A 56798-nucleotide genomic window follows, 5' to 3' on the forward strand; every position below is an offset into this window, starting at 1 on the left:
ACCGCGCCCGCACCGTCACCGTCGTCGGCGCCTGCCGCGCCGGCGGGTGGCCCGCGCCCCGCGGACCTGTCGTTCGACGCGTCCGACGCGACGCGCGCGATGATCGCGATCTGGACCAAGATGCGTCCGGACCAGCTCGAGAAGACCGACACCATCGAGACCCTCTGTGACGGCGTCTCGTCGCGGCGCAACCAACTGCTGCTCGACCTCGGCTCCGAGCTGGGGCTGGGCGCGATCGACGGTGCCGCCGAGGCGGACCTGCCGACGCTCGGCGTGACCGTCGCCAAGCTGGCCCGCACCTACAAGCCGCTCGGTCCGGTGCTCACCGAGACCGTCGGCACGCAGCTGCGCAAGGTCCTCGGCAGCACCGGCAAGCGGCCCGCCTACATCGACGAGTACGTCACCAAGACGTGGGAGCTCGGCCCCGGCTGGGCGCGGCACGTGACGCTCGCCCTCGCGGCGGGCACCCGCGACGGCGCGTCGGTGCGCGGTGGCGACCTGGGCTCGCTGCTGGAGGGCCCCGTGTCCAACGCGGCTGCGCTGGACGCCCTGATCGACCGGGCCGTACTCGAGGTCGGTGCGGCGCACAGCGTCCCCGTCGGTAAGCCCTCCGCGGGCGGCGCGGGCGGCGGCGCCTCCGTCGACGCCGCTGCGCTCGCCGAGTTCACCAGCGCCATCACCGGTCCCGACGGTGCCCTCGCGGCGTCCGCAAAGACCCTGCTGGCCAGGCTCGGGCTCGCGGAGAAGCAGACCGGGCTGCCGGAGGTCGACGACTCCGCCGCCGAGCTCGCCACGCTGATGACCACCGAGCTCGGCGAGAACTGGGCCGCCGCGGTCGCGCCGGCGTTCGACGCCGACAAGGCAGTGCTGCTGGACGACCGCTGGGCCAGCGCTCGCGAGGACCTGCTGCGGATCTGGAACATGGACGGCGCGAGCTTCGCGACCACCAGCAAGCACCTGCTGGCCGTGGCCCACGGTGCCAGCCCCGTGCTGGTCGACCAGGCGCGCTGGTGGGAGCGGAAGGCGCGCGACGCCGGACGTCCCGAGCACGCCGAGGCCTACGCCTACCTGGCGGGTCTCGCCGAGTCCACCCCGCAGCCCGGCGTGTACCGCGGCGAGGTCGCCGTGGTGACCGGTGCCTCCGAGGGGTCCATCGCCGCCGCCGTGGCGGGCGGGCTGCTGGCCGGTGGCGCCACCGTCGTCGCGACCACCAGCCGGCTGGACCAGAAGCGGCTGAACTTCTTCAAGACGCTGTATCGCACCAGCGCACGTACCGACGCCTCGCTGTGGGTCGTGCCCGCGAACATGTGCAGCTACGGCGATGTCGACGCGCTGGTCGGGTGGATCGGCACGCAGCAGTCCGACACCGTCGGCCCCAAGACGGTGGTCCACAAGGAGGCGCTGCAGCCCACGATGCTGTTCCCGTTCGCCGCGCCGCGAGTGTCCGGCGACCTCGCCGACGCCGGGCCGCGGGCCGAGCTGGAGATGAAGATCCTGCTGTGGACGGTCGAGCGGCTGATCGCCGGCCTGTCTCAGATCGGCAAGGACACGGACATCGCGTCGCGCCTGCACGTGGTGCTTCCGGGCTCGCCCAACCGGGGCATGTTCGGCGGCGACGGCGCCTACGGCGAGGCCAAGGCCGCGCTGGACGCGATCATCGCCAAGTGGAGTGCCGAGAAGTCCTGGTCGGAGCGGGTCACCCTGGCCCACGCCATCATCGGGTGGGTGCGCGGCACCGGCCTGATGGGCGGCAACGATCCGCTGGTCGAGGCCGTCGAGGCGGCCGGCGTGCGCACCTGGTCGACCTTCGAGATGGCCGAGCAGCTGCTCGGGATGGCCTCCCCGGAGGCACGTGGGCGGGCTGCGGACGCGCCCCTGTTCGCCGACCTCACCGGCGGGCTGGGCAACGCCAAGCTGGACATGGCCGCGCTCGCCGAGCAGGCCATGGAGGCCCGGCGGCAGGAGGCAGCCGCCGACGAGGACGCCGCGACGATCGACGCCCTGCCGCCCGCGCCGGTGGCCACGCTCACCGAGCCCGTCTGGGACGACATCGACGCCCGCCCCGAGGACATGGTCGTGATCGTCGGCGCCGGCGAGGTCGGCCCGTACGGCAGCGCCCGCACCCGCTTCGAGATGGAGGTCGACGAGCGGCTGTCCGCGGCCGGCGTCGCCGAGCTCGCGTGGGTCACCGGCCTGGTCACCTGGGAGAACGACCCGGAGCCCGGCTGGTACGACGCCGAGACCGGCGACCTCGTGCCCGAAGCCGAGCTGGCCGACAAGTACCACGACACCGTGGTCGAGCGGTGCGGCATCCGGCGGTTCAGCGACGACGGTGACCTGCTGGACGGCAGCGCGCCGCTGCTCGAGTCGGTGTTCCTGTCCGACGACATGACGTTCGTCGTCGGCAGCGAGGACGAGGCCCGCGCCTTCGCCTCGGCCGACCCGGAGAAGACGGCGATCGCTCCGATGGAGAGCGGCGAGTGGCAGGTGACCCGCATGGCGGGCACCGAGATCCGCGTTCCGCGTCGGATGAAGCTGCTGCGCACCGTCGGCGGCCAGATCCCGGACGGCTTCGACCCGGCTCGCTGGGGCATCACCCCGGAGATGACGGAGTCGGTGGACCGGCTGGCGCTGTGGAACCTGGTCGCCACCGTCGACGCCTTCATCGGCGCGGGCTTCGAGCCGGCCGAGCTGATGGCATGGGTGCATCCGGCGCACGTCGCCAACACCCAGGGCACCGGCATGGGCGGCATGGGCTCGATGCGGAAGCTGTTCGTCAACACCCTGATCGGCGAGCCGAACCAGAACGACATCCTGCAGGAGGCCCTCCCGAACGTCGTGGCCGCGCACGTGGTGCAGAGCTACGTCGGCAGCTACGGCGCCATGATCCACCCGGTGGCCGCATGTGCCACCGCGGCGGTGTCGGTCGAGGAGGGGGTCGACAAGATCCGCGTCGGCAAGGCCCTGTTCGCCGTGACCGGCGGCTTCGACGATCTGTCGATCGAGGGCATCACGGGCTTCGGCATGATGCAGGCCACCGCCGACACCGACAAGATGCTGGCGAAGGGCATCGACCCGCGGCGCTTCTCGCGGGCCAACGACCGTCGCCGCGGCGGCTTCGTCGAGTCCAACGGCGGCGGGACGATCCTGCTCGCGCGCGGCGACATCGCGGCGAAGATGGGCCTGCCGGTTCTGGGCGTCGTGGCGTGGGCGCAGAGCTTCGGCGACGGCATGCATACGTCGATCCCGGCGCCCGGCATGGGTGCGCTGTCGGTAGCGGCCGGCGGCGCCGAGTCGCCGATGGCCACGAGCCTGCGCAAGCTGGGCGTGGGCGCCGACGACGTGGCGATCGTGAGCAAGCACGACACGTCGACCAACGCCAACGACCCCAACGAGGCGCAGCTGCACGAGCGCATCGCCGACTCGATCGGCCGCAGCGCCGGCGCACCGCTGTTCGTGGTGTCGCAGAAGTCGCTGACGGGCCACGCCAAGGGCGGCGCCGCGGCGTTCCAGCTGATCGGCATGTGCCAGATGCTCAGCGCCGAGGTCGTGCCGCCCAACCGCAGCCTCGACTGCGTGGACGACGCGATGCAGAAGTACCCGCATCTGGTGTGGCTGCGCGATACCTTCCGGTTCTCGAACGGCTTCCGGCCCAAGGCAGGTCTGCTCACCAGCCTCGGGTTCGGCCACGTGTCCGGCCTGATCGCGGTGGTACACCGGGACGCGTTCCTCGCGTCGCTCGACGCCGACGCACGGGCCGCGTACCTCGCGGCCGCCCGGGAACGGGAGGTCGACGGGCGCCGCGCGCTGCTGTCGGCGATGACGGGCCAGGCCGGCCTGTACCGCAAGCAGGCCCCGGGCCGCCGGTTCGGCGACGCCGAGTCCACCGACGGAATCGAGGCGGCCGTGCTGCTCGACGACGACGCCCGCCTGGGCGCCGACGGTGTCTACATCGCGGGCGGCTGCCAGTAGCCCTTTCTTGCTGGACGGGGCGGTACCTCAACGGCGAGGTGCCGCCCCGTCGGGCATCAGGAGGGTCCCGCGCGCTCGCGCTCCCGAAAGGTGCTCGCGCGTCTGTCTTTTCGGCTGGGGGGAGGCCGCCGGATCACACCGCGGGGGCTGATATGACCGACATCGTTGACCAACCGATCCTGCATCGCGCCGACATGCTTGCGCGCGGTCGCACCCCGAAGCTGATCGCCGCAGAAGTCGACCGCGGCTCGCTCACACGCGTCTGGTCGGGGGCGGATGTCGCGGCGCCGCCGGGCAACGATGGGGACCGCTACCGGCTGAAGGTGCGCGCCGCGGCAGAACGGATGGGCAACAAGCGCGGCGGCCGCCGGGTGCACGTGTGTCGGCTCGGTGGCCGGAGATCCCGCGACCGCGGCATCTGGCCGACGCACTGGGGATGGAAGGCGCTCGACGAGCCGGACCGATTGCGCACGAGGCTGCGCGATGCGCTCGGCCCGCGCGGACTGCTCGTGCCACAGTGATTCGCAGCGGGTGGGCCCAGCGCCCGCGCGGTGGAACCGCGCTCCCGCGGCAGCCATGCGCTCCCGCGGCATAAAAGTGCTCCCGCGGCCGAACGAACCGCCGCGGGTGCGCTTTTCGGGAGCGTTTCCACCGCCGGGCAAGGGCGCGGCACCGTCTGCCCCGCCCGTCAGGCCGTTACGCTGCCCGCATGGCTGTCACCGGAGTGGGGATCGATCTGGTCAGCGTCAGCGAGTTCGAGGCGCAGCTCAAACAGCCCGGCACGACGATGTTGTCGTCGTTCAGCCCGGGGGAGCGCCGCGACGCCGGCGGCGACCCGCGGTCGCTTGCCGCGCGCTGGGCGGCGAAGGAGGCCGTGTTCAAGGCATTCTCGTCCGGGTTCTACGGGCGGCGGCCCGCGGAGAAGGAGGTCGCGGCGCGGGAGGTCGAGGTGGTCTCCGATGCCTGGGGCCGGCCCGGGGTGCGGGTGTACGGCCGCATCGCCGCGGACCTGGGCCCGGACGTCCGGATCCACCTCTCGCTCACCCACGACGGTGACGTCGCCGGCGCGGTGGCGGTGATCGAAGCGCCGTGACCCGGCGCGCGACTCGACGGTGCCGGCACCCTCGACTCCGGCACCCTCGACTCCGGTACCGCCGAGCCCGGAATCCGCGCCCCGCAGCGCCTCACAGATCCAGGCTGCGCCCGATGATCTCCTTCATGATCTCGTTGGTGCCGGCCCAGATCCGGGTGACGCGGGCGTCCATCCATGCTCGGGCGACGCGGTACTCGCGCATGTAGCCGTAGCCGCCGAACACCTGCACACAGCTGTCCAGCACGGCGTTCTGCACCTCGGCCGAGAAGTACTTGGCTTTGGCGGCGTCCACCGCCGTGAGCTTCCCATCGGCGTGTGCGGCGACGGCCTGGTCGATGTACGCCTGCGTCACCTCGATCCGGGTGACGAGGTCGGCGAGCACGAACTTGGTGTTCTGGAATGAGCCGATCGACTGGCCGAAGGCCTTCCGCTCCCGCGCGTACTCGATCGTCTCGCCGAGGATCTGCTTGGCATGGGCGACGTTGGTCACCGCCGAGCCCAGTCGTTCCTGGGGAAGCTTCTCCATCATGGCGATGAACCCGCGGTCCACCTCGCCGAGCAGGGAGTCCGCGGGCAGCCGGACGTCGTCGAAGAACAGCTCGGCGGTGTCGGCCTCCGGCTGGCCGACCTTGTCCAGCTTGCGCCCGCGCTCGAATCCGGGGAGCGAGGCGTCGACCACGAACAGGCTGATGCCCTTCGAACGCTGCTCCGGGTTGGTGCGTGCGGCGATCACGGCGACGTCGCAGGTGTAGCCGTTGGTGATGAACGTCTTCGACCCGTTGAGGATCCAGTCGTCGCCCGACCGGACCGCGCTCGACTTCAGGTTCGCCAGGTCCGAGCCGACGGACGGCTCGGTCATTCCGATCGCCGCGACCGCCTCGCCCGACGCGATCCGGGGCAGCCACTGCTGCTTCTGCGCCTCGCTTGCGAGGTCGACGATGTACGGCGTCACGATGTCGAAGTCGATACCCACGCTCGACGCGAACGCCATCGAGACGGCCGCGAGTTCCTCCTGCGCGAGTGCGTTGAACCGGTAGTCGCCGGCCTCCCCGCCGCCGTACTCCTCCGGGATCTCGAGACCGAGCACACCCTGCTCACCCAGCCCGCGCCAGACGTCGCGTGCGATCAGCTTGTCCTCGATGTATTGCTCGGCGTTCGGTAGCACGTCGCGGGCGAGGTAATCGCGCACGGACGACCGGAACTGGTCGTGTTCGGTCGAGTACAGGGTGCGGTCCACTGGTGGCTCCTAGATCTCGAGGTCGCGGCGCAGCTTGGCCACGTGGCCCGTCGCGCGAACGTTGTACTGTGCAACCTCGATCTTGCCATCGGGCCCCACCACGAACGTCGACCGGATCACGCCGTGCACCGTCTTGCCGTACATCGTCTTCTCGCCGAACGCACCGTACGCGGTGAGGACCTCCTTGTCGGGGTCAGACAGAAGGGGGAAGGTCAGCGCGTCCCGGTCGCGGAACTTCGCGAGCTTCTCCGGCTTGTCCGGCGAGATCCCGATGACGTCGAGGCCCGCTTCGGCGAAGTCGGTGAGATTGTCGCGGAAGTCGCATGCCTGCTTGGTGCAACCGGGTGTCATCGCGGCGGGGTAGAAGTACAGGACTACGCGGCGGCCGCGGTAGTCCGCGAGGGAGACGGCGTTGCCGTCGGCGTCCGGCAGGGTGAACGACGGTGCCGGATCGCCGGGGGCCAGGCGTGTGGGGGCGGTCATTCCACTACCGTAGCGGCATGTCCGACGATTTCGACGCCAGCGGGCGTGGCCGCGGGCGCGCCCGTTTCCAGAAGCTGGCCAGTGCCGCCCTCAACGCCGATGTGACGATCGACCAGGCGACCACGATCGTCAACGACCTCTCCGGCACGATCCGCGACATGGACTCGACGATGTCCACCTTCGATCAGACTCTGGTCCGGATCAACCGGGATCTCGGTGAGTTCGAGGATCTGCTGTCCGCGATCGCGAGGACCACGGTCCGTCTGAACACGGCTCTCGACAACATCGACAAGCTGCTTGCGGGCCCGGTAGCGATCGGGCAGGCCGCTGTATCGGTGTTCGAGCCGGCGACGAAGGCCACGACGGCGATGGCGGCCAACGCCGCCGGGGTCGTCGGCAGGTTCCTGGGCAATAAGCACGACTGACGCGAGCGGCCCCGCGGCGATGGAGGATCGCCCGGGGCCGCTCGGTGGTCGGTGTCGCCCGGACCTGTCAGCTCTGCTTGGCGTTCCCGGCCTTCCACACGGCCCACGGGATGTTCCAGTCCCCGAGGCCGTCGGCGCCGTCCATCTTCGGGCCGATGGTGTCCGACACGATCACGAGGTCGCCGCGCTTGGTGTTGTTGAGGAACCACAGCGCGTTGTCCGGGCTCACGTTGAGGCAGCCGTGGCTGACGTCGGTGTTGCCCTGCTCGTCGAGGGACCACGGGGCACTGTGCACGTAGATCCCGTTGTAGGCCATCTGGGTCGCGTCGTACACGAGCGTGCGGTAGCCCCCGGGGGAGTTGGCCGGGACCCCGAACGTCGACGAGTCCATGATGATCGACGGATCGTGGTCGCCCAGCATGTAGATCCCGGAGGGTGTCGGGTTTGCCGGCTCACCCATCGACGTCGGCATCGTCTTGATCAGTTTGCCGGACCGGTAGACGCGGATGATCTTGTCCTTGTCGCTGACCTTGGCGATCAGCTCGTCACCGATGGTGAAGTGGTCGGTGACGTTCTGCTGCCCCATGAGACCGCCGCCCAGGTCCACGCCGTACGTGTTCACGGAGACGTCGACCTTGGTGCCGGGCGTGAAGTAGTTCTCCGGCCGCCACCGCACCTCGGTCGGGCTGATCCAGTAGAACGCGCCGTCGACCTGCGGGTTGGTGGTGACGGTGATCGCCTTCTGGGCTGCCAGCCGATCGGGGATGGGCTCGTCGAACTGGATGCCGACGGTCTGTCCGACGCCCACCACGGTGTTGTTCGGGGTCGTGAAGTAGGCCTGGGTCAGGTCGGTAGGCGACTCGGTCGTGAAGCGCTGGTTCGCGATGTTGACGCCGCCGATGCCGTCGGCCTCCACGTGCAGCGTGTACTGCTTGGTGTAGCCGAGCGGCTCGGTGGACTGCCAGCTGCGGCCGTCGGCGGACGCGCGGCCGGCAACGGTCTCGCCGTCTGCGTTCTTCAGGGTCACGGTCGTGAGGGCGCCGCCGGTCACCGACACCTGGATCGGTACGCCGGGCTGGACGCTGGTCGAGCCGTTGTGCACGGACGAGGTGACCTGCGGGCGCAGCAGGTCGGTGAAGGGTGTCGAGTCGGTGATCGCCGCGCCCGCTGCCGGCAGCGGTAGTGCATCCTTGCTGCCGATCGTGCATGCGCCGAGCGATGCGCCGGTGGCGACGATCGCGACGAGCGCTGCGAGACGGCGAGACATGAGACGGCCCTGGATCATCTTCTTCAACCCCACCCTGTACCTAGGATTCCTACCTGCGTCTGCTTCCCAGGGGACATGCGGACATGGGGCATATCCGCCCGGGTCGGGCGCGCGTTACGGAAATTGTACGAGGTGCAGGCGCGACGCGCCGAGACGGCACACGCGGGTGTGACCCGGTAGACGCCGCGTATCGCCGGTCGCCGATGCACCGGCGCCGGGAACCCGTCCCCACGTCTCGGCAGGTCCGCTCGGCCTGTAGGGCCCAGGACCGGCGCGAGGATGCAACAGTGTGGACCGCCGATGCGGCATATCATCCTGACATGTCGGGGCGTCGAGATACCGGTCGCGGCGCGTACGCTCGCCTCTCCGTGAGGACGGCCGGGCGCCTCCTGTTCAGCAGACGGCGCTGGCGCGAGGCGGGCGTGCGGGAGTACCGGTTCGCGACCGAGGCCCTGGACTGGATCGGTTGGCCGCTCGGCCTCCTGCGTTGGGCGCTCTGCACGATGTGCCTGGCGACGGCCGCCTTGGGAGCCGTGATGGAGTTCCACCCGTACGGGCCGAGAGGACCCGTCTTGCGCACGATTCATGTGTCCTTCATCCTCAGCAGCGTCGTGGTGGCTGCGCTGTGGGCTACTCGACCGTGGCCGAGCAGGCGGTGGGCCATCGCGTTCGTGGTCTGGGCCGATATCGGGATCGCGATCGACGGTGCGGTGCTGTCGCAGCCCGAGGCGCGGATCTGCGCGACGATCCACTTGAGCATGATCGGGCTCTTCGCAGGATTTCTACTCGGCTGGCGGATCCTGTTGGCGCATTGCGCCTTCTGCGTCGCGCTGATCGCCGCGCTGGCCGTGTGGGCGGTGCTCGGCGACCACCGGTCGCTCCTCGTGCTGTACATCTACCTCGCGCCGGCGCTGACGACGGACGTCGCCATGCCCGCGGTGGTCCAGGCGGTGGTCGAGGGCGGTCGCGTCGCGGCGCGCCGGATCACGGTGACGTCGTATCGCGATCCGCTCACCGGCCTGCTCAATCGACGTGGACTGACGAGCTTCGCCGAGTCGCTGTCCGCCGGCGTCGGACAGACCGGCTGGGTGATGGTGGCGGTGATCGACCTCGACGGGTTCAAAGAGCTCAACGATGCCCGCGGCCACGAGTTCGGCGACAAGATCCTAGCGGCGGCGGCGCGGCGCCTCCTCGATGCCGTCGAGGACGACGGTGCCGTCGCGCGGACAGGCGGTGACGAGTTCGTGGTCATCGCCTCCGTGCAGGACGAAGCCGCCATGCGCGCGATGGCCGACCGGTGCGTCCTGCGGCTGCTGCGGGCCGACGATCCGCTGGTCACCTCGAGTGTCGGGGTCGCCGGGGCGCCGTGGGGGACGGCGTCGTTCGAGGAGTTGCAGCTCGACGCCGATGTCGCGATGTACAGCGCGAAACGCGCGGGGCGGTCGCAATCGGTCGTGTCGACCGTCGGCTACTTCTCGGCCGAAGACGGGACGGTCTGACCACGGCGCGCTTGTCGGTCGCTGGATTCGCTGCAATGCCGCGCGCGGGCGGTCCGGCGCAGGACTATAAGCTGCGCGGGATGCGGAAGACCTCGATGACACGCTCATGCCCCATCGCCGCACCCCCATGCACACCGTTGTCGCGTGGCACGGCCACGATCCGTCCATGACCTTGAGCGCGTACTCCGACGACAGGGCGGCCGGCGAACCGCGCGGCGCTGGCGTATCGCTGTTCGGATGAGCGGCCACACGATCAGCGGCGACTTGCCGCCTGAGATCGACCTCGCCCGGTTCTCGGGCTGGGTGACGTTCGCAGAGCTGCTCGACGCCGACGTGCCGCGTGGACCGGGGGTCTACGTCGTGGTGCGGACTACCGACGCACCGCCCCGGTTCCTCGACGCGTCTCCGGCGGGGCATTGGAAGGGGCGCGATCCCACGGAGCCTCCTGAGAGATCCTCCGGGAAACCCGGGGTGGTTCACCCATGCCTACTCCGGTGGCCGCGGTAAGCCCGTGTTGCGGGAGGTCGACCCCATCGACTCCGAGATCCGCGTCGGTGACGCTCACCCACCTCGGCGCCGCGGCGCTCACCCCAGCCCCAGCGCTCGCCTCAGCCGGCGGGGACGCCGGGCCGGTGGCCAGTCCCGTGCAGGCCGACAGGGCCGTGACCAGGACGGCGGCGAGGACGGGGAGGAGACGCATGCGGGCAGTGTGGCACGCAGGGGTGACATGGGAGGGGGTGAGACGCACGCTCGTTTGATTCTGTACCCGCTGTGGGTTCCCGGTAGCTGGCGCTATCGGTGCGACTCGTCCTGGGTGCCGGGGTCGTAGCCGGTGAGCTCGGCTACGGCGTCAATCAGATAGCTGCCGCTCACTCGATACAGGTTCACCTTGACTGTTAGGCGCTGCTCGTCGCCGGTGAAGACGACGTTCATCTGCGAGGGTTCGAGAACTATCGAACGCACCTGGTCCCAGGTAAGGCTCCGGCGCTTCCTGGGGCTGATCGCGGTGACGCCGTCGTGATCGATTACCACGGTCGGGACCCGCCCGTATCCGAGGTCGGACGCGATTGCGGCCACGAGGAAGATCACCGCCACAACGATCCAGATCACGGGATGGAAACGCGATGGTGCGAGGCCGCCGCGATCCCCGCGTAGTTGCGTGTAGCCGATGAGAGCGCATGTCGCCATCCCGACGTGCAGCATCAGGCTGAGGGTCCGACGTGACCACACGTTCTCAACGAGAACCAAGTGCCAATCGGCAGTGACGTTGTCGAGATCGGGGCCGGGCAGAGCTGTCATCGACAGCGCTACGAGGTATCCGGTTCCCACCACGCACAGGCAGCCCAGTAGCGACAGACCGACTTCGGACGAAGCGAGACCGGTTACCAGCCCGACGACGCTGACGACGCCGGCCAATGCGGCGACAGACATCATCCCGATCCGTCGGCGATGCACACGATGTTCGAACTCGGCAAGCTGCCCCTCCGATGGTAGTGAGGTCATTGCAGACTCCTTCATTTGTTGGCGCGCTCATCACCAGAAATGCTGGATCACGGATGTGGTAATCGAGCCGAGGGCACCCGCGAGTATCGGCCCGCCGATCAAGCCAAGTCCGCCAGTCGCTGATGCAAATGCGGCGGTCACTGCGAGTGTGACGGCGGTGCCGGCGACTTCCGACACGATGGCCTTGGTCGGGTTCATGTTGTCTTCGATGTCACCGCGGATCGCGGCACCCGTTCCTAGCACAGCGAGCGGGCCGGTGGCTCCCCATCCCAGCTTCCCCAGCGTCTCTTCTCCGACCTCCGGGCCCCACTTCCTCGCGACACCAGTGATCGCGTTCAGGCCGAGACCTCCGCCAGTGTTCTGCAGTGTCAACGGGTTGGTCAGGCCAGCGCCGATGTCATCGAGAAGAGATGAACCGGAACTGCCGGCCGGGTCGGCTCCCGGGCTGTCGGGTGGTAGTTCCGGCATCTCCTTCCCTAGTTGCGCCAGTACCGAGTCGAGCGGTGGGGTGGGGCGCGGCACGGTCGCGAGCTCTCCGTCGGGGAACTGCCCGGGTAGACGACTGGGGTCTACGCAGGCGGGGATGGTCGGAGTCTGGGTGGGCTCGGAGGGTAGAGGGTTCTGTGCTGGGCCGGGTTCGTGGCCGGCGAGTTGCAGTGTGGTGTCCAGCGGCGATGTCGGTCGCGGCGTGTCGGCCAGTACTCCACCGGGGTACTGGCCGGGTAGGACGCTGGCCGGGTCGACGGGGGCGGGGTATGCCGAGGAGCTGCCGGTGTCGGGGCCCGGCATCAGGTCGATCGGTGCCGCGGCGGTGTCGTAGTCCTCCTCCCCGTCCTGGTCCATCTGGTCGAGGGTCGCGTCCGTGGCCGCTCCGGTGCCGGTGCGTCGGCGTGCGCCGGCGAGGAGGGCGGTGGCTTCGCCGATGAGGTAGGCGCCCGGCGGTGGGTCGGTGTTGTGGCCGGGGTGGGATGCGGGTCCGGCGGTGGTGGTGGGAGCGGGTGCGGGCGGGACGGCGGCTGTGGTCTCGGTGACGGTGACCGTGGGCGGCGGCCCGGTCGGGGTGGTCTTCTCGGGTGGTGTGGTGGTGATCGGCTGCTGTGTCTGGGTGGCCTGCTGTGTCTGGGCAGGCTGCTGCTGGGCGGTGGGCTGCCGGGGGGCTTGCACGCCAGGGTGTTGCCGGGTGGGTGCCTGGGTGGCGTTGCAGTTGACGATGCAGCTGCCGGGTGTGGGGGTGGGCATGTCGGGGGTCTGCACGTCCATGCCTCCGCTGTTGCCGCCTGGGGGTTGGGCGGGCAGGCCGGTGTCGGGGGCGGGTCCGATGGTGGTGGTGGTGGGGGGGGCTTGGATGGCGGTGGTGGGTTGTTGGGGTGGGGTGATCTCGAGGGTGGGGCCGGTGCCGCCTCCGCCGGGGTTGGGTCCGCAGGTGGCGTCGCCGGGGCACACCGCGCTCGCGGCGGGGAGGGTGTGGTGGTGGGGGTCGATGGTGCCGATCATGCCGACGGCGGCGACGATGCCGATGACGGCGGCGGCGCCGCGGACCTGGGCGGGGGACGGCGCGGGGATTCGGGCGGCGCGCAGTCGTGTGAGTCCGGTGGTGAGGATTCTGCCGACGATGACCATCACCAGCCAGAACCCGAGGAACACGGCGGGGACGGGTCGGTAGTGGGGGGCGTGGATGGTGAAGATCACGCCGGCGACGATCCCGGCGACACCGAGGGTGGTGAGGAGCACGCCGAGGGTGAGGTCCCGGCCCCGGCCCCGGCGCGGCGCGCGGGCCGCGGGGGTGGGTGTGGTGCGGGGTGGCCGTTCGGTGTGTGTGGGTGGTGGGGTGGTCATCGTCGGTGCTCCAGGGGCGGTGGGAACGGTCGCTGAGCGGGTATGCGGTGATCGGACCCCGCCGGAGTGGTCGCGTCAACCGCCTTGTCGGCGGGACGGCGGTGTCGTCGCTGTTCAAGATGGGTATCGAGGAATCGTTCAACGGGCCTCGTTGAACGGATGTCCGTATTCAACGAGGCTCGTTGAACATCGGCATACCGATACATATCCGGCGTAATCGGATGCGGGGTGGGGTGGTCATCGCCATGCCCAGCCGGCGAGCGCGGCCATCCCGACCACCGCGACGGCGAGGGTGATCAGCAGGGCCATGACGATCTTGTGCACGGTCAGGGTGCCGGTCGCCGCGTGTTGGGAGGCGGCCCAGAACCCGGCCGCGGCTGACGGGATCTGGGCGGCGGTCGCGTCCCCGAACCGGAACCGCTGGTCGGTGTCCTGGTCCGCCGCGTCGGGGTGCAGGCGGGTGAGCGCCGCCGCGGTGGCGGTCAGGCGCAGGTGGTCGTAGAGCATCACGTGCGGCTGCCCGGCGGTGTGCCAGCGGAGGGCGTCGTCGACCAGCGCGGTGCGCATCGCCACCGCGGCGCGGGTGTCGGCGATCCACGCATGCAGTCGGGGCCACAGGTCGAGGATGCGGGGGTCGACCAGCGTCAGCGCCTCGTCCGGGGTGGGGGTGAGCAGGCCCAGGTCGGCCAGCACCTCGGCTGCGTCCCAGGTGGGCGGAGACAGGTCCGCCGGGGTGATCCGACCGGGCACGGCCCGTCCATCGGCAGTGACGTCCAGCGCGGCGAGCATCACCTCCCGCACCGCCTGCTCGTACGCGCCGTTGTGGTCGATCCACGTGTCGACCGCGTCGAGCAGCCTGTGCAGCATCAGCAGGGTCGGGTCCTGCCCGGCTGCGGTGGTGTGCAGGGCCTGCCACTGCCGGACCGTCCACAGCGGTGCCGCATCGTCCGGCCGGGTGCGGTTGCGGGCGCGGACGGTCAGCCACACCAGCAGTGGTTCGATCACCGCGAAGTCGTCGGGCAGGTGCCGGCCGGTGCGCCAGTGTGAGACGGTGCCGGTGCTCACCCCGACTGCCCGCGCCGCCTCGGCCACGGTCGGCGACCCGGCCGCGGTGAACAACCCGCGCAGCCCGGCGGCGAACACCGCCACCCCGTCGCCGTGGGCCGCTCCGACGGTCGCCGGCCCGTCCGGTACGGCGGTGTCGGTTGTGCGGTCGGGGGTGGTCATCGCCGGCCGGAGCGGATCGCGGCCCAGATCGTGTCGAATCCGCGGACGGTGAGTTGCCCGGCGATGAGCATGATCAGGGTGAAGGCGAGGAACACCCAGGCGGTGCCGTAGTGCTGCGACCACGCCGAAAGGTGCTCGACGCTGAACGCGCACCCGACCAGGAGGGCGAGGCCGATGATCAGGCCGATCCCTTTCCACGCCACCGCCGACTCCCCGCCGGTCTTCGGTGGCTGCTCGTCGTCGTCGGCGGCGGTCCGGTCGCCGGCCGGTGTGTCGGGGCCGGTGCTCGGCGTGGTCATCGTCGGGAGGTGCCCGGCGCTGCGGGTGGGGTTACGGGTTTCAGGTGGGGTGCGGGACCGGGGTGGTCGCGGTCGATGAACCACACCTGTGAGTAGGTGGTGATGCTGGAGTCGCCGGCGGGGGTGGAGATGGCTGCGGTGGCCCAGGCGCGGACCTGCGCGCCGCCGAGGCAGCCGTCGACCGCGAGGCGGGTCTCGCGGCTGATCACGTACCCGGACGTCCCGGTCAGCGACTTGCGTGCGATGGGGAACTCGCGGGTGGTACCGGGCCGGATCACCCCGGACAGGGTGCCGCCCTCGGTGAACGCATCGTCGCCGGTGCCGGAGATGGACGGGGTCACCGACTGGGACACCGACCCGCCGCCCTGCCCGCCGGTGGAGCCGCCGGATCCGGTGCCGGTGCCGGTCGTGGTCGCCGACAGTCCGGGGGTGACCGATCCCTCGGTGGTGTTGGACAGGTTGCCGCCGATGATCATCGAGTCCGGTGTGGCGGCGCAGCCCAACTCGACGCCGATGGTGATCGTGGCCGCGGATACCGGTTCGGTCGGTTTGTGCTTCGGGTCGGCGTAGGTGATGACCGCCTTCCCGGCGGCGTCGAGGAAACTCTCGTACGAGTTCAACGCCCGACCCAACGGGGACGTGTCGCGGCGGTGCAGGCCGAAAAGCCAGGCCCGGATGACGTACCCGTCGGGGGTGGTCAGCGCACGGGAGGTGTCCGCGAACGGGCCGGACCGCACCGCACCCGGCACCGGCGACGGATCCGGCGCCGGCGGCACCCCCGCCGCCACCCCGGATCCGATCACCACGGCCGGCAGCACCGCCGCCGTCACCGCGAGCACCCGGACACGTCCTCGAACCACCATTGTCAGCCTCCTGCTGGACCGAACATCGGATGCACTACACGTCCTATCAGACTCATGTGCAACATCAATCACATCCGTCACATCAAAGTCTGCTGCGGACTCACTTCGCAACTCGAAGCTGTTTCCGATATCGAATCGTTATCAACCGGGGGTGTGGGCAGGCAGAGGACCTGGCCGATCGGATATCCCGCCCGGCAGACGTGCAACCGCCCCCAGCAATCACCGACACTCGATCCCACCTGCGACGACACCGCACGAGGCGGTCTCGCTGCACAGGGACCGAGCCGTCGGATCGGGGCACCCGGGCCGCGAACATGCATTGACCGTACGGGCAACATATACAACTAAGGTTGAAGGCGCCCGCTACCCTTGGTCAGCAGAGTGCAGGTCCTGTCCTGGCGCCACCCCGGGCCGAACCCCGCGGCTGTGCCGGCATCGGCGGGGCGGGTGCTCGGCACGCGGCGCGCCATGTGATGGATCTCGCGACGTCCCGCGATGCTTGCCGCTTAGAGTGCCCGAGTGGATCAGGTGTACGAGGGGTACTGGTGGGTTCCGACCGCCGCCGACGAACGCATTCCGGGTGTCTTGACAATCGCTCCGACTGGCAGGGCCGAACTCAACCTCATCGGTGCATTCCTCGCTGGATACACGCCGCAGGAGGTCGGCATCATGAGGAACACTCCCGTTGCGTGAATTTCCTGTGATTCTCGGCGAGTCAGTGAACCACGAGCGGTTGACACTGATCCGTCCGTACGAGTCTCGGCCGAGTGGCGTCGGCTTCGATCTGGTGCCTCGCCGGATGACGCTCCGTGCGCAGCGTGTCCTGAAGGGGCTGCACATCGACGAACCCGACTCGGCGGTGTTCGCCGCCGCCCACGTTCGCATCGAGAATCTCGACGTGTGGTCGGGCTTCGTGTCGTTCGACCGAAGTGCGCTACCGGGTTGCACCTGCCCGAGCGCGCGGGTGATCAAGCACCGTGATGTCGTGTTCACGCACAATGAACTGCGCTTTCGCGTCAGGCACAGGTTGGGGCACTTCCAATTCGATCAGACTCGCAACCACGACGGGGTCGCGTGCCCTTCGTGGGCGGTGCTGGAGATCGAATCCGACACACCGCGTCCGCCGGACGGCTTCGATGATGCGATCGCGACCTGGGTCGACTTGGTGTCGTTCGCGACGCGACAGGCCTGCGCACTCACGGCGTTCACTCTCGTGCACGCCGAGCCCCGTCAAACCGGCGTCCCCCGCATGACCGAGCTGGGTGACGGCACTCACGCCCTGAGGCCTACGACGGTCGAGCGCGAGCAGAAGGCCCAGGTGTACGCGCTGTGGACCGTCACCCCCGATCCGGAGTCCGCGCGGCCCGTCTCCCTGAAGGACTTCACGTTCCTGGTCGAGGATCGACCGCTCGCGGACTGGTACAACGCCTGGGCAAGTCTCCCTGCGGGGTGCCGTCCCGGTATCAACGCCCTCTTGAGTCTCACCTACGGGCGTAACACCTTCGTCAACTCGGACTTCTTCGCGGTGGCGAGCGCCGCCGAGTCGATCTACCGCGTCTACGGCGACAAGGCCAAACCGATCGACAGCGCCGAGTTCAAGCGGACACTCAAGGCGGCCACCAAGGACCTCGATGAGACGTGGGCGCAACGGATCAAGTCCGCGGTGCGAAACGAGCCCGAGTACGTCGACAAACTGAAGTCCCTCACAGCCCTGCCTGATCAACAAGCCACCGCGACGGTCATCCCAGACCGCGACCGATGGGCCCGAGAGTTCAAAGATGCTCGTAATGGCGCAGCCCACGCCCTGTCGAGGGCCGATGTGGGAGCCGTGCACCTGCACCGGCTGACTCAGCAGACGCGCACTCTCCTGGAGTTGGTACTCATGCAGAAGATCGGCGTGGCCGCCGAAGCTCAGCGGATGCACGCTCTCACGAACGGGGCCGGTTGACAGGTGATGACACCGACGCACCCGATACGACATCGTAGGGGCGTCGTAGTCGATGTCGTAGGCATCTCCGCTGGTCACGACTATGTCGTAGATGTCGTAGGGATGTCCCCGTATACGCGGCGGTGGCTACCCAGGCACATATACATAGCAATGCTAACAATTGTCGAGACTTTTTCACTCACTACGACATGAGCGTGGACGGGCGACCCCCTACGACATCTACGACATTGCCTCTGAACTGCGAAGATGCCTACGACATCGGTTACGACACCCCTACGATGTCGTAACCCGTCGCAGCAGACAGCCCCGCGAACCCAGTCCGGGTCGCGGGGCTGCGATGCGGTGTCGCCGGTCAGCCGAGGTGGATCCGGATGATCTCCTGGCCGCGGACCTCGACCTCGCCGCGGCCGGCGAGGACATCGATCGCTGCGGGGATGTAGGTGCCGTGCCGCTTGCTGCTGCGCACCGCCGGGCGCTGCACGGTGGCGCCGATCATCGGGATGCGGTGGCGGATGTAGTCGGCGGCCGCGGTGATCAGAGAGTCCTCGGTCACCGTCTCGGGGGCGCCGGTGGCGGCGTCGAAGCTGCGGAGCATCCACTCGGCGATGTGCCACCCCGACTGCATGTGCGCGGCGGTGATCGGGTGCTCCACCGCCGGGTCGAGGTGCGCGACGTCGAGCTGGGCGAAGCATCGGGCGATGCGCACGGCGCGGCCGATCACCTTGCCCCAGGCCTCTGCGCGGGTACCCGGCTGGCGCTTGATGCGCTCCACAACGGCGTAGTGCCGCGCGATCACCTGGAGCGCCTCCGGGGTCAGCCGGAAGCGCAGCCGCGCCTCCGGATGCTCGGCCGCGAGGAGATACGTCCGCACCCACTCCCGCTCGACGGCGCGCAGGTACGCGTCCCTGGCCTTCGGGTCTATCGACCGGTCCCGGTCGAGAGTATCCGGCTCGGACTCGGGGACGAGGACGAATCCCTGCCTGTCGGACCAGCCGTTGGTGGTGATCCTGCTCTTCGCACCGGTGGCGGCCTTCGGGGCGTGTGCCTCCTTCACCGGGTCCGGCTGCACGATCAGCAGGCTGCACAGGCTCGGCGCCTGCACCTCGGTGACGCCGCGCGTGATGCGGTGCGTGCTGATGTACTCCATGTCGTACGCCGAGCAAACTTCGCGGTCTCCATGCTCCGCGTGTCCGTGCGGGTCGCCTGGGTCAGGAGCTCCGAGGCCTCCGGGTAGATGAGGAAGCCCCGGCCGCGCTGGCGCTCCAGCAGCTCCATCATCGCCTCCGGGGTGGCGTCGGTGAACACCGGCTCCGCCTTGGGCGGGACCGCCGCCATCGCCGCGTCGGCCATGGCTCGAAGCCTCGCCGCCTTCGCCCCGAGGTCCCCGGCAAGGCCCTGCGGGGTGGGCGGCACCCAGCCGCCCGCCTCGGTTGCGCGTCCCGCCACCGCAGCCGTGATGGGGCCGGCCGTGCCGCCGTCGACCAGCTCTTTCACGGCAGTCTTCGCCGCCTCCTTGGCGGCGAACTCCGCCTCCTCGGCCGCCTCGCTGAGGGCGTCGGCCTCCATCTGGAGCTCACGACGCCGCTCGCCGAGGGTGACGTTGATCACTCCGACCGCCGTGTCTATCGGTGCCCGGACCGCCTTAAGAACCGGCGTCTTTCGCGTCGAGGGCGGCGACGCCCACCATGATCCAGAGCGCCCCGGGCTCAGCCTCCCATCCGTCCGTGACGTGCGTCGTTGCCGGTCCGCAGCCAGCCGCGAGCACGGCGATCTGCATCGGCGCGACGAGCTCGACGGGCACGGCCATGGACGAGGCCAACGCGGTGCAGTAGCCGCGGAGTGCGGGCGGCGGCGCCTCCACCGGGAACGGCCCGGGATCAACGGCAGCGGCGGCATTCCCACCGCCGTTGCGCGGTTGCGGCATCGTCCAACCAGGGGTGCCGAACGCCGGACCCTGCGCCGCCGGCTCGGGGACGGTGGGCATGCTCGCCCGCATCACCGCCGCCGCCTGCCGCAGCCGCGCCGCCCGCTTGAAGTCACCGTCGGCCTCCGCCTCGGCGGCGCACCTCCGCGAGGCACGCGGCGAAGACATGGACTGGGTCGTGCCCAAGACCATGCGCAAGACCGTCTCGACGGCGGTGTATGAGGCGAAGGGGCTCGAGGCAGCGCAGCGTCAGCTTGGTCACGCGACGCCCGAGACGACCCGGCGGCACTACGTCCAGCCGAGCAATCGCGCCCCGGACAACCGCGACGCCCTCGCGGAGTATTCGTTCCGTAAGCGTTCCGCCGACCCCCAGAAACAGGAAAAGACCGGATAAGAAACCCGGTCTGACCTGCATAAACTGTGCGCCATCAGGGACTCGAACCCCGAACCCGCTGATTAAGAGTCAGCTGCTCTGCCAGTTGAGCTAATGGCGCGCTGCTCGCTCACTTCGCGTTTCCCGCTCGTTTGCGTGCTGGAAGACTGTAGCAAGCCGCGGCGGCAAAAGTGAAATCGCCACCCTCTCTGCAGGTCGGGGACGGTTCGCCGGGTCGCAGGGCGGCCGGTACCCGCGCTCGTGCTGTGATGGACACGATGACCGCCCTCACACAGCCGCCTGGCAACCCGCTCCGTCCGCCCGCGCACCGGGTATCGCCTCGCGCCCGGACGTGGTGGGCGGTGCGGGCGGCGGCACCGTGGCTGGTGGTCACCGTCGTCGTCGCGGCCGCCCTCGCGGCCGCCACGGGCCCGTCGGCGTGGTTGGTGCTGGCGTCGGTGCCGCTCGGGGTCGGCGTCGTCCACGCGACCGTGATGCCGCGGTGGCGCTTCGCGTTCCACCGGTGGGAGGTCACGCCGGAGGCGGTCTACGCCCAGACGGGGTGGCTGACTCGGACGCGGGTCCTGATCCCGGTGTCGCGGGTACAGGTGATCGACACCGTCGCAGGGCCACTGGAGCGGGCGTTCGGGCTCGCGACCCTGACCGTGACCACCGCGTCGTCGGCGGGCACTGTGCACGTCCCCGGTCTCGAGCGAGCGGTGGCGGAGTCGGTCGCGACCGGCCTCACGATCGGCGTCGCAGGGGATCGTGATGACGCGACCTGACGCCGCCGGTTGGAACCGGCTGTCGCCGTGGGCGATCGGAACACGCGTCGTGAAGTCGCTGCCGTCGCTGGTTCCGGCGCTGATCGGCCTCGTGTTCCTCGGCCGCTCGTCGGGGCCGGTGGTGTGGGCCATCGTCGCACTGCTGCTCGCCGCCGCCGTCGGTCTCGTCCCGTGGCTCACGACCACCTATCGCGTCACCCCGACGCAGCTCGAGGTCCGCCGCGGGCTACTGCGACGGGAGAACTCCACCGTCCGACGCGACCGGGTGCGCAGCGTGGACTCCGAGGCGGGGCCGCTCGAACGCGTTCTGGGCCTGCGCATCCTGAAGATCGGCACCGGGGTCGGCGGCGAGCACCACGCGATCCGGCTCGACCCCCTCCGCGCCGACGTCGCCGACGCCCTGGCGCGCGAACTGCTCCGCCGTACGCCGAACGACGGTGCCGGGCAGGCATCGCCGGCGGAGGTTCCATCTCGGGCTGAGGATCACGGCGCCGCGGCCGAGATCGAGATCGCCCGGATGAACCCCGCGTGGATCCGCTACGCCCCGTTCTCCCTGACGGGCCTGGCGACGGTCGCCGCGGTCGGCGGCGTGGGGCTGCGCGTGAGCTCGGACCTCGACCTCACGGATGCCGGCTCCGAGACCGCCGCGCGCTGGGGCGAGCAGTTGTGGGCGCTCGGTCCGATCGTGGTGATCCCATTCGCCGTGATCGCACTCCTGCTCGTCGCGGCGGCGGTATCGGTGGTCGCGTATGTGTTCGCGTTCTGGGGATTCCGGCTCACCCGCCGCGGCGACGGCACCCTGCACACCACGCGTGGTCTGGTGTCCACCAACTCGATCACGCTGGAACGCAAGCGGATCCGTGGCGCCCGCGTGCATCAGCCGATCCTGATGCGGATACCGCACGGCGCCAAGGTGTTCGGGTTGGCGTCGGGCTCGACTCGGCACCCGATGCTACTGCCGCCCGCCCCCGAGTCGCGCGCTCGCGAGGTCGCCGACGTCACTCTCGGGCGGCCCGGCACCGTCGGGGCCACGACGGTGCAGCACGGCCCGATCGCGCACCGCCGCAGATGGACTCGCGGCGCACTGTCTGCGCTGCTGCCGCTCGCCGCGGGTGGCGCGGCTGCAGCGTGGCTACCCGGCGCGTGGCGGGTCGCGGCCACGGTCGCGGCCGTGCTGCTCGCCGTGGTCGCGGTAGTGAGCGCGGAGCTGCGCTACCGCAATCTGGGTCACGCGATCGTCGGGGACGCGCTGGTGATCGGCGAGTGTGCCGTGGCCCGGAGCCGCACCGTGCTCGAGTTCGACGGTGTCGTGGGTTGGGTGACGAGGGAATCGGTGTTCCAACGCCGCTCGGGCGTGCTGACGCTCATCGCGGCGACGGCCGTCGGCGCGCGGCGCTACCGGATCACGGACCTCGAGCCCGACGCCGCAGCGGCGCTGGCGGCCGCGGTGCTGCCCCGTACCGTCGAACCGATCCGGGAGCGCACCACCCGAGTGATCAGCGGGGAGTCAGCCGGTACAACTTGATCGTGCGACCGCCCGCCCATCGAACGTAGTCGTCGTACGCCGGCCAGATCGCGACCACCTCCGGCCACAACCGCCGCCGATCACGTTCGGACAGCCGGACACCGCGAACGGGGATCCGCCTGGTCCCCAGCAACACCTCGGCCTCCGGGGCGGCCTCGAGGTTGTACGACCAGGCCGGATGGTGCGCCTGGCCGAAGTTGGAGGCGACGACGATGAAGTCGGCGCCGTCACGGATATACAGCAGCGGCACCGACCGCGGCCGCCCCGAGCGGCGTCCCACCGTGGTGAGCGTGAGATTCGGGACGAGCCACGACGGCAGCACATGCACCCGCCCACCCGAAAACCGGGTGACGGCCTTGTCCAGCGGCACGATCCGCCGGATCGCGGCCGACACCGGCCGATACGTTCCCACGCGCAGAGCACGGGTTTTGAGGGCGGCGACTGGGGACATGGCGGTCAGTGTAGGTGCGCGACACCACCCGCCGGGCCGCTACGGGCTCAGCCGGTCCCCGCCCGCCGCCGCGAGCACGGCGGGGAGCGAGTAGTACTGGGTGGCGTTGCCCTTGACCTGGCCGGTGTCCGAGTCGCTCAGCGTCACGGCGTCGGTGATGATCCCCAGCGCCGCCCCGTCCGAGGTGCGTACCAGGGGCCCGCCGCTGTCGCCGGGCGTCGTCTTGATGTCGGTCAGGATCCAATCGCCCTGCACCTTGATCACGGTGCCGCAGCGGAAGCCGTTCACCGAGCCCATCTGGCACACCTTGTTGCCGACCTTGGCGGTGCCGACGGTGCGCGGTGCGATCCGTCCCTGGCTGCCGAGCAGCTTCACCGTGTTGTCGGTGACGCGGAACGTGGCCCAGTCGGGACCGAACGGGTTGACCGGCATGAACTGCCCGGGACGCTTCGGGTCGGGCTTCACCGCAGGCGACTTCGACTGGACGATCTCGCCGATGATCCACTGCTGTCGCCCTACCGGCTGGTCCGGCGAGCCGCAATGGCCGGCGGTCACGCCGAGGCGCTGGCCGCTGGGGGTGACCACGGCGAAGCCCATGGTGCACTGCAGTGCCGCGAATCGGCCGTCGCCCAGTGAACGCTGCAGGATGTCGATCCGGTCGCCCGGCCCGACGGACTTCGGCGAGGGGCTCGGCGTGGCGGCGGCCGTCGTCGCGCCCGCCGGGGCTGTCGGAGAACTCGGCGTCGGTGCCGCGTACGCGGTCCCGCTGACGGCGGTTGCGACCGCGGCCGTCGTCGCCGCTGTCAATGCCGCCAGGCGCAAACGTGCAACGCGCCGTGATCCCTTCGCCAAAACACACCCCATCCGTATCGTTCGTCCCGCCGCCGGCCTGGGCCGAGGCCCGCTGACCATAACAGTCGGTGCTGCAGAATTCCCATAAGCCCTGAGTGCGGCGCGGACCCGGTGTGGTAAAGAAGCGATTCGACATTCGTTGCCGGTCGACGGGGTCGGCCCGTCGGCGGGTCAGGCCGCAGCGGTGACGGGGAGCGTCAGCGCGGATCCGCCGTCGGCGTGCACGACGGTGTGTCGGTTGCGGGCGAGTCGCGCCGCGGTGAGTGGGTTCTCCCCGGTCCCCGGATTGCGTGAGAACTGCGGGAACGACCCGCCCGCCACCAGCAGCCGCACCCGGTGCCCCGCGCGGAACGTGTGCGCGACCGGCAGCAGCTCGAGGTCGACGGTGGCGGACCCGGCGCCGTCGCGAGCGCCTACCCGCACGTACCCCTCGCTCACATTGCGGGAGCGCCCGGCACCGTCGACCTCGCTGACCCGCACGAACAGGTCGGCGTCGGGCAGGTCGGAGGCGTGCACGAGGCGTACGGACGGAACCCCCATCACCGTCAGGTCGGCCGGCAGCCGGTCGCCGTCGTATGCGAGCACGTCGGCGCGCGCGGCGAGGGCGGAGTCGTCGGCGTACCCACCGTCGCCGAGCAGATTCCCGCCCACCGTCGGCGTCGGGTCGGCCGGGTCGTACGTGAACGAGGCACCGGCGACCCCGGACCCCGGGGCGTGCGCGGTGAGTCGCCCGCCCGGGGCGAGGTGCAGTGTCCGGGCGTCGCTCGCAGGCGGCCAGGCAGGCAGCCGCACCCACGCGTCCGTGCCGGTGACCTCGACGTGCACCGGGGTCGCCCGGGCGCCCGGGCGCGCGTGTGCGAGGTGCGTGTCCAGCCAGGCCAAGCTCTCGGGGGCCATGACGCGCTGGGCGCCGAATGTGATGTCGGCGTGCGCCCACGCGCCGACGGTGAGCGCGACATCGACGCCGCGCTCGGCCAGGCGCGTGTACTGCTCGACGCTCTGCGCCAGGAAGATGTCCTGCCAGCCGGCGAGGACGAGCACCGGGCACGTCGCCCGCTCGAGCGCGTCGGCGTGCTGCATCCGAGCCCAGAACGGGTCCGCGAGGTCCGGCCGCGTCAGGCGCTCGTGCACCCAGGGTGCCGTCGTCGCGAAGTGTCGGTCGGCGGCCGGCACCGTCGGCGTGGCCGACAGGATCGGCCGCAGCCGCCGCGGCGCGGTCGCCTGCGCGAGGATCATCGCCAGCGGGTTGCGGGCCGAGGCCTGTGTCGCGATCAGCTCGGCCCAGCCGATCACGTCGAGCCTGGCCGCGCCCGTGTCCCATGTGTGTCGGGCGAAGTCGTGCGGCCCCATGACGACTACGGCGGCGGCCAGGTCGACCGGTGGTCGGCTGAGCATCGCCCACTGCGTGTAGCCCAGATACGAGCCGCCGACGGTGCCGAATCGCCCCGGGTACCAGGGCTGCCGGCGCATCCAGGTGACGGTGTCCTGCCCGTCGCGTACCTCGTCGCGCATCGGGTCGAAGACGCCGCCGGAGTCGGCCGTGCCGCGCGAGGACGCGAACAGCACGGTGTATCCCTGCCCGGCGAACAGTCGGGCCGCGGGCATCGCCATCACCGGATCCCGGCCGTACGGGCCGCGGATCAGCACGAGCCCGCGGCTGGAACCGCGCGGGGTGTACAGATCGGCGCCGAGTTCGACGCCGTCACGCATCGGGATCCGGACGGTGGCGATCGTGTACCGGCCCGGCGTGGGGAGATGGTTTCGGCGCGCGAACCACCGGTCGGCCAGTGCGCCGGCGAGGGGTACCGAAACCATGCGTCCACTCCCACGTGTCGGGTTCCCGACCACGCTAGCGGTGCGGCTGCCGCCCGGTCCGAGGGGGCCGATCGTCCGCGGCCTACCGGGCGGCTACCAGGTCGTGCCGTTGACGCCGGGGAACACGCAATGTCCCCAGTGGTCGACGCGCCCGATGATCATGCCGTCGTAGCCGGTGCAGGACTTGTTGATCCCGCTGCACGAGTGGTTGTCCGTCACCACCTTGCCGGGACCGCATACCGTGCCCGGATTCGGTGGCGGTGCCGCGTGTGCCGTCCCGGCGGCGAGCGTCAGGCCGAGCGTCGCGGCGACCGCAGCAAGCGATCTGGTGAGAAGTGCCATCGGGACCTCCTGGGATCGCCCCCATTCACAGCGAATCCTACGTCTGGACTGTGACCGGTGTCACTCTAGTTCCGGCCGTTTGCCCGTTTCGGTGGACGAGCGCGTCGGTGGCGGGATCGCGTCGGTCCAGGCGTCGCCCGCTCAAGCTTCGCCGCGCCGCAGCAGCCGGCCGTGCGGCGACTCGAAGTCGACGCGGCGGCCGCGTACCCACGTGCCGGTCACGACGCCCGCGACGGCGCGCCCGTCGTACGGCGAGACCGGGTTGCGGTGGTACAGCGCGTGGACGTCCACGACCTGGGCGCGCTCGGGCGCGAAGATCGCGAAGTCGGCGTCGTAGTCGAGCGCGATCCGACCCTTGTGGGACATCCCTGCGATCTGGGCGGGCTTCGTGGCCATCCACTCGACGACCTGCTGCAGGCCGATACCCCGGCGCTTGGCCTCGGTCCAGATCAGTGACAGCCCCAGCTGCAGAGATGCGACGCCACCCCATGCGACACCGAAGTCGCCGTTCTCGATGTCCTTGAGGTCGATCGTCGAGGGCGAGTGATCGGACACGATGGAGTCGATCACGCCCGCCTGCAGACCCTGCCACAGCAACTCCCGATTCGAGGCCTCGCGGATCGGTGGGCAGCACTTGAACGCCGTTGCCCCGTCCGGGATCTCCTCGGCGAGCAGGGTCAGGTAATGCGGGCACGTCTCGACGGTGAGCCGCACTCCGTCGCGCCGCGCGCTGGCGATCATGGGCAGGGCGTCCGACGACGACAGGTGCAACACGTGCGCACGGACGCCGGTCCAGCGGGCGCGCTCGATCACCTCGGCGATCGCGAGGTTCTCGGCCCCGCGGGGCCGAGAGGCCAGGAATCCCGCGTACCGGGCACCGTCGGGCTGCGGCGCGTGGTCGATGGCCCACGAGTCCTCCGCGTGGACGATCATCAGCGAGTCGAACGACGCGAGCTCGGCCATGTCGGCCTCCATCTCGTCCGCGCTGAGCGGCGGGAACTCGTCGACGCCCGAGTGCAGCAGGAAGCACTTGAAGCCGAACACGCCCTCATCGTGGAGAGAGCGCAGATCCGCCTCGTTGCCCGGCACCGCGCCGCCCCAGAAGCCCACGTCGATATAGGCCTTCGGGGCCGCGGCCGCGCGCTTGACCCGCAGGGCGCCGACGTCGACGGTGGGCGGGATCGAGTTGAGCGGCATGTCGACGAGGGTGGTGACGCCTCCCGCTGCGGCGGCGCGGGTGGCGGACTCGAAGCCCTCCCACTCGGTACGGCCCGGCTCGTTCACGTGTACGTGGGTGTCGACGAGCCCGGGGATCATCACCTCGTCGTCGGCGAGTTCGATCACCTCGGCGGCGCTCAGGCCGTTGCCCAGCGGCTCGATCGCGACCACGCGACCGTCCCGGATCCCCACCTCCCGCGCCGCGATCCCCGCTGAGACGAGGATCCGGCGCCCGCGGACCACCAGGTCGTACACGGGGGCGGCGGAGCCGTTGTCGGTGTCCATGGGTGCTCCTTCGAGGATTACTCATCGTGGAAGTGAGGCGCGCGGTCGGGCGGTCTGCGGTGGGGCTGCTCGTGTCCGGGCCGATTGTAGTTCCATCCGTCGACCGAGCGATTCCAGGATGTGACATCGGCCCTTGACAGATGCGGTCTCCGTGCGACTTACTGGGCTCACCGACGGAATTAGAATTCCACACCATGGAATATGGCAGCATCGGTCCTCGACGTCGCGGGCCGTGAGCGAAAGTCCTCGTCTATGACCAGTCACGGAACCACCACGGAGGAGTGCTCCCCGACTCCTCCCACGGCCGAGCCCGCCACCCCGAGCCCCGGTCTGTACAACGCCGACCTCGCGCCCACTGCGCGCAAGGGCCGCACCTGGCGCTCGTACAGCATCTTCACGCTGTGGGCCAACGACGTGCACAGCCTCGGCAACTACGCCTTCGCGATAGGCCTGTTCGCGCTGGGCCTCGGTGGCTGGCAGATCCTGCTTGCACTGGGTCTGGGCGGCGTGTTCCTGTTCCTCCTGCTCAACCTCTCCGGCTTCATGGGGGAGAAGACGGGCGTCCCGTTCCCCGTCATGAGCCGTATCGCCTTCGGGATCCGCGGTGCGCAGATCCCGGCGCTCGTCCGCGGGGCTGTGGCGGTCGCGTGGTTCGGCATCCAGACGTACCTCGCATCCGTCGTCCTGCGCGTCCTCATCGTTGCGGTAGCGCCGGGTACGGCCTCATGGGACACCAACAGATTCCTCGGTCTGTCCACGCTCGGTTGGATCTCGTTCCTGGCGCTGTGGGCAGTGCAGATGGTGATCGTGAGCTACGGCATGGAGCTGATCCGCAAGTACGAGGCGTTCGCCGGCCCCATCATTCTGATCACGATGGCGTCCCTCGCGATCTGGATGTTCGGCAAGGCGGGCGGCTCCATCGCGTGGTCCACCCCGGCTACGAAGACCGGGTTCGACATGTGGCGGCAGATCGTGGGCGGCGCCAGTCTCTGGGTCGCCATCTACGGCACCTTCGTGCTCAACTTCTGCGACTTCACCCGGAACGCCGTGTCGAGGCGCGCCATCGTGCGGGGGAACTTCTTCGGCATCCCGCTCAACATGCTGCTGTTCGGCGCGATCGTCGTGGTGCTCGCGGGCGCGCAATTCAAGATCGACGGCAAGGTCATCGAGTCGCCCGCCGACATCGTGAAGACGGTACCCGACACATTCCTGCTGGTACTGGCCTGCCTCGCGTTGCTGGTGCTGACGGTGGCGGTGAACCTGATGGCCAACTTCGTCGCTCCCATCTACGCGCTGTCCAATCTGTTCCCGCGGGTCCTCGACTTCCGTCGGGCGGGGCTGGTGTCCGGCGTCGTCGGCCTGGTGATCCTGCCGTGGAACATGTACAACTCGCCGGCTGTGATCTCCTACTTCCTTGGTGGCCTCGGCGCACTTCTCGGGCCGCTGTTCGGCATCGTCATGGCCGACTACTGGCTGGTGCGCCGCTCGCGGGTCGACGTCCCGTCGTTGTACAGCGACCGGCCGGGCGGTCCGTACCACTACGCCCGAGGTGTCAACGTCCGCGCGGTCGTCGCGCTTGTCCCGACGGCCGCCGCAGCCCTACTGATGGCCTTCGTGCCCGCCTTCCATGCGGTCTCGGACTTCTCCTGGTTCATCGGTGCCGGCCTGGGTGTGGTGGTGTACCTGTTGGTGGCGGACCGCAAGGGCCCGTTCGCCGAGGCGTCGGGCGAGGCCATCGCCGTTCCCAGCAAGCGCTAGTTCGCGCAGAACCCTAGGAGTCCCCGTGCGCATCCTCGTCGCCAACGTCAACACCACCGCCGCGATGACCGACGCCATCGCCGCCTCGGCCCGGCAGGTCGCGTCGCCCGGCACCGAGATCGTCGGGATCACGCCACGGTTCGGCGCCGACTCGTGCGAGGGCAACTTCGAGTCCTACCTCGCGGCGATCGCGGTGATGGATGCCGTCACGCGATACCCGGCGCCGTTCGACGCGGTGATCCAGGCCGGTTACGGCGAACACGGGCGGGAGGGGCTGCAGGAGCTGCTCGACGTCCCCGTCGTGGACATCACCGAGGCCGCCGCGTCGACGGCGATGTATCTCGGCCACAAGTACTCGGTGGTCACCACGCTGGACCGCACCGTGCCACTCATCGAGGACCGCCTGAGGCTCGCGGGGCTCGACGCCCGGTGCGCCTCGGTGCGCGCGTCGGGCCTGGGCGTGCTGGAGCTCGAGTCGGACCCGGAGCGTGCGGTCGCCGCGATCGTCGCGCAGGCCCGCGAGGCCGTCGAGCGCGACCGCGCCGAGGTGGTCTGCCTGGGCTGCGGTGGGATGGCCGAGCTGGAGCGGGCGGTGTCGGCCGCGACCGGTGTGCCGATCGTCGACGGCGTGCGCGCCGCGGTCACCGTCGCCGAGTCGCTGGTGCGGCTCGGGCTGAGCACCTCCAAGATCCGCACGTACGCCGCTCCGCGGCGGAAGACGGTGACGGGCTGGCCCCTCAACCCAACATGAGCACCGTTCCGTCGCCGCAGGTCTGAGCCTCGAAAACCTGAGGGCGCTGCTACAGCGTGATCTGCCGATTCACGTCCTTGTACAGCAGGTAGCGGAAGTCCGACGGCCCGCCCGCGTAGCAGGCCTGCGGGCAGAACGCGCGCAGCGACAGGTAGTCGCCCGCCTGCACCTCGACCCAGTCGCCGTTGAGGTGGTACACCGCCTGGCCCTCGAGCATGTACAGGCCGTGCTCCATGACGTGCGTCTCGGCGAACGGGATGATCGCTCCGGGCTCGAAGGTCACCACGTTGACGTGCATGTCGAAGGCCAGATCCTCCGGGTCCAGCAGGCGCGTGGTCCGCCAGCGACCGGCGGTGTCGGGCATCGGGCTCGGCTCGATGTCGCGCTCGTCGCCCACCACGACGCGGGGCGGATGGCCGTCGAGCGGCTCGTAGCGCTTGCGGATCCACTGGAACCGCACGGGTTCGGCGCCGGTGTTCGTGACGCTCCAGCTCGCGCCCGCCGGCGCGTAGACGAACCCACCGGGAGCAAGGGTGTGCGCCCCGCCCTCGACGGTCACCGTCAGCTCGCCCTCGAGCACGAACACGAAGCCCTCGACCTCGGGTTGCGGCTCGGGCCGCTCCGCACCGCCACCGGGCGCGACCTCGACGATCGACTGTGCGAACGTCGTCGCCCCGCCCGGTACCGGCCGGTTCAGGATCCACGCGCGGGTCCCCGTCCAGCCGGGGAACACGGAGGTGACGATGTCGCGCAGCACGCCGCGCGGGATGACGGTGTAGGCCTCGGTGACGATCGCGCGGTCGGTGAGCATATCGGTCTGCGTGGGCAACCCGCCGTGCGGTGCGTAGTAGCGGGGCTGGTCAGCCATGGCTGTTCTCCTCGATCGGGCGTTTCAGGGCGAGGTCACGCACGGTGCCGACGGTCACCTCGGCCTGGGACTCGACGTCGGTCGCGGTGAGCGCGCCGCACGCCAGGCCGCGGTGGATGAACGATGCCAGCGCGCGGGCGGTCGCAGGCTCGTCCATGATCGCCGAGTCGACGTGGTGGACGTAATCTCGCAGCCGCCGCGCGGCGGGTGGGAAACCGTCGCGGTAGAAGGCATAGGTGGCCAGGTATCGGGTGACGAGCTGGTGCGGGTGCAGGTCCCAGCCCTGGTAGATGCCGCGTTCGAGGTGCCGCCGCACCAGCCGTGCGTGCAGCCGCCAGGCGGCCGCCACGTGCTCGGCGTCGCCGATCGGCAGGATGTTGGTCGAGCCGTCGGACATGTGCACCCCGGTGCCGGCGACGGCCAGTTGCATCACGTTCTTCGCGTGATCGGCGGCGGGATGGTCCATCGCCTGGTAGGCGGCCGCGATGCCCAGTGACGCGGAGTAGTCGTAGGTGCCGTAGTGCAGCGACGAGACCCGTCCCGCGGCCGCATGGATCAGGCGGGCGACCGGCGCGGTCCCGTCGGCCGCGAGGATCACCTGCGGCGTCTCGACCTGCACCTCGAACCTCAGCCGCCCGGACGGTAGGCCCAGGGAGGTCTCGAGCCGCTCGGCCACGAGCGCCATCGCCTCGACCTGCGCGACGGTCGTGACCTTCGGCAGGGTCAGCGTGAGGCCGTCCGGCAGGCCGTGCTCCGCCAGGCCCGTGAGGAACAGGTCCAGGGTGCGCAGGCCGCGGGCGCGGGTGGGCGCCTCGAAGCACTTGAAGCGGATGCCCAGGAACGGGGGAGCGATACCGTCGGCGAAGGCCTGCGCCGCCGCCTCGACCGCTTGCGCGACGTGGGCGTCCTCCACGTCGTCACCGCGATCGCCGTACCCGTCCTCGAAGTCCAGCCGCAGATCCTCGATCGGCTCCGACTCGAGCTTGGCGCGCACCAGCGCGGCGAGGGTCGCACGGCTGGCTTCCGTTCCGGCGCCGACGGTGTCGGCCACCGCCGCGAGCCCGCCGGCCTTGTCCGCTGCCGCGAGCGCCGCGGCGCCCCACGACGCGGGAAGATCGGGGGTGTAGCGGTCCGCGGGGACGTACACGGTGTGCACGGGCTGACGGCGGCCGTCGTCGCCGGGGTAGAGGCGGGCGAGAGCCTCGTCGGTGTCGGCGAGCCGGGCGTCGATATCGGCGAGCGTGTCGCCGGTGAGGGCGCGGCGGCTGGACGGCATGGTTCTCCCTAAACGATTTGATGGAATATCAGTTCCGCATTGCGGAGTTTATTAGCTCCGCTGTCGGAGCACAAGCGAGCAGGCTTTTGTCGGAACGGCTCGATGTTCCGGATCGCGGAACGACGGGCGATTCCGCGGTACCCTGGCATCGCTCGGCCGCAGCTGCCGCATGAGCCGAACCCGCAGCGAGAGGAGCCACATGTCGACCAACGCCCCCGGTGTCCAATCGGTCGAGCGCGCATTCGAGCTGCTGGAGCTGATTGCGCGCGGCGGCGGCGAGTGTTCGCTGAGCGAGCTGTCGACCGGCACGCCGTTGCCTCCCCCTACTATCCACCGCCTGCTGCGCACGCTGGTCGGTATCGGCTATGTCCGGCAGCTGCCCAACCGACGCTACGCGCTCGGGCCGCGTCTGATCCGGCTCGGCGAGGTGGCGAACCGGCAGCTCGGCGCCGTCGCGAGACCCGTGCTGCACACGCTGGTCGACGAGCTGGCAGAGTCCGCCGGCCTCGCGGTGCTCGACGGTGACATGGTCATCTACGCGGCGCAGGTCCCGTCGCCGCACAGCATGCGTACCAACAATGAGGTCGGACGCCGCGTGAACCTGCACAACAGCGGGGTCGGCAAGGCGGTGCTGGCCGAGCTCGACGACGCCCGCATCGTCCGCCTCGTGACGCAGGCCGGATTCCCGGCGGCGACCCCGAACAGCGTCACCTCGCTGTCAGGTCTGTTCGCCGAGGTGGAAAAGGCTCGCACACAGGGCTTCTCGATCGACGAGCAAGAGCAGGAGATCGGCGTCCGCGGCTTCGCCATGGCTGTGCCCGGCGCTCCGACGCCGATGGCCGTGGGCGTCTCGGGGCCGCTCTCCCGGCTGGACGCCGACTTCGCCGACCGAGTGGTCCCCGCGCTCGCACGTGCGACCGCGACGCTGTCCGAGGCGCTCATCGGCGCGCGGGAGGCGTAGCCGGTTGGCACCGAAAAAGGCCGGTTGACCAGCGTTTCTGCTGGTCAACCGGCCTATCTTCACTCGGGGTGAGTGACGGGACTTGAACCCGCGACAGCCAGAATCACAATCTGGTGCTCTACCAACTGAACTACACTCACCATCGGTCCCGGCACGCCGTGACCGAGTCTGTACTCTACCCGACGGCCGCCGCAGAACACGAATCGACGGCCCGGTACGTGTCCCACTGCCGATCGCGTGGCAGCATGACGAACGCGCAGCCGATGGCGGACCGTCCGCCCCGTCGTGATGGACACCGCCCCGCCTGGTAGGCGGCATGGGCATCGGGGAGGACCCGAGCGGCATCTGAGATCCGGGACTACGCGGGTCCGAGGTTCTCGACGACGGTGGCGAGCTCGTCCGCCGTCGGCCCGGGCTCGGGCACGAATGCGGTCTGCCGGTAGTACTTCAGCTCCCGGATCGACTCGCGGATGTCGGCGAGGGCGCGGTGCGCCAGCCCCTTCGGGGGCTGACCCTGGTAGATCCGGGGGTACCAGCGCCGGCACAGCTCCTTGATCGAGCTGACGTCCACCATGCGGTAGTGCAGGAACCCGTCCAGCTCCGGCATGTCCCGCGCGATGAAGCCGCGGTCGGTGCCGATCGAGTTGCCGGCGAGCGGCACCGTCCGCGCGGTCGGGATGTGCTCGCGCAGGTACGAGAGCACGGCCTCCTCGGCGTCGCGGACCGACACCGTCGACGTCCGGACCTCCTCCGTGAGGCCGGATTTGGTGTGCATCTCGACCACCACCGGGAGCATTGCGGCCAGGGAGGCGTCGTCGGCGTGGATCACGATGTCCACGCCCTCGCCGAGGATCTCGAGGTCGCTGTCGGTCACCAGGGCGGCGATCTCGATGAGCCTGTCCGATCCCAGATCGAGACCCGTCATCTCGCAGTCCACCCACACCAGTTTGTCGTCCACGCACACACCCTAACCGGCACGGGCGGCACGAATCGGCGACAGTGTCGCGACGAGATGCCGCGCGGCCGCGGCCGGGGGAGGACAGTGGAGAGGGCGGCACACACACCGATGCCGCCCGACCCGAGAGGGGATGCACATGCCCGTCGTCGACGTCGACGTCACGTTCCGAGTGACTCTGCAGCAGCCCACGATCGAACAGTTGGACGCGGTGCTGCGGTGGGCGGCCACCACGGGCGCCGGTGCCTCGCTGGACGCCAGCCATTCCGGTACCGCCACCGTGGACCTCGCCCGTACCGTCCAGACCGCAGCGGACGGGGCCAGCGGTGGCGGTGGGGCCGGAGGAGATGGAGCCATCGGTCTGGCCGCGCGGGAGCTCGGTCTCCGGCTGCCGGTGGTGGTCGGCGGCCGCCTGCGCCCCGCCGACCTCTCGGCTGCCGCCTTCCCGGCGATCGACGCGACGCTCGCCGCCGTCTTGACTCGCCAGCCGCCGTCTTCCGGCGTCCCCGCCACCTGAACACGGTCGATACGCGCGATGGCGCTCACCGCGCGCGACACCGGCGAGGCGGTCGTGACAGTGCCCCCCCGGACCGACGCCCCGCGGAGATCGGTGCGCCTCCGGGTCAGTTGCCCGCGAGCTTCTTGTACATCTGGCCCACGATGGGCGCGATGATCCGGCGCGGCGTGTAGTTGCCCGCTGTGGACATCGCCTTCGACAGCAGGCCGGGCACGACGCGCATCTGGTTCTTCTCCAACGCGTCCAGGGACACCCGAGCGGTGTATTCGGTGTTCACCCACAGGAACTCGGGAACCACCTTCTCCACGGTGGAGCGGTCTGCGGGGTCGGGCAGCTCGGTGCGCACCGGGCCCGGCGCGAGCAGGGTCACGTGTACGCCCAGCTCCTTGACCTCGCCGCGCAGCGACTCGGAGAAGGTGTTGGCGAACGCCTTCGACGCCGCGTACGTGGCGTTGTTGGGGATCGGCATGTTGCCGGCCGCCGACCCCGTGGTCAGGATTCCGCCGTTGCCACGTTTCACCATCTGCGGCAGCACGGCCAGCGTCAGGTCGTGCACGGCGGTGGCGTTGAGCTCGAGCTGTGCCCGCTCGTAGTCGGGGTCCAGGTCGATCACCCTGCCGAACGTCGCCGTTCCGGCGTTGTTGCACAGGATCGAGACCTCGCGGCCGGCGAGCTCGCGACACAGCTCGCCGCGGGCGCTCGGGTCCGCGAGGTCGACGCCGCGGACCTCGGCCTCGACGCCGAAATCGGCGCGCAGCTTCGATGCCAGGGCCTCCATCGGCTCGGTGCTCCGGGCCACCAGGATCACCGAGTGGCCGCGCCTGGCGAGCTCGGTAGCGAGTGCGACACCGATGCCGGACGAGCCGCCGGTCACCACGGCGCGGGCGGAGGAGTTGGGTGCGGGTACGGGCATGGGTAGCGATCGTACCGACCCGGTGCCAGTGACCCGCACCCCGTTGAGCGCGGCTACAGGGCCGCGGCCAGCTCGGTCCCCTGCCGGATCGCGCGCTTCGCGTCCAGCTCGGCCGCCACGTCGGCCCCGCCGATGACGTGCGTGGGCACCCCCGCGGCCTGCAGCGCTTCGTCGAGCCGCCGCTCCGACTCCTGGCCGGTGCACAGGATCACGGTCTCCACATCCAGCACACGGGGGTCGTGGTGGTCCTCGCCGAACGAGATGTGCAGGCCGGCGTCGTCCACCCTCTCGTAGTTGACCCCGTTGAGCTGCTCGACGCCCTTCATCTTCACCGACGCCCGATGCACCCAGCCGGACGTCTTGCCCAGGCCGATGCCCTGGGGGGTGGTCTTGCGCTGCAGCATGTACACCTTGGCGCGCGCCGACGGTGCCGGGTGCGGCTTGGTGACGAAGCCACGGACCGTGGCGTCGCGGGTGACGCCCCACTCGGCGTTCCACTCGTCCAGGTGCAGCGTGGGCGACTTCGCCGTGGTCACGAACTCGGCCACGTCGAAGCCGATCCCGCCGGCGCCCATGATGGCGACGGTGTCGCCCACGGGCTTCTCGCCGCTGATCGCCTGGGCGTAGGTGATCACCTTGGGATGGTCCACCCCGGGCAGGCTCGGGACGCGCGGCACGACGCCGGTGGCGATCACCACCTCGTCGAATCCGCGCAGATCCTCGACGCCCGCGGCGGTGCGCAGATGCGTTGTCACGCCGTACTTGTCGAGCATCGTCGTGTAGTAGCGGATGGTCTCGGCGAACTCCTCCTTGCCGGGAATCTTCGCGGCGTAGGAGAACTGGCCGCCGATGTGGTCGTTGGCCTCGAACAGCTCGACGTGGTGGCCGCGCTCTGCGGCGCTCACGGCCGCCGACAGGCCCGCCGGACCGGCGCCGACGACGGCGACCCGCTTCGCTGCCCGCGTGGGGCCGAGGACCAGCGAGGTCTCCCGTCCCGCACGGGGATTCACGAGGCACGACACCTTCTTGTGCACGAAGGCGTGATCGAGGCAGGCCTGGTTGCAACCGATGCACGTGTTGATCTCGTCGGCGCGCTCGCTCTGCGCCTTGTTCGCCCATTCCGGATCCGCGAGCAGGGGCCGGGCGATCTGCACCAGCTGCGCGTCGCCGCGATACAGCACCTCCTCGGCGGTCTCGGGCATGTTGATCCGATTGGCCGCGCAGACGGGGATGTTCACGGCACGGGTGACGTCCGCGGTGAAGGCGGTGAACGCGCCGCGCGGCACCGACGTCACGATGGTGGGCACCCGCGCCTCGTGCCAGCCGATGTCGGTGTTCAGGATCGAGACGCCGGCGGCCTCCAACTTCTGTGCGAGCGAGATGATCTCGTCGCGCGTCTGCCCCTCGTCCACGAAGTCGGCCATCGACAGCCGGAACACCACGATGAAGTCGTCGCCGCAGCGGCGCCGGATCTCCTTCACGATCTCCACCGCGAAACGGTGCCGGTTGTCGGCCGAGCCGCCCCACTGGTCGGCGCGTTTGTTGGTGCGCGGGGCGAGGAACTGATTGATCAGGTAGCCCTCGCCGCCCATCACCTCGACACCGTCGTAGCCCGCGCTCTTGGCGGTCTTCGCGGCGTTGCCGAAGTCCCGGATCGTCTTCCGGATCTCGAAACCGGTCATCTTGCGGGGGCGGAAGGGGTTGATGGGGGCCTTGATCGAGCTGGCGGACGCGCTCAGCGGATGGTAGGCGTAGCGGCCGGCGTGCAGCAGCTGCATCGCGATCTTGCCGCCCTCCGCGTGCACCGCCGAGGTGACCCGTCGGTGCAGCAGCGCGTCGATCGGCGAGCTCATCTTGGCGCCCGCCGGAAGCAGCCAGCCGGTGATGTTGGGGGAGTAGCCGCCCGTGATGATCAGCCCCACACCGCCTTTCGCGCGTGCGGCGAAGTATGCGGCCAGCTTGTCGATGTCCCAGGGCAGGTCCTCGAGGCCGGTGTGCATCGAACCCATCACGACGCGGTTGCGGAGCGTCGTGTGGCCGAGGTCGAGCGGCTCGAACAGCAGGGGGTACTTGGTCGGGGTGGTCATCGCGAATCCTTACGGCTGAGTGAGGTCTCGGGAGAGCGCCGAGTGGACCTCGTCGAGCCAGCCGACGAGCCCCTCCTCGAGGACGACGCCGCCGCGCAGCACGAGGAACTGCTGCAGGGCGTGACCCGTCAGGGTGGACGGATCGGAGTAGTCCAGCTTCTCCATGGTGCGGTAGAGCTCGGCGCGCTCGGCGTGCGCGTCGCGGTGTCGACGGATCTCGTCGACGAGGGCGGGCAGGTCGCCCGGGGTGGCGCCGCGGATCTTGACGGCGAGTTCGTCGCGCAGGTACGTAGGGGTACCGGCGGCCGCGATCCAGTCCGATAGGAAGGCGCGGCCCGTGTCCGTCACGGAGTAGACCTTCTTGTCCGGTTTCCCTTCCTGGGGCTGCTCCGCGAAGGTCACGAGCCCCTGGTCGGCCATCCGGGCCAGGGTGCGGTAGATCTGCTGGTGCGTGGCGCGCCAGAAGTAGCCGATGGAGCGGTCGAACCGCCGGGTGAGCTGGTACCCGGTGCCCGATCGCTCGCTCAGCGATACCAGGATCGCGTGCTCCAAGGCCACGGCTCGACGGTAGCGCCGCCCGCGCAGATATGCAACAAGTTGCGTATGAAGTTCGGACGTCTGGTTCGGCGTATCAGCGGCGCAGGGTGCCCGCCGAGAATGCTTCGGCCTCATTGCCGAGCGCCCAGCGGTGCCACCGTTCCCATCCCACCACCGACTGGCGCTGCCAGGCCCGGTCCACCGTCGGGCTCAGGTGGCGGGCGAATTCGATGGCCGCGACCAGCGGGAACCGGGCCGCTAGGTAGGTGACGCCGGGTGCCGACGGCGGTAGGCGGTACTCCTGGCGGTTCCACGGCAGCATGAACAGCCGGGTGTGCCCGGCCTGCACCGAGAGGTGCCAGCGGGCGCGCAGTCGGTCTCGCCACCGCTGCCCGGGCTGCGGCGCGAACGCGGGGACGAACGACTCGATCAGCTCGCGTCCAGCCTCACCGGCGTCGTACGAGCGTGCCGCGTCGAACATGAACAGCAGCCGTAGGCCGTCGGTGATGGTGGTCGGGTAGATCGGGTCGGGCTGCGCGCCGAGCAGGTGTCCGAGGTATCGGTTGAAGTGCAGCGACGCCCGGATCTCGCGCGGCGACGTGAGGTAGCCGAGCGCATAGAGCCCGCTCGCGGGGCCGACGCTGCCGCCCAGCAGGGTGAGCAGCATCTCCGCCTGGCTGATCGGCAGGCCCCAGCGCTCGGCGTCCCACTCGGGGTGGCGCTGCACGCCGCGGCGCACCGCCACGTGCATGACGCGGACCTTCAGCGACAGTGCCCGGCCGCGAGAGCCCGGCGTGAGTAGCGCCCCCGGCCGGCTGACCTCGATCCACCACCGGCTGGTCTCCAGGAACCGGTGCAGCGCCGACGCGCCGGCGTAGCCGCCGGACAGCGAGAGCGGTACGGCCAGCGAGCCCTCCGTGTAGGTGTCCAGGGTGCCGGCGTTGCCGACCGCGCCGAGGTCGTAGCCCCACCGCCGCCACACGGCGGCACCCTCCTCGATCAGCGTCGGGTCGAGCCAGTCGGGGGCGGTCTCGAACTCCATGAACAGCGCGCGAGCTGCGGCCGCGGCCGCGTCGTCCAGCTCGAGCGCGGTGATCGCGGCCTCGACTCCGTCGGCGAGAGCGGCGTCGACGAATGCGCGGGTCCGCTCCGGGGCGAGTGCGTCGTCCGTGGTCGCGGCGACGAACCGCTCCGCCAGCGGATCGCCCACGGTGCGCAACCGTGCGAACTCCTCGGCGACGGCGTCGGAGGGGAACAGGTCGAACCCGGTGGCGCGCAGTACGGCGTCCCGGATCCGACGGTGCGGCCCCGCCGCGCAGGCCTCGTGCCAGCGGAAGGCGGTGGGCGGCGCGTGCGTCGGTGTGGTCACCGCGGGAGCCTACCGATTGGCAACATATGTTGTCACCCGGATCGCCGACGAGCGGCGGAGGGGCGGGCGCAGACCGTCGAGGCGAGCGTCGATGCCGTGAGGGGCTGGTGTCGCCACGGGGTTTCGTCGCCTCGGGTGGGAGCGACGGGGCTCGCAGGAGTCGAGTGGGGGTGCGGTGGGGCGTTCCGGACTGGTTGGTTCGCCGGACCGGTCTCGCAACGGTGTGCGGTCGGCACTAGTATCGGGACGTTCCACCACGCCTCCGTAGCTCAGTTGGATAGAGCAAGGGCCTTCTAATCCCTAGGTCGCAGGTTCGATTCCTGCCGGGGGCGCAACATCGCCGCAGGTAGGCGGCGTTTCGGGCCGCTAGCCAGGCTGGCGAGCACGTCCGTGCTACCCCTGTGCTACCCAACGAGCGGGGTCGGAGTTAGCTGACGGCGCCGAAGGTGCCGAGTCGGCGTGGCACGATATGACCGTGTGGTGATGGTTGAGCGGGGCATGGCACTTCGTCTTCAAGCTTCAAGCAGGTGACTGGAGCGCGATCGCAGCGTGGGGGACGCTTGTCGTTGCCGTTGCGGCGGCGACGTTTGCGTACTTCCAGGTGCGCGAAGCCCGAAGGACGAGAGACGAGCAGGCGCAACCAAATGTGGTCGCCTATATGGAGCCCACCAAGGGGCATTGGGGTTTCTTCGATCTTGTTATTAAGAATTTCGGGACTACGCCAGCGTACTCTGTTTCCGTTTCGTTCGACCAGCTCCTGGAGAGGGTTCCGTTTCCGGATGAAAAGAAAATATTCGAGAATGCGGCGCTAACTTACCCTGTGGCGATTCCATTTCTGGCACCTGGTCAGGAGTGGCGGACAGTGTGGGATTCGATTAATCGTCGTGAGAGGGCTGATGAGGCCCGTAGGGAGAGGAACCTGCCAGCTCTTGAATACGAGTACCGGGGCTCAATCGAGTACCGTAGTGCCGGCAGAAAGGCGCCCCTGGAGTCTGCCTCAATTTTGAACTGGGAGCAGTTTCGATCTGCAATGACGGTGGAGACGAAGACCGTACATGATATTGCTGATTCGCTAGATCGCCGCCTCAAGGATATTAATGACCAGGTCGCGGCTCTACACAAATCAGTGTCAGCATTTTCTGATGAGAAGACCGGGGTGTGGGTGTACTCGGGGGACGCAGATGAACTTCGTGCTTACCACGCGGACCTCGCGGCTCGCGCGCGTGATTCCCATGAAGCACTGATGCGGGTAGTCGGCCAACTTCTGCCCCAGGAGTCGACCCGACGCACAAACTCGTCGGTTACCGAAGACTCGACACCTTCCGGGTCTGTTGCGGAGCAGGAACCGCCGTCGGACGACTGAGCGGAGCTTGCTTGCCGCCCTCGGCCTCAGAAATGTAGTCCGCGTAGACGTTAAGTGTGGTCACGAATGATGCGTGTCCGAGCCGCTTGCTGACCTGCATGTAGTGCTCGCCGGCCGATAAACTTAGGACAGCGAAGGAATGGCGTAGGTCGTGCCAACGCGCGGGCGGCAGATCCAGAGCGGCCAGGGCGGGGGAGTAGTAGTTGCGGGCTACGTTCGCCGTCTCTATCGGCTCCGTCCACTTGTAGGTCGCCATGATCGCGTTGGCGTAGTCGTCGCGCTCGGCTTCGTCGGGAGCGTGCGCGTGTAGTGCGACGCCTGCGGCCTTGGCTTCAGCGCGGGTCATCCGGCCGGGAAACAACGGCGCAGACGGATCGAGGCGGCGCGGATGCGACGCGAGGTAAGTGCGTAGGTCGTCGGCCAGCCACCCGTCTATCGGGACCACGCGCGTCGACCGAACCGACTTGGGCGTGCCGACGAGCCACTTGCCGCCCTGGCGGGTCTTGGTGCGCGTCAACGACACCATCCCCATCGCGCCCTTCTGTCGTGGCAAGGTCACGTCGCCGATCTCGAGCCCGCGCAGTTCCCCGGCTCGTAGTCCGGTGTAGGCGCTGAACGTGACTGCCAGGGCGTAGACCGGCTGACGCTGCACTTCGTCATGTACTCAGCCACGGTGGCGATCTGCGCGGGCGTGAGCGGCAGGGCCTTGAAGTCTGTGGGCGCGATCGTGGCTGCGCCGCGTGCCGTCGTCGCTGCGGTCCTCGCGGTGCCCGCATGGCGAGGGAGCGGCACCGAATGCACCGGATTCGACTTGATCGCTCCGTCGACCACGGCCAGGTCCAGAATCCGCCGCAGTAGGTCGTACGCCTTCTTCGTCGTGGACCGGCTGAGCGTGATCATCTGCGGGGTGCCGTCAGCGTTCATCCTCAGCTTCGGGTTGCCGGATCGCGTGTCGTAGCTGCGGCGGGGACGTGGCGACAGCATCGCCGTCCGGAACGCTCGCACGTGCGCGGCCGTGATTGTCGCTGTGGCCTTGCCGCCGAAAGGTTCTGCGAGGTAGCGGTGGTAGATCGCCTCGGTCTTCGAAATGCTCTCAGGCTTCACGGTGCCGTGGATCGAGCGGATGAACTCCTGCGCATAAAAACCGGTCGATCAGATCGTCCTCCGGTCCGTCGACGATCCGGCCAGCGCCTCCTGCTGTTCGGTAGGGCCGCGACCTGACGGCTGCGAACCGCTGCGGGTCAGCCGGGGTCGGCGGACTCGATCGCCTGGAGATATGCGCGCCATCCCCCGAAGGAGGTGATCTCCCGTGTGCCGCCGTGTTCCCGGTGTTCGGGACGAAGCAGCATGGAGAAGGCAGCCGAGCCGTCGCCGAGCCGAATCAGCCCCAGCTCGAGCTCGGGTGGCTCGTTCGGGAGGAGTTCGTCGCGCAGCACCGCCTCCGGCAGCTCGTAGACTTCGCCGGCGATGGTGCTCGACACCGACGGGTCCGGCCACATCCCCGGGAAGACGTCGCCGAACGACCGCAACCGGTAGCCGGGGGCGGTGGTGGTCCTCGCCACCAGCGGTGCCCCGTTCAGATACTTGTGGAACGGCCCGCCCTCCATCGCCTGTCCGTTGAGAAACATATGAACCATGGGTCTTTCGTCCTCTTCGTGTCGTGTGTCCGTGCCTACGTGACCTACAGCCGCGCCGCCGTTGCGGCGGCGAACAACAACGACGCCTGATGGGCGTCCCGGGGTACCTCGGTGCCGTCCCGGTAGACGGCCTCGACGTGCCTCATCTGTGCGATGTCCGCGAACGGATCACCTTTGATGACAACGATGTCGGCGCGTTTGCCCGCCGACAGGGTGCCGACGACATCGTCGACGTGTGCGGCCTTCGCTGCGATACACGTCACCGAATCGATCGCCTGTGTCGTCGTCATCCCGCCCTGCACGGCAAGTTCCATCCCGCGGTGCAGGCTTCCGAATTCGTCTGCACCGCAACCTGAGTCCGAGCTGATCACGATCTGGGGGAGTAGGCCGTCGCGGAGCAGGTTGGAGAACAGTGCGATCTTCGCGTCGAAGTACAGTTCCAGGACGTCGCGGTCGGCCACATCCCGTGCGGTGAGCAGCGCGGGGTCGCGGTGCCGCAGCTCAAGCAGCGTCCCGTAGCCCGCCTGCATCGTGAAACTCACATACGTTCCGCGGTCGATCACCTTCTGCGTGACGCGCGGGTCGTAGTCGATGCGACTGCCGGAGGTCGCGCCCGCATACGGCGCGGTCGGGTCCCGGACCAGGAACTCGTAGTGCTCGATGCAGTCCAACCCGGCGTCCACAGCGTTCTCGACCGCCGCCTTGGCCCGGCAGTGCGCCGTTGTCGGTGTGCCGAGGCTGTGCGCGGTCTGGACCGCGGTCGCCATCTCCGCGACCGTGTACGACGGCAGATACGGAAGCGTTCCCGCGGTCCCTCCGCCCGACGCCATGATCTTGATGTGGTCGGCACCGTCGGCCACCAGCTCACGGACGGCGCGGCGGATCTCCTCGGCGCCGTCGGCGACGCCGTTGCACCAGTGGAAGTGTCCCCGGGTGTGGGTCACCGGCCTGCCGGCCAGCAGCAGGCGCGGTCCGTAGACGTAGCCCCGCTCGATAGCGTCGCGCACGGCGAACGTGATCGTGTTGCGACCCCCGTTGTCGCGCAGGGTCGTCACGCCGCTGCTCAGATGCTTCTGCATGTTCCGCAGGCTGATGAGCGCCATGAGCGCGTCGGAGTCGGTCGCCATCTGGGCGTACGACCTGCCGTCGCCCGCGAGCGTCAGGTGACAGTGGGCGTCGATCAGGCCCGGCAGCACCGTCCCGTCCGGATAGTGCGCTATCTCGGTGCCCATGCTTGCGGCCTGAGCTGCCGGGACGACCCCGGCGACGCGCGGCCCGTCGAGCACGAGTGCGGCATCCGACAGCGGCGCCGCTCCGCCTCCCGCGTAGATCCTGCGCGCACGGATGTACCGGATATCGCTTCCCATCAGCGGTGGCACCTGTTCTCCCTCTTCGACTTTCGTGGACACTACTACTGTTGATGTGCGACCGGACGGCCGTTCATCCCGACCGTGAGACGCTCCGGGCTCTGCGGGCAGAGCAGCGATGCGACGGCGGCGATCACGGCCCCTACCGTGAGGACCAGGAAGCCCACGCGGTACGTGTACTCCTGGATCAGGAAGCCGACGAGGAGCGGTGCGATGAAGCCTCCGACGGCCCCGCCGACGTTGACGAAAGCAGTGGCGGCACCTCGGATCTCGACGTCGCAGTACCGCATCGGCAGGCCCGCTACCGTCTGGAATGTGAGGTAGGCGGCGAACATCGCAGCGCTGTAGAACGTGATGAACAACCCGACGCTGTTGCACGCCGTCATGACGACGAGGAGCACGGTGGTAACGATCATGCAGGGCACCATGATCCATCGATGACGTCCGTGGAACCACCGATCGAACAACACGCCGCCGATGAACATCGCGACCGCGGAGAAGTACCCGGGCAGGGATGCCAGCACACCGGTGTGGATGAGGCTGACGTGGTGTGCCTTGATCAGATACGTGGGGGCCCAGGCCGTTACGCCGTTCATCACGAGGTCGAGCCCAACGAACATCACGGCGCACTTCCAGAGCACGGACGAGTGGAGGACGCGACGGACCGCGGACCGCGGTGTCGTTCGCACCTCCCGCTCGGAACCGCCGGCGAGCCCGGCGGTGGACTTGGGGATCAAGATCCACATGACCACACCGAGCACCACGCCGATGACCATGTAGAGAGCGAACATCCCCCGCCACCCCAGCCAGGTGATCGCCACTGCGGCGGCGATCGGTGCCGCGGCGGAACCGACCGCGGTTGTGAACTGGATGACGCCGTAGATCGTCATGCGCCTGCGGGCGGGCGCGATCTCCGAGACGAACTTCATCGACGCGCCGGGCCACGCGCCCTGGCCGATGCCGAAGGCGGCCTGGAAGAGCATCAGCATCCAGAAGGTGCTCCCGAGCCCCATCAGGCCGGTGAACACCGACCACGCGAACATCGACGAGATCATCAGCCACTTCGAGCCGAACCTGTCGGCGAGTGCTCCGCCGGGTACCTGGCTTATCGCGTAGAAGGCGAAGAATATGCTGGACAGCGCGCCGAGCGCGGCTGCACCGACATTGAAGTCGTGGCCGATATACGGCAGCGCGACCGGTAGCACCTTCCTGTCGAAGTTGTCGCTCGCCCATCCGAGCGCGACCAGAACTATGAAGAGCGCGGTCTTCCGTTTGGTCAGGGTATGCGGCTGTGGATCCACGAGATCCGCCGTCAGATCGTTTATTGCCACTGGGGTTCTCCACCTCGGACGTGTTTTCGGCGGTGTCGCAGTCGGGCCGGCAGCGGCGCCGGTACCGGCGGATGCAGGCTGCGGGGTTATTCGATGACCTTCGCGGCGGGGTCTCCCGCCACGGGTGCCGGGACCGGCTCGATCGCCCCGAGAACGACGGTGTACAACACGACCCCGATGACGAGGATCACCGCCGCCACCAGGAAGGCGATCGTGAAGGTGCCGGTCTTCTGGAGCAGTACCCCGGTGACGATCGGGGCCGCGATTCCGGCCATCGCGTTGACGAAGTTCATGATCGATCCGACGGTGGCGGCAGCGCCCGGCGGCGCGATCAGCGCGGGAATGCTGTTGCTGACGGAGAAGGAGATGGCTATGCCCACCGTGCCGACCGTGATCCAGGTGAGCGACCAGAGCAGGCTGTGGGAGACGCCCATCAGCCCCACGGTGCACGCGAGGAGCATCCCGCCGATCAGAACGCCCCGGCGAACCGTGGTCTCCCGCAGACCGCGCTTGATCAGTGCATCGACGAGCCAGCCGGCGACGGTCATCTCGAGCACGAAGGCGAACGCCCACGGAACGGCGGTGTAGACACCACTCTTGGCGACCGAGGTTCCGAGTTCCTTCTGGAAGAATCCGGGCAGCCACGTGAGCAGCATCCAGGACATGTACCCGGCGCAGGCCAGCCCCAACGACAGCCCCACGACCTTGCGCTGGCGCAGGAGGTACCACAGCAGGGCCGGGGTCACCACGGCGCCACGTGTGGCATCGGAATGCGCGCCACCGTCGGTGATGTAGTCGTATTCCTCCGGCGACAGCCGGCCGGTCCGGCGGGCGTCCGCCGGTTCCCGATAGGTGAGCCAGAAGACGACCGCGAACACCAAGGACAGGATGCCGGTGGCGATGAACGCCCCCCGCCATCCCCAGACCCCCACGGCGAGGCCGACGAGAGGGGCACCGATGACGTTCGACAGGCGGGACGGTGCGCTGAACATCGCCGTGGCCATACCGCGCTCCACCCGCGGAAACCAGTTGGCCGTCGCCTTCATCGCGGACGGGAAGGCCGGCGCCTCCGACACGCCGAGCACCAGCCGCGAGATGATGACCAGACCGAGCCCGTTGGCTACGGCGGTGAGGAGCGACGCCAATGCCCAGATCGGGATGAGGATCCGGCAGATCCACCTGACACCTATCCTGTCGAGGAGGATGCCGGATGGGATCTGCATCAATGCGTAGCTCCACAGGAAGGCGGAGAACGCGATGCCGAGCGCCGTCGGGCTGATTCTGAGGTGGTCTGCGAATATCGGTCCGGCGACCGACAGATTTATCCGATCGAGGTAGTTGATCAGCTCGTACGCGCCGAACAGTCCGACGATGGTCCATCGGAATCGCGTCGGACGCGGGGCGGCGGGGTCGATCGCGGGCGGCGTGTCTGTTGTCGGCACTGTGTCTGTCGTCGGCGCCGTGTCTGTTGTCGGCGCCGTGCTCGTTGTGGGCGCGGCGCTCGTCGCAGGCGCTGTGCTCGTTGTGGGCGCGGCGCTGACGGCCGGCGCGGTGCGAAGGGGCATCCACATGGTGTGGCCTCTCGAGTACTAGTATTTGCGGCGCAATGCGCGACCGGGATGGGCACCGGTATGGACGCCCTGGTCGATGACCAGAACGCCGTTGTTGATCACGTAGTGGACGCCCTCGCATTGATGGCGGGGATCGTCGTAGGTGCCGACGGGTCGGATCGTGTTGAAATCGAAGATCGTCACGTCGGCCTTGAGCCCGTCGCGCAGGATTCCCCTGTCGAGGACTCCGAGCCGCTGCGCGGGGTAGGAGGTCATCTTCCGGATGGCTTCGGCGAGCGACATGAGCTTCTCCTCCCGGACCAGGTCACCGAGGATGCGCGGGTACGCGCCGTAGGTCCTGGGGCTCGGCTTGTCGCCGAGGAAGATCGAGTCGGTGCCGACCATGCCCTCCGGATGGGTGACGAACTTCGCCAGTGTGACGGGCCACGGTCCGGGGGCCACCTCGTTGATCGCCAGGCGCTCTGCGACGAGGATGTCGCAGAAGACGTCCACCGCGTCGCGCTGCTCGGTGCGCACGATCTCGCCGAGGGTCAGCCCCTCGTAACGGAGCAGGGAGGGCTGGGAGAAGTGTCCGAGCCGGACGTAGTCCATCGATCTGATCCATGCCGCGTAGCTGGTCCGGGCGGCGATGTCCTTACGGATCCGCTCCCGGACCTCGGTGTCGGTGAGCCGGTCGACGGTGGCCTCCGGTCCGCCCTCCTGCGCCCACTGCGGCAGCTTGATGATCGCTGTGGTGCTGCCCCATTCGTAGGGGTACGAGTCGAAGGTCACCTCGACCCCGCCACCCTGTGCCTCGGTGATCAGATCGAAGATCCGCTGCGCACCGTACGGCGAGTTCGCGCGGTGGAACAGGTGCGTGAGGTGCAGTGGCAACTCACCGCGCCGGCAGATCGTGACGGCCTCCCGGATGGGGTCGAGGAACCTGTCCCCGAGCGTGTTTCGGAGGTGTGTGTGGTAGAAGCCTCCGAATTCCCCTGCTGCTTGCGCCAATTCGATCAGTTCGTCCGTGCTCGCGTAACTGCCGGGCGGGTAGTCGAGCCCTGTCGAGAGCCCGAAGGCGCCTTCCTGCATGGCCTCCCGAAGCATCGCCTTCATATCGGCGATGTGGCCGGGGGTCGCGGGGATCATGTCCCAGCCGACGACCGACAGACGCAGCGCTGCGTTGCCGACCATGGTGGCGATGTTCACTGAAGTGCGACGGTCGTATTTGCGCAACAGGCTGGCGGTGCTGTCCCAGTCGTAGGCGATGTCGTCGGGGTGACCGTCGAGGCCGGCGTACATCCGCACGAAGCTGGTGAGCTGTTCGCGAGTCTTGAATGGCGCGTACGAGTTCCCGTCGATACCGATCACCTCGGTCGTCACACCCTGTTGGACCTTCGGGAAATGGTCCGGCTCGGACTGAACGATCAGCGCCGAGTGTGAGTGCAGATCGAAGAACCCGGGGCAGACCGTCAGCCCGGTCGCGTCGATCGTGCGCTGGGCCTCGGGTAGTTCCCGTGTGCCCCGGACGATTCGGAGCGTGTCTCCCTCGATAGCGACAGCTGCTCGATACCCCGGATTGCCGGTACCGTCGACCACGGTGCCGTTCGTGATGAGAAGGTCGGCCATCCCTGTCCTTAGATCGTGAGTCTCGGTCCCGACTGGGTGTTCCCGGTCTGCGTACCTGTTGCAGAGGGCGTGGGGTGGGACGTGTTCCCTGCGTGTCTCGGTGAGAATCAGTGTCACCACGGTGATGACAGTTCGTCAACACGAGGACAGACTGTTAACACAGACGTGACATCCGATGACCGGTAAACCGGTGTTGACCTGGGAGTATCTGCCCAGTCGGCGCGATGGCGACCGATGACAGTTCGTCGCTGCGGTGGCGAACTGTCTAGGAAACTGGGCTATGCTGCAGCGCATGGATCTGCCGAATCTGGACGGCGCCGGAATCGAGGACCTGTCATCGCTGCTCGCGCCGGTGATGACGGGCGTGGCGACGGCGGTCGGGCCCCACTGTGAGGTCGTGCTCCACGACCTCAGCGGCGATGTGGAGAGCACGGTGATCGCGATCGAGAACGGCCACGTCACCGGGCGATCGGTCGGCAGTCCCTCGACGAGCAAGGGGCTGCAGTTCAAACGCAATGCGGCGTTCGGCACCGACGAGTTCGGCTACCGCGGAACCACCAGGGACGGCCGCGAGCTGAGATGCTCCTCGATCTTCATCCGCGATGCCGCGGGACATCTCCTGGCGAACCTCTGCATCAATGTCGACCAGACACCGCTCATCAACGCCAAGGCGGCGATCGACGCGATGATTCCGACGCCCCGGCGGGCCGACTCGGAGGTGTTCGCCACCGATGTCAATGAGCTTCTCGACGCCCTGTTCGACCACGGGATCGCGGCTATCGGGAAGGTCCCGACCCAGCTCACCAAGGAGGAGCGCATCGTCCTGCTCAAGGACCTGGACTCGCGCGGGGTCTTCTTCGTCAAGAATGCTGCCAGCACCATCGCGGCGCGGCTCGGCATCTCCCGTGGCGCTCTGTACAGCTACCTCGACCAGGGCAGGGCGGGGGAGCGTCCCGTCACCGGCGGTGAGTGAAAGGGGCCTCATCGCCGGTTAGGTTGGCGTATCGCCGTGTACGGCAAAGGTGTATGCGTTCTGCGCCGGACGGATGGCAGGTGGTGCAACGCTCGCGGACGGGTCTCGATCTCGTTCCGTGTCGATACGACCTCCGTGTCGATACAACCACCGTCGTCGCCGCCGACAATGTGCTCGCGCTCGACAAGCGGAGGCGTCGGTGCGGGCCTACATTGTGCCAATGGCTCGTTCGCTCACGGTCGCGCTAGCTCAATATGTGCCGCTGAACGGACCCGACGAGGTCGAGGTCCTGCGCAGTAGCGCAGCCGAGATGTGCTCAGCCGCACCAGGTCTGGATTTGATCGTCTTCCCGGAGATCCATCTGTGCGGTGACGGTGACGATGCCCCGGATACCAACGAGTGGCTGAATGCGGCCGCAGAGCCGCTCGCCGGTCCCAGGCAGCGCGCACTGTGCCGGGTGGCTGCGGACCTGGGGGTGTGGTTGATTCCCGGATCGGTACCCGAACTCGGTGACGACGGCCGCGTGTACAACACCGCGATCGTCGTGGATCGACGCGGTGATCTGGTCGCGTACTACCGCAAGGTCTTTCCCTGGCGGCCACACGAGACGTGGGCGCCGGGCCACGACTTCACGGTGTTCGACATCCCGGGGATCGGTCGAGGTGGCCTGTCCATCTGCTACGACGCGTGGTTCCCGGAATCCACTCGCAGCCTGGCGTGGATGGGTGCGGAGTTCGTGGTGAACGTCGTGAAGACCACGGGTTCCGACCGTGCGCAGGAACGGATCCTCGCGCGGGCGAACGCCATCACCAACCAGGTGTTCATGCTGAGCGTGAACGCGGCGGGGCCCGTCGGAGCGGGTGGCTCGCTTGTCAGTGACCCGGAGGGCACCGTCATCGCCGACCTGCCGAGCGACGAACCCGGGCTCGCCATCGTCGAGATCGACCTCGATGACGTCACACGTGTGCGACAGCACGGTACCGAAGGCCTCAACCGGATGTGGTCGCAGATGCTTCCGGGCGATCCCCTCATCGACCTACCTGTCTATTCCGGCCATATCGACCCCGCCACCTGGCGACCGAGAGGACAGTCATGACAAGCGATGTCACCGAACCCCTGGGATACCAGTCCGTTCTCCAGAAGTCGCTCGGCCTTCGCTCCGTGGTCCTGTTCGGCCTCGCGTACATGGCGCCGATCATCGTGTTGGGCATCTTCGGGGTGATCGCCGTCAAGTCGCAGGGTGGCAGCGCCGGCTCATATCTGCTGGCCACGGTGGCGATGCTGTTCACTGCACTGAGCTACGGCCTTATGGCCAAACACTTCCCGGTCGCGGGATCGGCGTACACGTACGTCCGCAAGGCTCTCGATGCGCGAGCGGGGTTCATCGTCGGCTGGGCGGTCCTGCTGGACTATCTGTTCCTGCCGCTCGTGATCTGGTTGATCGGTGGCGCCTATCTCAACGGCCAGTTCCCGCACGTGCCGTTCTGGATCTGGATCGTCGCCTTCATCGTGGTCACCACGGCACTCAACATCGTCGGTCTCAAGCTCGCCGACCGGGCGAACTTCGTGTTGATGGCGTTCCAGATCCTCATCCTGGTGCTGTTCGTGGTGTTGACGATCAGCCACCTCGTCGGGCACTCGGAATCACTCGTGTCGCTGAAGCCGTTCACGGGTGACGCCGGGATCGGCTCTATCGCAGCGGGTTCGGCTGTGGCTGCGTACTCGTTCCTGGGATTCGATGCGGTCAGCACGATGACTGAGGAGACTCATGACGCAGAGCGCACGATCCCGCGCGCCATCGTTCTGGTGGCGTTGATCGGTGGCGCGATATTCATCGTCGTCGCCTATTTCGTGACGCTCGTGGCTCCGGGTGGCACCTTCAAGGACGCCGATTCGCTGTCCGAGGACGTCGCCAAAACGATCGGGGGCAGCCTGTTCGGAGCCGTGTTCCTGGCCGCGCTGATCGTCGCCCAGTTCACCTCCGGCCTGGCCGCGCAGGCGGCGGTCGCCCGGCTGCTCTTCGCGATGGGCCGCGACGGTGTCCTGCCGAACCGGTTCTTCGGCAGGGTGGTGGAGCGGTTCCACACGCCGGTCCTGAACATCTTGCTGGCCGGGGTCATCGGTCTGGCGGCGATCTTCCTGTCCGTCTCCACCTCCACGTCGTTCATCAACTTCGGTGCGTTCACGGCGTTCACATTGGTCAACGTGTCGGTGATCGTCTACTTCCTTCGGCACCGTCGGCGCGCCCGGCTCAACCCGATCCGCTATGTCCTGATCCCGCTGATCGGCGCGGTGATCGACATCTCGCTACTCACCCAACTGGACAAGGACGCGCTGGTTCTGGGCCTCTCCTGGCTGTGTATCGGTGTCGTGTACCTGCTGGTCTTGACGCGCGGGTTCACGCGCCAGCCGCCGGACCTGGCCGGGATCGCGGAGGTCGAGTGATGGCGGGAGTGCGGGGCACGGTGCCGTCCTGGGCGAGCACGCGACTGCGGCGGATCTCCTGCACGACGGGCGAGCCCATCGTCACTGCCGAGGCGAACGTCTACTGCTCGAGGGCCGGTGATGATGATGCCCGGGCGAGCGTCCTGGAGCCGACGGTGCCTGCATGTGCCGCGCGTCGTCGGTCGGTCACCCCGCCCGTACCCCGGAAACCCGACCGTGAGCGATGTTCGGCAGGTGGAGTAGGTGGTCGGTCGGGGTGCTCCCGCGGAAGGTGCGTAGATAGGCCCGTCCCGAAGCGGCCACCACATGCGCCTGCAGCTCGTCGTCACCGTCGGCCACCACCGCTACATTGCCGTCCCGCACCCACGCTACGAGTGCGGCCATCGACCACACGTGGGGAGTACACGACGGCTCGTCTCTAGGGCGCCAGGCCATCTTCGCGATTCCCTGATGCCCGTGTGTCGTGTCTGTGCCAGGCGCCATCTGCCTGGCGACTATCGTCCAGTGCTCGCGCATGGCTACCAGTGTGCGCGTCGGTGGGGCCTTACCGCAGAGTAAGGAGTAGTACGCGCGGAAGTTTTCTTTGGCACACCTGTAGTGCTCTGGAGCGATCGTGCGATCCGGTCGCGACGCCGTAACCGGCGCGTCATACCGCGGCTGTGGATATGAATCATGTTGGTGTACAGCTTGTTTCAATGATGTAACTCCATCGTCGAGATGGGTGTTGAAATAGATTGGCCTGCTTGATGGTTCGAGCCTGATCGGTCGGTCGTCCTCGTAGCGGCTGCAGGTTCGACGCCGTGGTCTGGATAGCGGAGGTTGGAACGCCGCGGACCGGTGCCGGGGTCATGTGACCCACGTTACCGTTCGATACCAGACCTGGTCTGAAAACTTATTAAGAATGTGTGTTCGAGTTCGGGTCGCGCTACGGACGATGCCGGACGTGTGCTCAGCAGGGAAGCGGAAAACGGCTTGCCGGCGCTGCGCAGGCGCGCGATCATCCGCGCATGCATCACGACGACCCGCGCAGCCCGCGCCCGCCCGCCCTCGACGTCACGTCGGCGCGCGACTTCGCCGACTCCTGGCTTGCGGCGTGGAATGCCCACGACCTCGACACGATCCTCGCCCACTTCACCGATGATGCCCGGTTCACCTCGCCGGTCGCCGCGACGCTGCTGCCCGACACCGGCGGGGTTCTCGTCGGTAAGGCTGCGATCCGTGAGTACTGGACCGTCGGGCTCGAGCGGATCCCGGACCTGCGGTTCGAGATCGTCGCCGTCTACACGGGGGTCGACACCGTGGTGATCAACTACCGGAACCACGCCGGGGGCCTGGTGTGCGAGGTCCTCCGCATGCAGACGGACGAAGCGGGGCCACGGGTCGTCCGAGGCGACGGGACGTACCCGACCGACGACGCCGCCGCGGCGAGCGGCGTGGACTGATCGCGTCCGGGGTGTGGGGCTCGTGCGGTTCGCCGTCCCGGTGTCAGGCCGCGCGGCTCGGTACTGAATGGTTTCGGCATCGTGCGGTTCGCTGCGGCGGGTCGGCGGCCGGGGTGCCTCGGCGTCGTACCGCCCGGTGCCGTCGAGTTCCGGCCACCACTTCAGCTCGTTTTCAGGTCGCGGGCCTACGGTCGATGTGTGACGCTGCTGCTGATCGGCTTCATCGGTGGGATCCTGGCGGGCATCTCGCCCTGCGTCCTGCCGGTGCTCCCGGTGATACTCCTCGGGGCCGCCGAGGCTGCTCCCGCCCAGACCGCTCCAGCCGAGATCGTGCCCGCCGGACCGGCGGCAACGGGGCCGTCGGTCGCAGAGTCGCCACCTGCCCGCCGCCGATTCCCCGCGCGACCCGTGCTGATCGTCCTCGGCCTCACCCTCAGCTTCTCGCTCATCACCCTGTTCGGGACGGTCGTGCTGTCCCTGCTGCATCTGCCGACCGACCTGCTCCGCTGGCTAGGGCTCGCCGCCCTCCTCCTGCTCGGCCTGTCGATGCTCGTGCCCGCCGTCGAGCGCATCGTCGAGCGTGCGTTCGCGTGGATCCCCCAGCGCTCCGTCGGTGGCGATCGGGGAGGCTTCGTTCTGGGGCTCGCACTCGGTGCGGTGTTCGTGCCGTGCGCCGGACCAGTCCTCGCGGCCATCGCCGTCGCCGGCGCCACAGGCCGGATCGGCTGGAACACGGTGACGCTCACCGTCGCCTTCGCACTGGGCACGGCGATCCCGCTGCTGCTGATCGCCTTTGCCGGGCGGCAGCTGTCCACCCGCGTGCGCGCGCTGCAGCGCCGGCAGCGAGGGATCCGCGCGGTGGCGGGTGTCGCGATCATCGCCCTCGCCGTCGCGCTCACCTTCAACGTCACCGACGTGCTCCAGCGCAAGGTGCCGGACTACACACAGGCCCTGGGGAACTCGCTCGGGACGGACGCCGCGGCCGTCGCCGTCGCCGGCACGGGTTCGTTGCAGACCTGCCAACGCGCCGCGTTCAACGGCGCCGACGTGTTCAGTGACTGCGGGCGCGCGCCGGAGATCACAGGGATCTCGCAGTGGCTGAACACGCAGCCGGACACACCACGCACCCTCGCCGCGCTGCGCGGCAAGGTCGTCCTGATCGATTTCTGGGCGTACTCGTGCATCAACTGCCAGCGCGAGTTGCCGCATGTCGAGGCGTGGTGGAAGACGTATGCCCCGTACGGTTTCCAGGTCATCGCGGTGCACACACCCGAATACGCGTTCGAGCGAAATCCGGCGAACGTCGCCGCCGGTGCCCGCAAGATCGGCCTCACCACGCCGATCGCCATCGACACGGGGTATGGCACGTGGAACGCCTACCACAACGTCTCGTGGCCGGCGAGCTACCTGATCGATGCGACCGGGGTGATCAGGCACGTCTCGATCGGCGAGGGCGACTACCCGCAGCAGGAGCGCGACATCCGCTCCCTGCTGCTCGCGGCCCACCCCTCGGTCACGTTGCCGAAGCCGACCGACCTCCCGGACACCACGCCCGACGGCGCCGATCTGACCCCCGAGACCTACCTCGGCGTCGAGCGGCAGCAGTACTACGGGGGCACCGGCGGCTACACGGCGGGGACGCATACGTTCACCGCGCCGAAGGCGCTGGACGCCAACACCTTCGGCCTCGGTGGCACGTGGACGATCGGCAACGAGAGCATCACCGCCGGCTCGGGCGCGGCACTGTCCCTCTCCTATCAGGCGAGCAAGGTCTACCTCGACGTGGGTGGCACCGGCACGCTCACCGCGACGGAGGATGGCGCGACCCGCACCATCGCGGTCTCCGGAGCGCCGAACATCTACACCGTCGCGAGCCACCCCGGCACGCAGACGGGCACCGTCACCGTCGGGCTCACCCCGGGCCTTGCGGCCTACTCGTTCACCTTCGGGTAGGACTCGTTCACCTTTCGGATCGGAACGCCATGGCAGACACGCAGTGCAGCGTCCTCGTCACCGGTGGAACCGGGGTACTCGGGCGGGTGGTCGTCGCGCGGGCGACGGCGGCCGGGCACGCGGTCTCCGTGCTCTCGCGCAGGCCCGGGCCCGACGGTGCCGGGCGGGTCACGCACGTCACGGGGGACCTGCTCGCGGTCCTCGAACCCGCCACGCTCGCCGGCGTGGACGTGGTCGTCCACTGTGCCACGACGAACGGCCGGCGTGACGCCGAGTCGACCCGCAACCTGGTCGAGGCCGCGCACAGGGCCGGGGTGGGACACCTGGTGTACATTTCCATCGTCGGGATCGACGACGTCCCATTCGGGTACTACCGCGCCAAGCTGGCCGCGGAGCGTGTGATCACCGACTCGCCCGTAGGCTGGACGATCCTGCGTGCCACCCAGTTCCACGATCTCATCGAGCGGATCCTGGCTGCGCAGGCCGCGCTGCCGGCGGTCCTGGTGCCCCGCGGCGCGACGGACCAGCCGATCGACGTGGGCACCGTCGCCGACCGTCTGGTGGAGCTGGCCGCGGGACCGCCCGCCGGCCGCGTCACCGACATCGGCGGTCCGGAGGTGCGGCGATTCGCTGATCTCGCCGAGACGTACCTGCGCGTCCGCGGGTCCCGGCGGCGCGTCGTCGGGGTGCCGATCCCGGGCGAGCTGGGCCGTGCGCTGCGTGCCGGGCGGCTGACGACGCCGGACAACCGCGTCGGCACCATCACCTTCGAGGAGCATCTCACTCACCGCGGATGAGCGGCGCCGGAACGTCGCGCATGCCGGACCACGGCTGGACTTCCAGACACCATGTGGGCGGACCGGATCCGGCATAGATTATGCGACGTGAGACACGCGCCGCCCGAGCCCTCCAGGGAGTCGTCGGCGGGTGACGCACGCCTGCGCATCGCACCGCCTCCGCCCGATGCGGCGACCGCCCAGCCTCGTCCCGTCCGCCGATGGGCGCGGCACCTGCTGGCCGCCGTCACCGCCCGGGCGGCGGACGTTCGCGCCGTCCGCCGCACCGCTCGACCCGGAAGGACCATCATGGCCGACACCCCCGAGACGACCACCGCTCCCGAGACGACCACCGCTCCCGAGACGACCACCGCTCCCGAGACGACCACCGCTCCCGAGACGACCACCGCCACAGCGGAGACGACCACCCGAACACCGGGCCGCCGGTACCTCGACGGCATCTCGGAGATCCGGACCTTCTTCCGCACCAACGAGGAACCGATCTACTTCGTCGGTCCCACGGCCTTCAACCTGCTCGGCATCGACCGGTGGGTCCGCAACTTCCACTACATCGCCTACTACGACTCGTGGGACGGTCAGCATCCCCGGGTGTTCGCGCCGGTCAACCGGCCACCGGTGGAGTTCGAGTCGGCCGAGGACATCAACAACTACCTGCTGCGTGACCCCGAGGTGCAGCAGTACCTGCGCAGGCGCGGCGGCCGGCCCAAGATCGCGATGGTGTTCTTCGACGCCGAGACCGAGAAGATCTGCCGGGAGCGGGGATACGACCTGATCCTGCCGTCGGACGAGCTGCGCCGCCGCCTGGACTCGAAGATCGAGACCACGCGCCTGGGGAACGAGGCCGGCGCACCGTCGGTGCCCAACGTGCTCGGGAGCGCCGACACCTATCAGGAGCTGCTGGAACTGGCTGAATCCGCCCATCTGGGGACCGATCTCGTGGTACAGACGCCGTACGGCGACTCCGGAAAGACGACGTTCTTCATCAAGGCCGAGGCGGACTGGGACCGTAGCTCCGGGGACATCGTGGGCCAGCAGCTCAAGGTGATGAAGCGGATCAACAACAGGGCCGTCGCCGTCGAGGCGTGTATCACCCGGCA

General features: G+C 68.9%; 54 protein-coding genes and 3 tRNA genes (1 of these 57 running past the window's edge). 24 read left to right on the top strand and 33 right to left on the bottom strand.

Translation table 11 applies throughout. The annotated features are described in order from the left end of the window. From ABD908_RS07760 to acpS, 3 genes are all read left to right on the top strand, one after another. A partial coding sequence (locus ABD908_RS07760) for a beta-ketoacyl synthase N-terminal-like domain-containing protein (RefSeq protein ID WP_344993307.1) occupies positions 1–3972 on the top strand: 3972 nt, incomplete at its 5' end. Between the two features lie 152 nt (positions 3973–4124). Beyond that, complete coding sequence (locus ABD908_RS07765; protein WP_344993310.1) at positions 4125–4493, top strand: hypothetical protein; 369 nt, start codon at positions 4125–4127, stop codon at positions 4491–4493. Between the two features lie 188 nt (positions 4494–4681). After that, positions 4682–5065, top strand: a complete 384-nt coding sequence (gene acpS / locus ABD908_RS07770) for a holo-ACP synthase AcpS (RefSeq protein WP_344993313.1) — start codon at positions 4682–4684, stop codon at positions 5063–5065. 91 nt (positions 5066–5156) lie between these two features. Here the strand turns inward: acpS and ABD908_RS07775 are convergent, their stop codons facing one another. Both ABD908_RS07775 and bcp read right to left on the bottom strand, forming a co-directional pair. Beyond that, positions 5157–6302: an acyl-CoA dehydrogenase family protein gene (locus ABD908_RS07775; protein ID WP_344993316.1), complete on the bottom strand. Its 1146-nt coding sequence runs from the start codon at positions 6300–6302 to the stop codon at positions 5157–5159. Positions 6303–6311: 9 nt separating this feature from the next. Further along, positions 6312–6785: a thioredoxin-dependent thiol peroxidase gene (gene bcp / locus ABD908_RS07780; RefSeq protein ID WP_344993319.1), complete on the bottom strand. Its 474-nt coding sequence runs from the start codon at positions 6783–6785 to the stop codon at positions 6312–6314. Between the two features lie 17 nt (positions 6786–6802). On the opposite strand from bcp, the gene ABD908_RS07785 reads away from it, so the two are divergent. Then, the gene (locus tag ABD908_RS07785; RefSeq protein WP_344993322.1) at positions 6803–7210 is read left to right on the top strand and encodes a WXG100 family type VII secretion target; all 408 of its coding nucleotides are present in this window, start codon (positions 6803–6805) and stop codon (positions 7208–7210) included. Between the two features lie 67 nt (positions 7211–7277). Here ABD908_RS07785 and ABD908_RS07790 read toward each other — a convergent pair whose 3' ends face one another. After that, entirely contained in the window at positions 7278–8495 is a 1218-nt protein-coding gene (locus tag ABD908_RS07790) for a L,D-transpeptidase (protein WP_344993464.1), read from the bottom strand. A gap of 350 nt (positions 8496–8845) precedes the next feature. Between ABD908_RS07790 and ABD908_RS07795 the strand changes: the two genes are divergently transcribed. Further along, positions 8846–9976 (top strand): GGDEF domain-containing protein, encoded by a 1131-nt coding sequence (locus tag ABD908_RS07795; RefSeq protein ID WP_344993325.1) that lies wholly within the window; start codon positions 8846–8848, stop codon positions 9974–9976. 792 nt (positions 9977–10768) lie between these two features. On the opposite strand, the gene ABD908_RS07800 is transcribed toward ABD908_RS07795, so the two are convergent. From ABD908_RS07800 to ABD908_RS07820, 5 genes are all read right to left on the bottom strand, one after another. Beyond that, positions 10769–11494, bottom strand: a complete 726-nt coding sequence (locus tag ABD908_RS07800) for a hypothetical protein (protein WP_344993327.1) — start codon at positions 11492–11494, stop codon at positions 10769–10771. Between the two features lie 15 nt (positions 11495–11509). Further along, positions 11510–13315 carry a hypothetical protein gene (locus ABD908_RS07805; protein ID WP_344993330.1) on the bottom strand — a complete coding sequence of 602 codons (1806 nt, stop codon included), beginning with the start codon at positions 13313–13315 and terminating at the stop codon, positions 11510–11512. A gap of 237 nt (positions 13316–13552) precedes the next feature. Continuing rightward, positions 13553–14542 carry an nSTAND1 domain-containing NTPase gene (locus ABD908_RS07810; RefSeq protein WP_344993333.1) on the bottom strand — a complete coding sequence of 330 codons (990 nt, stop codon included), beginning with the start codon at positions 14540–14542 and terminating at the stop codon, positions 13553–13555. Continuing rightward, the gene (locus tag ABD908_RS07815; protein ID WP_344993336.1) at positions 14539–14841 is read right to left on the bottom strand and encodes a hypothetical protein; all 303 of its coding nucleotides are present in this window, start codon (positions 14839–14841) and stop codon (positions 14539–14541) included. Before ABD908_RS07815 ends, ABD908_RS07810 begins: the two co-directional genes overlap by 4 nt. Beyond that, on the bottom strand, positions 14838–15704 hold the full coding sequence (locus tag ABD908_RS07820; protein WP_344993339.1) for an MspA family porin: 867 nt from the start codon (positions 15702–15704) through the stop codon (positions 14838–14840). Before ABD908_RS07820 ends, ABD908_RS07815 begins: the two co-directional genes overlap by 4 nt. Positions 15705–16223: 519 nt before the next feature. Between ABD908_RS07820 and ABD908_RS07825 the strand changes: the two genes are divergently transcribed. Together ABD908_RS07825 and ABD908_RS07830 are read left to right on the top strand one after the other, a co-directional pair. After that, the gene (locus ABD908_RS07825) at positions 16224–16397 is read left to right on the top strand and encodes an ApeA N-terminal domain 1-containing protein (RefSeq protein ID WP_344993341.1); all 174 of its coding nucleotides are present in this window, start codon (positions 16224–16226) and stop codon (positions 16395–16397) included. 25 nt (positions 16398–16422) lie between these two features. Continuing rightward, positions 16423–17652 (top strand): HEPN domain-containing protein, encoded by a 1230-nt coding sequence (locus ABD908_RS07830; protein WP_344993467.1) that lies wholly within the window; start codon positions 16423–16425, stop codon positions 17650–17652. 352 nt (positions 17653–18004) lie between these two features. Here ABD908_RS07830 and ABD908_RS07835 read toward each other — a convergent pair whose 3' ends face one another. The 3 genes from ABD908_RS07835 to ABD908_RS07845 are packed head-to-tail and all read right to left on the bottom strand — an operon-like array spanning position 18005 to position 19744. After that, entirely contained in the window at positions 18005–18799 is a 795-nt protein-coding gene (locus ABD908_RS07835) for a DUF3987 domain-containing protein (protein WP_344993344.1), read from the bottom strand. Then, entirely contained in the window at positions 18724–19407 is a 684-nt protein-coding gene (locus ABD908_RS07840; protein ID WP_344993470.1) for a DUF3987 domain-containing protein, read from the bottom strand. The genes ABD908_RS07835 and ABD908_RS07840 overlap by 76 nt, the downstream gene beginning before the upstream one ends. Beyond that, positions 19295–19744: a hypothetical protein gene (locus ABD908_RS07845; RefSeq protein WP_344993473.1), complete on the bottom strand. Its 450-nt coding sequence runs from the start codon at positions 19742–19744 to the stop codon at positions 19295–19297. Before ABD908_RS07845 ends, ABD908_RS07840 begins: the two co-directional genes overlap by 113 nt. Here ABD908_RS07845 and ABD908_RS07850 point away from each other — a divergent pair. Continuing rightward, entirely contained in the window at positions 19635–19970 is a 336-nt protein-coding gene (locus ABD908_RS07850; RefSeq protein WP_344993347.1) for a hypothetical protein, read from the top strand. The genes ABD908_RS07845 and ABD908_RS07850 overlap by 110 nt on opposite strands. Positions 19971–19997: 27 nt before the next feature. On the opposite strand, the gene ABD908_RS07855 is transcribed toward ABD908_RS07850, so the two are convergent. After that, positions 19998–20070: transfer RNA gene (locus tag ABD908_RS07855), tRNA-Lys, on the bottom strand. Between the two features lie 157 nt (positions 20071–20227). Here ABD908_RS07855 and ABD908_RS07860 point away from each other — a divergent pair. Both ABD908_RS07860 and ABD908_RS07865 read left to right on the top strand, forming a co-directional pair. After that, the gene (locus tag ABD908_RS07860; RefSeq protein WP_344993350.1) at positions 20228–20734 is read left to right on the top strand and encodes a PH domain-containing protein; all 507 of its coding nucleotides are present in this window, start codon (positions 20228–20230) and stop codon (positions 20732–20734) included. Next, a complete protein-coding gene (locus ABD908_RS07865) occupies positions 20721–22259 on the top strand; it encodes a PH domain-containing protein (protein ID WP_344993353.1) in 1539 nt (512 codons plus the stop codon). The genes ABD908_RS07860 and ABD908_RS07865 overlap by 14 nt, the downstream gene beginning before the upstream one ends. Here ABD908_RS07865 and ABD908_RS07870 read toward each other — a convergent pair. From ABD908_RS07870 to allB, 5 genes are all read right to left on the bottom strand, one after another. Next, positions 22231–22710 carry a nitroreductase family deazaflavin-dependent oxidoreductase gene (locus tag ABD908_RS07870; RefSeq protein ID WP_344993357.1) on the bottom strand — a complete coding sequence of 160 codons (480 nt, stop codon included), beginning with the start codon at positions 22708–22710 and terminating at the stop codon, positions 22231–22233. The genes ABD908_RS07865 and ABD908_RS07870 overlap by 29 nt on opposite strands. A gap of 39 nt (positions 22711–22749) precedes the next feature. Then, a complete protein-coding gene (locus ABD908_RS07875) occupies positions 22750–23517 on the bottom strand; it encodes a chymotrypsin family serine protease (RefSeq protein ID WP_344993360.1) in 768 nt (255 codons plus the stop codon). A 216-nt stretch (positions 23518–23733) separates the two neighbouring features. Continuing rightward, complete coding sequence (locus ABD908_RS07880) at positions 23734–25377, bottom strand: CocE/NonD family hydrolase (RefSeq protein WP_344993363.1); 1644 nt, start codon at positions 25375–25377, stop codon at positions 23734–23736. A 93-nt stretch (positions 25378–25470) separates the two neighbouring features. Continuing rightward, positions 25471–25719 (bottom strand): hypothetical protein, encoded by a 249-nt coding sequence (locus ABD908_RS07885; protein ID WP_344993366.1) that lies wholly within the window; start codon positions 25717–25719, stop codon positions 25471–25473. Between the two features lie 141 nt (positions 25720–25860). Next, positions 25861–27222: an allantoinase AllB gene (allB, locus tag ABD908_RS07890; protein WP_344993368.1), complete on the bottom strand. Its 1362-nt coding sequence runs from the start codon at positions 27220–27222 to the stop codon at positions 25861–25863. 252 nt (positions 27223–27474) lie between these two features. On the opposite strand from allB, the gene ABD908_RS07895 reads away from it, so the two are divergent. Next, entirely contained in the window at positions 27475–28980 is a 1506-nt protein-coding gene (locus ABD908_RS07895; protein ID WP_344993371.1) for an NCS1 family nucleobase:cation symporter-1, read from the top strand. 25 nt (positions 28981–29005) lie between these two features. Then, on the top strand, positions 29006–29731 hold the full coding sequence (locus ABD908_RS07900; protein ID WP_344993373.1) for an aspartate/glutamate racemase family protein: 726 nt from the start codon (positions 29006–29008) through the stop codon (positions 29729–29731). A 49-nt stretch (positions 29732–29780) separates the two neighbouring features. Here the strand turns inward: ABD908_RS07900 and ABD908_RS07905 are convergent, their stop codons facing one another. Together ABD908_RS07905 and ABD908_RS07910 are read right to left on the bottom strand one after the other, a co-directional pair. After that, positions 29781–30599, bottom strand: a complete 819-nt coding sequence (locus tag ABD908_RS07905) for a bifunctional allantoicase/(S)-ureidoglycine aminohydrolase (protein WP_344993376.1) — start codon at positions 30597–30599, stop codon at positions 29781–29783. Further along, positions 30592–31875, bottom strand: coding sequence for a DUF6986 family protein (locus ABD908_RS07910; RefSeq protein WP_344993379.1), 1284 nt, complete (start codon positions 31873–31875; stop codon positions 30592–30594). The genes ABD908_RS07905 and ABD908_RS07910 overlap by 8 nt, the downstream gene beginning before the upstream one ends. A 199-nt stretch (positions 31876–32074) precedes the next feature. Here ABD908_RS07910 and ABD908_RS07915 point away from each other — a divergent pair, with 199 nt between their 5' ends. Next, positions 32075–32836: an IclR family transcriptional regulator gene (locus ABD908_RS07915; protein WP_344993382.1), complete on the top strand. Its 762-nt coding sequence runs from the start codon at positions 32075–32077 to the stop codon at positions 32834–32836. A gap of 67 nt (positions 32837–32903) precedes the next feature. On the opposite strand, the gene ABD908_RS07920 is transcribed toward ABD908_RS07915, so the two are convergent. Further along, positions 32904–32976, bottom strand: a tRNA-His gene (locus tag ABD908_RS07920). A 218-nt stretch (positions 32977–33194) separates the two neighbouring features. Continuing rightward, positions 33195–33794, bottom strand: a complete 600-nt coding sequence (orn, locus tag ABD908_RS07925) for an oligoribonuclease (protein ID WP_344993385.1) — start codon at positions 33792–33794, stop codon at positions 33195–33197. Positions 33795–33930: 136 nt separating this feature from the next. On the opposite strand from orn, the gene ABD908_RS07930 reads away from it, so the two are divergent. Further along, positions 33931–34308, top strand: coding sequence for a hypothetical protein (locus tag ABD908_RS07930; RefSeq protein WP_344993387.1), 378 nt, complete (start codon positions 33931–33933; stop codon positions 34306–34308). A 106-nt stretch (positions 34309–34414) separates the two neighbouring features. On the opposite strand, the gene cmrA is transcribed toward ABD908_RS07930, so the two are convergent. From cmrA to ABD908_RS07950, 4 genes are all read right to left on the bottom strand, one after another. Then, the gene (cmrA, locus tag ABD908_RS07935) at positions 34415–35221 is read right to left on the bottom strand and encodes a mycolate reductase (RefSeq protein ID WP_344993389.1); all 807 of its coding nucleotides are present in this window, start codon (positions 35219–35221) and stop codon (positions 34415–34417) included. 53 nt (positions 35222–35274) lie between these two features. Continuing rightward, positions 35275–37308, bottom strand: a complete 2034-nt coding sequence (locus ABD908_RS07940; protein WP_344993391.1) for an FAD-dependent oxidoreductase — start codon at positions 37306–37308, stop codon at positions 35275–35277. A 9-nt stretch (positions 37309–37317) separates the two neighbouring features. Further along, a complete protein-coding gene (locus ABD908_RS07945; protein ID WP_344993394.1) occupies positions 37318–37866 on the bottom strand; it encodes a PadR family transcriptional regulator in 549 nt (182 codons plus the stop codon). A 73-nt stretch (positions 37867–37939) separates the two neighbouring features. Next, positions 37940–39214, bottom strand: a complete 1275-nt coding sequence (locus ABD908_RS07950; protein WP_344993397.1) for an oxygenase MpaB family protein — start codon at positions 39212–39214, stop codon at positions 37940–37942. Between the two features lie 258 nt (positions 39215–39472). Here ABD908_RS07950 and ABD908_RS07955 point away from each other — a divergent pair. Both ABD908_RS07955 and ABD908_RS07960 read left to right on the top strand, forming a co-directional pair. Beyond that, positions 39473–39546 (top strand) — tRNA-Arg (locus ABD908_RS07955). 155 nt (positions 39547–39701) lie between these two features. After that, the gene (locus ABD908_RS07960; protein ID WP_344993400.1) at positions 39702–40577 is read left to right on the top strand and encodes a hypothetical protein; all 876 of its coding nucleotides are present in this window, start codon (positions 39702–39704) and stop codon (positions 40575–40577) included. On the opposite strand, the gene ABD908_RS07965 is transcribed toward ABD908_RS07960, so the two are convergent. The 6 genes from ABD908_RS07965 to ABD908_RS07990 form a co-directional block, all read right to left on the bottom strand. Then, complete coding sequence (locus tag ABD908_RS07965) at positions 40516–41229, bottom strand: site-specific integrase (protein ID WP_344993403.1); 714 nt, start codon at positions 41227–41229, stop codon at positions 40516–40518. The two genes, ABD908_RS07960 and ABD908_RS07965, sit on opposite strands and share 62 nt — an antisense overlap. After that, a complete protein-coding gene (locus ABD908_RS07970; RefSeq protein WP_344993406.1) occupies positions 41133–41681 on the bottom strand; it encodes a hypothetical protein in 549 nt (182 codons plus the stop codon). The genes ABD908_RS07965 and ABD908_RS07970 overlap by 97 nt, the downstream gene beginning before the upstream one ends. Positions 41682–41818: 137 nt before the next feature. Further along, positions 41819–42214 carry an allophanate hydrolase-related protein gene (locus ABD908_RS07975; RefSeq protein WP_344993408.1) on the bottom strand — a complete coding sequence of 132 codons (396 nt, stop codon included), beginning with the start codon at positions 42212–42214 and terminating at the stop codon, positions 41819–41821. Positions 42215–42258: 44 nt separating this feature from the next. Next, positions 42259–43581, bottom strand: a complete 1323-nt coding sequence (locus ABD908_RS07980; RefSeq protein WP_344993411.1) for an amidohydrolase family protein — start codon at positions 43579–43581, stop codon at positions 42259–42261. A gap of 44 nt (positions 43582–43625) precedes the next feature. Next, positions 43626–44912 (bottom strand): MFS transporter, encoded by a 1287-nt coding sequence (locus ABD908_RS07985; protein ID WP_344993413.1) that lies wholly within the window; start codon positions 44910–44912, stop codon positions 43626–43628. An 86-nt stretch (positions 44913–44998) separates the two neighbouring features. Continuing rightward, entirely contained in the window at positions 44999–46354 is a 1356-nt protein-coding gene (locus tag ABD908_RS07990) for an MFS transporter (protein WP_344993416.1), read from the bottom strand. 19 nt (positions 46355–46373) lie between these two features. Here ABD908_RS07990 and ABD908_RS07995 point away from each other — a divergent pair, with 19 nt between their 5' ends. Then, positions 46374–46505: a hypothetical protein gene (locus tag ABD908_RS07995; RefSeq protein ID WP_344993418.1), complete on the top strand. Its 132-nt coding sequence runs from the start codon at positions 46374–46376 to the stop codon at positions 46503–46505. Here ABD908_RS07995 and ABD908_RS08000 read toward each other — a convergent pair. After that, a complete protein-coding gene (locus tag ABD908_RS08000; protein WP_344993421.1) occupies positions 46502–48091 on the bottom strand; it encodes an N-acyl-D-amino-acid deacylase family protein in 1590 nt (529 codons plus the stop codon). The two genes, ABD908_RS07995 and ABD908_RS08000, sit on opposite strands and share 4 nt — an antisense overlap. A gap of 292 nt (positions 48092–48383) precedes the next feature. Here ABD908_RS08000 and ABD908_RS08005 point away from each other — a divergent pair, with 292 nt between their 5' ends. The 3 genes from ABD908_RS08005 to ABD908_RS08015 all read left to right on the top strand — a co-directional run bounded on the left by ABD908_RS08005 (position 48384) and on the right by ABD908_RS08015 (position 51509). Continuing rightward, positions 48384–49064, top strand: coding sequence for a helix-turn-helix transcriptional regulator (locus ABD908_RS08005; protein WP_344993424.1), 681 nt, complete (start codon positions 48384–48386; stop codon positions 49062–49064). 220 nt (positions 49065–49284) lie between these two features. Further along, positions 49285–50160 (top strand): carbon-nitrogen hydrolase family protein, encoded by an 876-nt coding sequence (locus tag ABD908_RS08010; protein ID WP_344993426.1) that lies wholly within the window; start codon positions 49285–49287, stop codon positions 50158–50160. Further along, entirely contained in the window at positions 50157–51509 is a 1353-nt protein-coding gene (locus ABD908_RS08015; protein WP_344993429.1) for an APC family permease, read from the top strand. The genes ABD908_RS08010 and ABD908_RS08015 overlap by 4 nt, the downstream gene beginning before the upstream one ends. A 186-nt stretch (positions 51510–51695) precedes the next feature. Here ABD908_RS08015 and ABD908_RS08020 read toward each other — a convergent pair whose 3' ends face one another. Continuing rightward, the gene (locus ABD908_RS08020) at positions 51696–51893 is read right to left on the bottom strand and encodes a hypothetical protein (RefSeq protein WP_344993432.1); all 198 of its coding nucleotides are present in this window, start codon (positions 51891–51893) and stop codon (positions 51696–51698) included. Between the two features lie 623 nt (positions 51894–52516). Between ABD908_RS08020 and ABD908_RS08025 the strand changes: the two genes are divergently transcribed. From ABD908_RS08025 to ABD908_RS08040, 4 genes are all read left to right on the top strand, one after another. After that, the gene (locus ABD908_RS08025) at positions 52517–52951 is read left to right on the top strand and encodes a nuclear transport factor 2 family protein (protein ID WP_344993435.1); all 435 of its coding nucleotides are present in this window, start codon (positions 52517–52519) and stop codon (positions 52949–52951) included. Positions 52952–53149: 198 nt separating this feature from the next. Beyond that, positions 53150–54904 (top strand): redoxin domain-containing protein, encoded by a 1755-nt coding sequence (locus tag ABD908_RS08030; protein ID WP_344993438.1) that lies wholly within the window; start codon positions 53150–53152, stop codon positions 54902–54904. A 29-nt stretch (positions 54905–54933) separates the two neighbouring features. After that, complete coding sequence (locus tag ABD908_RS08035; RefSeq protein WP_344993442.1) at positions 54934–55701, top strand: SDR family oxidoreductase; 768 nt, start codon at positions 54934–54936, stop codon at positions 55699–55701. Between the two features lie 288 nt (positions 55702–55989). Further along, positions 55990–56798: the 5' portion of a biotin carboxylase gene (locus tag ABD908_RS08040; RefSeq protein ID WP_385924708.1), read on the top strand. Its footprint extends 760 nt past the window's final position; 809 of the gene's 1569 nt are visible here — the first part of the coding sequence; its start codon is at positions 55990–55992; its stop codon lies beyond the right edge, outside the window.

This window comes from Tsukamurella soli (genome assembly GCF_039541155.1).
Taxonomy (GTDB): Bacteria; Actinomycetota; Actinomycetes; order Mycobacteriales; family Mycobacteriaceae; genus Tsukamurella; species Tsukamurella soli.

Bases quoted from the DNA above. Each gene is read 5' to 3' on its own strand.
- ABD908_RS08005 (WP_344993424.1), top strand. From the start codon at position 48,384: ATGGATCTGCCGAATCTGGACGGCGCCGGAATCGAGGACCTGTCATCG.
- ABD908_RS07810 (WP_344993333.1), bottom strand. From the start codon at position 14,542: ATGACCACCCCCGACCGCACAACCGACACCGCCGTACCGGACGGGCCG.
- ABD908_RS07835 (WP_344993344.1), bottom strand. From the start codon at position 18,799: ATGGAGTACATCAGCACGCACCGCATCACGCGCGGCGTCACCGAGGTG.
- ABD908_RS07820 (WP_344993339.1), bottom strand. From the start codon at position 15,704: ATGGTGGTTCGAGGACGTGTCCGGGTGCTCGCGGTGACGGCGGCGGTG.
- bcp (WP_344993319.1), bottom strand. From the start codon at position 6,785: ATGACCGCCCCCACACGCCTGGCCCCCGGCGATCCGGCACCGTCGTTC.
- acpS (WP_344993313.1), top strand. From the start codon at position 4,682: ATGGCTGTCACCGGAGTGGGGATCGATCTGGTCAGCGTCAGCGAGTTC.
- ABD908_RS07860 (WP_344993350.1), top strand. From the start codon at position 20,228: ATGACCGCCCTCACACAGCCGCCTGGCAACCCGCTCCGTCCGCCCGCG.
- ABD908_RS08010 (WP_344993426.1), top strand. From the start codon at position 49,285: ATGGCTCGTTCGCTCACGGTCGCGCTAGCTCAATATGTGCCGCTGAAC.
- ABD908_RS07805 (WP_344993330.1), bottom strand. From the start codon at position 13,315: ATGACCACCCCACCACCCACACACACCGAACGGCCACCCCGCACCACA.
- ABD908_RS07845 (WP_344993473.1), bottom strand. From the start codon at position 19,744: ATGTCTTCGCCGCGTGCCTCGCGGAGGTGCGCCGCCGAGGCGGAGGCC.
- ABD908_RS07940 (WP_344993391.1), bottom strand. From the start codon at position 37,308: ATGACCACCCCGACCAAGTACCCCCTGCTGTTCGAGCCGCTCGACCTC.
- ABD908_RS07850 (WP_344993347.1), top strand. From the start codon at position 19,635: ATGCTCGCCCGCATCACCGCCGCCGCCTGCCGCAGCCGCGCCGCCCGC.
- ABD908_RS08020 (WP_344993432.1), bottom strand. From the start codon at position 51,893: ATGGCCGCACTCGTAGCGTGGGTGCGGGACGGCAATGTAGCGGTGGTG.
- ABD908_RS07915 (WP_344993382.1), top strand. From the start codon at position 32,075: ATGTCGACCAACGCCCCCGGTGTCCAATCGGTCGAGCGCGCATTCGAG.
- ABD908_RS07910 (WP_344993379.1), bottom strand. From the start codon at position 31,875: ATGCCGTCCAGCCGCCGCGCCCTCACCGGCGACACGCTCGCCGATATC.
- ABD908_RS07765 (WP_344993310.1), top strand. From the start codon at position 4,125: ATGACCGACATCGTTGACCAACCGATCCTGCATCGCGCCGACATGCTT.
- ABD908_RS07865 (WP_344993353.1), top strand. From the start codon at position 20,721: ATGACGCGACCTGACGCCGCCGGTTGGAACCGGCTGTCGCCGTGGGCG.
- ABD908_RS07790 (WP_344993464.1), bottom strand. From the start codon at position 8,495: ATGATCCAGGGCCGTCTCATGTCTCGCCGTCTCGCAGCGCTCGTCGCG.
- allB (WP_344993368.1), bottom strand. From the start codon at position 27,222: ATGGACACCGACAACGGCTCCGCCGCCCCCGTGTACGACCTGGTGGTC.
- ABD908_RS07785 (WP_344993322.1), top strand. From the start codon at position 6,803: ATGTCCGACGATTTCGACGCCAGCGGGCGTGGCCGCGGGCGCGCCCGT.
- ABD908_RS08025 (WP_344993435.1), top strand. From the start codon at position 52,517: ATGCATCACGACGACCCGCGCAGCCCGCGCCCGCCCGCCCTCGACGTC.
- cmrA (WP_344993389.1), bottom strand. From the start codon at position 35,221: ATGCCCGTACCCGCACCCAACTCCTCCGCCCGCGCCGTGGTGACCGGC.
- ABD908_RS08035 (WP_344993442.1), top strand. From the start codon at position 54,934: ATGGCAGACACGCAGTGCAGCGTCCTCGTCACCGGTGGAACCGGGGTA.
- ABD908_RS07975 (WP_344993408.1), bottom strand. From the start codon at position 42,214: ATGGTTCATATGTTTCTCAACGGACAGGCGATGGAGGGCGGGCCGTTC.
- ABD908_RS07880 (WP_344993363.1), bottom strand. From the start codon at position 25,377: ATGGTTTCGGTACCCCTCGCCGGCGCACTGGCCGACCGGTGGTTCGCG.
- ABD908_RS07980 (WP_344993411.1), bottom strand. From the start codon at position 43,581: ATGGGAAGCGATATCCGGTACATCCGTGCGCGCAGGATCTACGCGGGA.
- ABD908_RS07800 (WP_344993327.1), bottom strand. From the start codon at position 11,494: ATGAAGGAGTCTGCAATGACCTCACTACCATCGGAGGGGCAGCTTGCC.
- ABD908_RS08000 (WP_344993421.1), bottom strand. From the start codon at position 48,091: ATGGCCGACCTTCTCATCACGAACGGCACCGTGGTCGACGGTACCGGC.
- ABD908_RS07930 (WP_344993387.1), top strand. From the start codon at position 33,931: ATGCCCGTCGTCGACGTCGACGTCACGTTCCGAGTGACTCTGCAGCAG.
- ABD908_RS07895 (WP_344993371.1), top strand. From the start codon at position 27,475: ATGACCAGTCACGGAACCACCACGGAGGAGTGCTCCCCGACTCCTCCC.
- ABD908_RS07870 (WP_344993357.1), bottom strand. From the start codon at position 22,710: ATGTCCCCAGTCGCCGCCCTCAAAACCCGTGCTCTGCGCGTGGGAACG.
- ABD908_RS07815 (WP_344993336.1), bottom strand. From the start codon at position 14,841: ATGACCACGCCGAGCACCGGCCCCGACACACCGGCCGGCGACCGGACC.
- ABD908_RS07885 (WP_344993366.1), bottom strand. From the start codon at position 25,719: ATGGCACTTCTCACCAGATCGCTTGCTGCGGTCGCCGCGACGCTCGGC.
- ABD908_RS07905 (WP_344993376.1), bottom strand. From the start codon at position 30,599: ATGGCTGACCAGCCCCGCTACTACGCACCGCACGGCGGGTTGCCCACG.
- ABD908_RS08015 (WP_344993429.1), top strand. From the start codon at position 50,157: ATGACAAGCGATGTCACCGAACCCCTGGGATACCAGTCCGTTCTCCAG.